The organism is Lactobacillus crispatus (assembly GCF_018987235.1).
Taxonomy (GTDB): domain Bacteria; phylum Bacillota; class Bacilli; order Lactobacillales; family Lactobacillaceae; genus Lactobacillus; species Lactobacillus crispatus.
Genome location: NZ_CP072197.1, coordinates 1326442 through 1384112 on the forward strand (window position 1 = coordinate 1326442; position 57671 = coordinate 1384112).

A 57671-nucleotide genomic window follows, 5' to 3' on the forward strand; every position below is an offset into this window, starting at 1 on the left:
TGCAAACTGAAGGTGCATGGAATGAAGATGGCAAGGGTCTTTCAGTCTATGATGTCCGACCTGCTACTGACAATACTAGTGACTGGCATGTAGCAATTGATGAATATCATAGATATGACGAAGACCTCGACTTACTGAAGGACATGAACATGAACATGTATCGTATTCAAATTTCATGGTCTCGTGTTTGTCCTGATGGAGACGGCGACTTCAATCAAAAAGGTATTGACTTCTATGATCGATTAGTTAATGCAATGCTTAAACGTGGCATTCAACCAATGATCTGTCTTTACCACTTTGATATGCCGCTTAATTTAGCCAAAAAGTACAACGGTTTTATGTCACGGCACGTAGTTGACGCCTTTGTCCGTTTTGGTAAAAAAATGATCGATCATTTCAGTGATCGAGTGAAATATTGGATTGTCTTCAACGAGCATAATCTATATTTCCAAGATGAAGTTTTTAATATTTCAGGTTACGAATCTGGAGATAAAAGTTTGGATGATATGTACACTATCTTCCACCATACGATGATGTGTCATATTCAATTAGCAAATTACATCCACGAAAATCACTCAGACGTAAAAATTGGTGGAATGCTTGCTTACCAACAAATTTATCCAGCAACGAGTAAACCTGAAGACGTTTGGGCAGCAAAGCAAGTACAAGAGTTTTTAAACTTTAATATTTACGATGCTGACACCGGCTGCGGCTATTCACCAGAAGTAATGCAATATGTCAAAAATCATGGCATTCAAATGGACATTACAGATGAAGATAAAGAAATTATGAAGAAAGCTAAAGCTGATTTCCTAGCATTTTCTTACTATTCATCCTGGGTTTTATCTAGCGATAAAATTCCTGATGGTGAAGCTCCTAACCATTACCTTAACAAGGGCGGAGTTGAGTCCAAATATGTTAAGACAAACGATTGGGGCTGGGCAATTGATCCACTAGGATTTAGGAATGCAATTACTACAATGTACAACTACTACCGTATTCCTATTTTCCCTATTGAAAATGGTATCGGCCTCAAGGAAACTTGGGACGGTGAGCATATGATTGAAGATGATGAGCGTATTGCTTATCACCGCGACCATATCAAAGCAATGAAAGATGCTATTTTTGATGACGGCGCCAAGGTGCTTGGTTATCTTGGCTGGGGATTAATTGATATTCCAAGTTCTCATGCTGATATGGAAAAACGCTACGGTGCTGTTTACGTCAACAGATCAAACCACGATTTAAAAGATTTAAAACGTGTGCCTAAGAAATCATTCTATTGGTTTCAAAAGGTACTTAAAGATAATGGAGATGAATTATAATGACTGATCAAAAACAATCTGGGTTCAGTAATTTTGTGAACAGCAAAATTCTGCCACCCATTATGAAATTTGTTAATACTAAAGCTATTGTTGCTTTACAGAATGGTATGATCTATACTTTGCCATTCATTATTGTTGGTTCTATTTTCTTAATTTTATCCAACATCCCTATTCCAGCAGTGGCTAATGCAATTAATGCTTCTGGTTGGGGGGCAATTTTCAATCAAGCCTACACCACAACTTTTAACGTTATGGCACTTTGGGGCTCAATTGGTATTGCTTATATTTATGTTAAAAATGAAGGCTATGAACCATTAGCTGGTGGGCTTACTGCATGTGCTTCCTTCTTAATGCTCCAAACTTTAGCAATCGACAGCCCATTAAAAGCCGCTTTAACTTCCGGTATCAATAACGGTCAAATGAGCGGCAAGGTGGTTGCTGAAAATATTGATAAGTTACCTCATGCTTTACAAACATTTTTGGAAGCTCCTGTAACTGGTGTTATCAACATCAATTGGCTTGGTGGTGACGGTATGATCGCTGCCATTATCGTAGGTTTGATTGTTGGTTGGGCTTACTCAGCAATGATGAAAGCTGGTTGGACTATTAAGCTTCCTAAGCAAGTTCCACCTGCAGTATCTAACCAATTTACTGCTATGATTCCAGCTGGTGTAATCTTAATTGTTACTATGCTTATCTTCGGTGCATTTAATAACTTTGCACACACTGACTTCTTACAATGGGTATACAAAACCATTCAATCACCATTACAAGGTGTATCAGATTCATTTGGTGGTGCAGTTGTTATCGCTTTCTTAGTGCCATTCTTCTGGTTCTTCGGTGTTCACGGTGGTTTGATTGTTGGTTCCATTGCTGGTTCACTTCTTCAAGCAAACTCATTTGACAACGCTCAATTATACAGAGCCGGCAAATTAACTATTGCCAACGGTGCTCACGTTGTTACTAACGAATTCTACAACAACTTTATTAACTTAACCGGTTCTGGTATTACTATCGGTTTAGTTATCTTCATCTTAATTGCTGCTAAATCAGCACAAATGAAATCATTAGGTAAATTGGAATTAGTACCTGGTATCTTCAACATTAACGAACCATTCCTCTTCGGTATGCCTATCGTTATGAACCCATTCCTTGCAATTCCATTCTTCTTAACTCCAATTGTCGTAGCTATCTCTACTTACTGCGTAATCAGATTTGGTATTGTTCCACCATTAAATGGTATGGCTGCACCTTGGACTACGCCAGCTGTTATTTCCGGATTCCTAATCGGAGGTTGGAAGATGACCATTTGGCAAGCATGTACTCTAGTAATTTCTACTTTGATCTATTGGCCATTTGCTAAGAAGTATGACAATATCTTACTTAAACGTGAACAAGCAAACGAAACTAAATAATAAAAGAGGTATTTAAAATTGAATAATGAAGAAAAAATTGTAAATGAATTTGATCGTGACGGTCATCATTATAAAATTGGCGTCAAAGCCGATGGTCAAGTATCTGTATACTTAGATGATGAAACCAAAGCTCATCATGGATATCACTTCCCTGGTGTTATCCAAATCCCTAAAGGAATTGAAATCGATGGTCAAATGGTTTTACGACTCCCTATTGACTGTGATGATGCAATTGATCAAGGTATTAAAGATTTGAAATAATTCATAAAAAGAGACGTTGTTAGGCTATAAAAATAGTAAAATAATGTCTCTTTTTTACTAAAGTATAGACTTTGCTATATAATAAAAATATAAATCTAATATAGAAATAGAATGGAAAAACATGGCAAAGGCAAAATATCTAGAAGTAGCAAATGAATTAAGAAAAAGAATTAAACAAGGCATCTACAATAAGCAAGAGCCTCTTCCCGATCAAGAGACATTTGCTCAAGAATTTAATGTCAGTCGCTTAACTGTCAAAAAAGCATTTGATGGTCTTGAACGACAGGGTCTGGTTTATAAACAATCCGGACTTGGCACCTTTGTTACTGGAGAAATTCCAATTAAGGAAAAAGTTGATGCTCCAGCTAACGCATTCATTGGTTTAAGAAATCAAATGGGTAAAGATGCCATTAAGAGTCAAATTATTCATTTCTCTGTAGAGTTTCCTGATGAACAAATGCAAAGAAATCTTGAAATCAAAAAAACAGAACCGATTTATAATATTGTTCGTTTAAGACTTTATAATGATAAACCACTTACCCTTGAGCATACTTACATGCCGGTTAAATTAATTCCTGATCTTGATGAAAACATTTTGCATAAATCAATTTATGATTACATCCATAAGAATCTTAATTTAAAATTTGGACACGCTTATCGTAAGATTCGTGCTAATAAAGCAGACGAATATGATCAAAAATATTTAAATGCCAAAAAAGATGATCCTATTCTTGAATTAGAACAGATTATTTGGCTTACTAATGGTCAACCTGTCGAATATTCTGTCAGCAAGAATCGTTACGATACCCGTGATTATGTATTGTTAGATAATAATCGTTTTTAGAGGTAATATATGTCATTTACAAAAAATTTCACTTGGGGTGGCGCTACTGCAGCTAACCAATATGAAGGTGGTTATGATGAAGGCGGCAAGGGTTTAAATGCTGTTGACGTTTTAACTAATGGCTCAGCAACTGAACCGCGTAAGGTAACTTGGAAAAAGCCTAATGGTGAAACTGGAGCTACGCCTCTAGTTTGGGGGCAGGAATTTAGTCTACCTGAAGGTGCTGTTCCAACTATTTTAGACGGTTACTACTACCCTAGCCACCAAGGAACGGACTTTTATCACCACTATCAAGAAGATATTAAATTAATGGCCGACATGGGCTTTGATGTTTTCAGGCTATCAATGAACTGGTCCAGAATTTTGCCAAATGGTGATGACGAACAACCTAATGAAGACGGATTAGCCTTTTACGATAAAGTATTTGATGAATGTGCTAAGTATGGCATTGAACCACTGGTAACTTTATCCCACTATGAGACACCTCTTTCTTTAATTACCCGCTACGGTGGCTGGAAAGATCGCCATTTAATCGATGCTTTCGTTCACTACTCTGATATCGTGATGAAGCACTACAAAGGCAAAGTTAGATATTGGCTTACTTTTAACGAAATCAACGCCATGGACATGGCTCCTTATATGGGTGGCGGTTTAATCGATGGTAGCGAACAAAATCGTGCTCAAGGTGCTCACAATCAATTCGTAGCTAGCGCTAAGGTAGTTAAATTAGCCCATGAAATTGACCCCAACAACCGTGTTGGCCAAATGCTAGCTTATTCTGCCTACTACCCTTACACTTGTGATCCTGCTGATCAACTTAAAGTGATGGAAGCCAAGCAAGAGATGCTCTTCTACAGTGATGTTCAAACTGGCGGCCGCTACCCTAACTATCGTCTTAAGAAATATGAACGTGATGGGATTAAGCTTAATGATACACCAGAAGATTATGAATTAATCGCTAAATATCCAGCAGATTTCTTAAGTTTTTCTTGCTATACTTCAAACGTTTTAACCACTCATGAAGCTGATGCTAAAGCTAACGGTAATGTTTCTGCTGGTGGTGTAGTTAACCCATATCTTGAGAGTAATGCTTGGGGCTGGGCAACTGATCCAGATGTTTTACGAATCGGCCTAAATGAGCTCTGGGATCGTTACCACAAGCCTCTATGGGTAGTAGAAAATGGTTTAGGTTCTGCTGACACCCTTGAAAAAGATGGCTCAATTCATGACAACTATCGTATTGATTACTTACGAGACCAGATCAAATCAATGCGGGATGCTGTCACAATTGATGGTGTCGATTTGATGGGATACACTACCTGGTCAGCAATCGATCTTGTCTCAAATGGGACTGGTGAGATGAAGAAACGCTATGGTTTTGTCTATGTTGATCGTGATGACCGTGGCAATGGCTCACTCAAGCGTTATCCTAAAGATTCATTCTACTGGTATAAAAAAGTTATCACCTCAAATGGTGAGGATTTAGACTAAAACTTTTATTTATAAGTAGAGCCTAGCTAAAAAGTGCTAGACTCTATTTTTCTAAAAAGATATGATGAAAGCATAAGTAATATAGATGAGAGAAGGAAAAGTATGATTACAATTACTAAACAATTCAACTTCAAGGCTAAGGACTTCTTTGATTACCTTGAAGAACAATTAATTCCTGCTATTAAAAAAGCTCGTGGTAATGACATGCCGGTAACGCTTGCTAAAGGTACTAAATACGAGGTGGATGGTGCCCAAGTAGAATTAACCGATTACGAAAGAAACAAGGTCTATGGGGCTCATTTTAAGACAGATCGAATGGAATTAGTGATTAAATATGTCACTGAGGATAACGATCAAGGCGTAAAAATCACCTTTTCTGAAGACATGCTTAGCTTTGACCGCGAGAAACACGGCAAACTCCAAACTATGTTTTACAATTTCCAATTAAAGATGGGCGCAAAGAAAGAATTAAGACGAATGGGTGACAATGTTTTAGCTAATATTGCAGCTTAAAATCGCCATCTCAGCAGCAAAAAGACCATAACTACTTCTAATTGTGTTGTAGTTATGGTCTTTTTTGGTTCAAATTAACAATCTTATCTATATCAAAATTAATCTATTAGTTCTTAGTAGCGTCAGCCTGTTCCTTCTTCAATAAGACATTGTCATAGTGCTTGATGAATGGGAACCAAACTAAGAAGGCAACAAGTGCACAAACAATTGAAAGCACGGCACCTTGCCAGCTAGTAGTTGCAAGATAACCACTCAAACCCACTGGAGTTGGCCATGGTTGTTGCACAATAATCTTAGGTACTAAATGTGAAGTTACTGCGATGTAACCCACCAAGCCAGAAGCAAGTGGAGCACAAATGAATGGCACAAGCAAGTTAATGTTATAAACGATTGGCAAACCGAATAACAATGGTTCATTAATATTAAAAATGGCAGGAACCAATTCAACCTTACCAATTTCTTTCAATTGAGCTGAACGAGAACCAAAGGCTAACCAGATTGCCATCCCTAAAGTAGCACCTGAACCACCAATAATTACAAAGGAGTTCATCGGATCACCTGCAAAGAAGTGATTAGCACCATTTACATTAGCAGCCATATTAGCTAAAACAATTGGAGTATAGAATGAGCTCATGATAGTAGCACCATGAATTCCGAACCACCATAAGAAGTGAATCAAGAAAATGATAATCAAAAAGCCCCACCAAGTATCAGCAATTGCACTGATGAATGAGAATGGAATGTAAAGAACTTGGAAAATATCAGTTCCTAAAGTTACCAAAATTAGTTCAATCAATGCAACTACAACAGCAATACAAAAGCCTGGGATCAAAGCGCTAAATGAGTTAGAAACACCAGATGGAACTGATGCAGGCATTTTTATTCTCCAGTTGTGCTTAACAGTGTAACGGTAGATCTGAACTGTAAGCCATGCAATTACTAATCCAGTGAAGATACCAACGGCAGCAATTCTGGTAATACCATTTGTTGAGGCTTCATAACCACCTGCCACCATTTTAGTCTTAGTAAATGTAGTAATAAATTGAACAGCACCATTTTTCCAAATAAGTTCCGGAACAGTAATGAAGAATGCCATTAAGAACATCATCAAACCGTTCATCGGTACCAAATCAATTTTCTCTTCTCTTCGATAAATATCCGTGTATGAATAAGCAAAAGTACCTGCAAATACTAATGCCAAGATACCCATAGTCGAGTTGTAAACTACTTGGAATAAGCCACTAAAACGTCCTAAAGTATTCGCATAAAATGCGGCAAATCCTGGAATTGGAAATGCTTGAGGCAGCACATTCAAAATTAAGAAAACTGCCCCGATAATTGAAAATGAAATAACGCTATAACCAGCGTCCATAATAGCTCTAACAAAACGTGAACCTGCAAATTTACCTGCTTTTGCAGCTAGCGCATCTTTAAAAGAGCCAGATTTTGAATCAGCCATATTTCTTTCCCCCAATATTCTGAAATATCATTAAATCTGAACAACCTTATTATAGCGAAAGCGTTTTCTAATGTAAACGCTTTTTATTGATATACGATATATTTTGGTTTTTTAAAATGTATATTTTTGAAATTACTTCTAATAAAAAAAGTTCATGTAACTTTACATGAACTATTGTTGGTGCTTCTTAAAAGTCTCTATCACCTTGTGATAACGATCTTGATCATTCATAATTTGATGAATTCGGTATTCGCTCCAAACACACAATAAAATGCCAGCTAAAAACAAAGTTGTCATAAAGAACATAATACTTTGATTTTCGATGAATGGGAATAAATACTTACCCAATGGCAAAAACGTCAATATTATAAAAAGTAAATTTAAAGCTGCTTGTACTTCAAGATAAACTTTGCTAATTGGGACCTCTCGTTTTCGATTATGCATTTTAGTTAACTGCTCAATCGAAGCAATCCCACTATAAATTGTCATAATTGCCGAAACAATAATGCCAAGAACACTATGATAATTTACATCAATAATTAGCCACATCAAGTTGGTAAAAAAGAAGATGGTAATAATATATCTAATTAACAAATATCGACTAAAATACATATACTTAATGCTATCTTCATGTCTTTTTTTAGCCGTCTCTGTCTGTTCTTTTTTAATGTTTTGTTTATTCATTTTTCTTCGTCTCATTTCTTGCCTAATAATTATATTTAAGCACAAATCAGGCAAAAATTATCGAAAAAAATAACTCCCGCATTCGCAGGAGTTATTTTCATTTTCAGCGATTACTTATCTTCTTTTTTAAGAGAGCCAGATTCATACAGCTTTTCGTAAAGATCAACCATTTCTCCAGCTAAATCTCTAAAAGTGATAGCATTCATCAAGTGATCTTGAGAGTGAACTACCAACAAAGTTACATGCATGTGGTCGCCTTGAGCTTCTTTAGTTAACATGCCGGTTTGTGAATTGTGAGCTTCAAGAAGTGATTTGTCACTTTCCTTCAACTTTTCACGAGCACCTACAATATCGCCTTTTTTAGCCAAGCGAATTGCTTCAAAGGCTAAACTCTTTGCATTACCACCATTGGCAATTAAACCCATAGCAGCCATTAAAGTCTCTTGTTCTTTTTGTTCTGGAGTTTTCTTTTCTTCTGCCATAAAATCTGTCTCACTTTCCTTAGCTATTTTAGCTAATTAATTATTCACCTTTGATCAATTTTTCAGCTTGTGCCAAAACGTTAGCACCATTCATCATGCCGTAATCTTGCATATTAATTACGTCTAAAGGAATGTCCTTACCGTCTTTACCCTTACCTTTAACCTTGTTTTCGAAGTCACCCTTCATGTAACTTACTTGAGGCCCAAGAAGTACACAATCGATTTCTTGTTGTGCCATCTTGTCATCAGCTTCTGATGCTGGGCAAGCAAAGATTTCTGCATCAATACCTTGTTCCTTAGCAGCAGCTTGCATCTTAGTTACTAAGAGTGAAGTACTCATACCAGCACTACAATTTAACATGATAGTTTGTTCAGCCATAATAAATTTCCTCCTGAAATTTTTATTTTATAGTTTAATTAGCTTTTATTGATCTACACCAATTATTATAAAACGCTTTCATTGATTTGTAAACAAAAAATTATACATGCACGTCTTAGTCTTACCATGCTTATATAATCATCTCAAGCAAAAGATATATACTTTTATCTCCTGACAGCGAATATTATATACCCTTTGTAAGCATTTTCAAATACATATTCTCAGTATATTAAGTAAAATCGTTTACATGCGCATGCTTTAGCATAAAAAATAAATTATTTTTAGCAAACGCTTTCAATTAATAAATGAATACTGTTAGAATGTATATGTAATTTATTCCTTTACAATAGAAAGGAGGCAGAATCTTGAGTCGCTATCAAGACATTGCTAATGATATAGAAAAAGATATTATTGAGAAAAAATATACAAGAAAACTACCTGAACAATTTGAACTGGCCCAAAAATATCAAACTAGTCGGGTCACAATCGTTCACGCCTTAAAGATTTTACAAAATAAAAAATTAATACGGACTGTCAAGGGACATGGGACCTTTATTACAAGCAAGTCTATTCCCGACATTTTTCTTAATTCTGATGTCAATGAGCATACCGGCTTTACTCGTCATGTCAATAATGCTCTCGCAATAACCAGTAATGTGATTGCCTTTAACATTCGCAAACCTAGTATTAGTGAACGAAAAGCTCTTTGTTTAGAAAAAGATGACGAAGTTTACGATATTATTAGACAACGAATTTTAAATAAAAAGCCAGCTAAATTAGAATATACCGTGATGCCAGTTAGCCGCATCCCCGGTATCACCCTAGATATTTTGCACAAGTCAATCTACTCTTATATTCAAAATGATCTTGGGCTTAAGATCGGCCGAGCAGATCGCATTATTACAGCTGAAAAATCTGATGCATATGATATGAAGTATCTTGAATGTAAAAATGATGATCCTGTTTTATGTATTCAGCAAAAGGCATTCCTTGAAGACGGACGACCTTTTGAAATTTCTGAGTCACGTAATCGCTATGACCGTGGTGATTTAACAGTTAATGGCAAATAAGTGTTACTTGATTAAAAAAATCAATTATGGCAAAATGGCTCTCGTAAGCGTTTCCAATTACATACAAGAAAGTGAGGAAAAATTTAATGTATTCAGCAAAAATGCCTAAAAACTTTTTATGGGGTGGTGCAGTTGCTGCCCACCAACTTGAAGGTGCTTGGAAAGAAGGAGGAAAAGGTACTTCTGTTGCTGATGTAATGACCGTTGGTTCAGCTACTAAACCACGTGAAATTACTGACGGTGTTCTTGAAGGCAAGAATTATCCTAATCACTCAGCCATTGATTTTTATCATCACTACAAAGAAGACATTAAATTAATGGCTGAAATGGGCTTCAAGGCGTTTAGAACTTCAATTGCCTGGACAAGAATCTTTCCTAATGGTGATGAAGCCGAACCTAACGAGGAAGGTTTAAAGTTCTATGACGATTTATTTGATACTTGTCATGAATACAGCATTGAACCCGTTATTACCCTCTCCCACTTTGAAATGCCTTTTAATTTAGCTAAAAACTATGGTGGTTTTACCAACCGAAAAGTAATCGATTTCTTCGTTCGTTTTGCAGAAGTTTGCTTCAAACGCTACAAGAATAAAGTTAAGTACTGGATGACCTTTAACGAAATTGATAATCAGTCTGCATTCAATAATGATTTCTTGATGGCTACTAACTCAGGCATTTTGTTCAAAGATGGCATGACTGACAGAGATAAAGAAGCCGCCATGTATCAAGCAGGTCACTATGAATTGGTTGCTTCAGCCTTAGCTGTTAAGATTGGTCACAAGATTAATCCTGATTTCCAAATCGGTTGTATGATTAACTACTCACCTGTACGTCCGCTCACTCCATCAAGTGATGATGTCCTTTTAGCTGATAAATGGGAGCAACGCCGTGACTGGTTCTCAGATGTACATGTTTTTGGTGAATATCCAAATGCAGTTGAAGCCTACATTGAACGAAATGGCTATCGTCCTGATATAACTGATGAAGATAAAATTGTCCTAAAGGAAGGCACCGTTGACTACGTTGGCTTCTCCTACTATCAGACTACTACCGTTTCTAGCGAAAAAGTTAAACCTGATGAATTAACTGATTTGGCTAAAGCTGTTGCTAAGAATCCAACCTTAAAGCGTAGCGATTGGGGCTGGGAAATTGACCCAGAAGGCTTAAGAATTGCATTAAATCAATTGCAAGACCGTTATCACAAACCATTATTCATCGTTGAAAATGGTCTTGGAGCTTACGATAAAGTTGAAACTGATGGGTCAATTCACGATGACTACAGAATTGACTACTTAAGAAACCATATTTCAGAAATGGAAAAGGCAGTTGAACTCGATGGAGTTAACTTAATGGGCTACTTACCATGGGGCTGTATTGACCTTGTTTCTGCAGGTACTGGTCAAATGGATAAGCGCTACGGCTTTATCTACGTTGATAAAAACGATGCTGGTGAAGGTACATTGGCTCGTTCACGTAAGGACTCATTCTTCTGGTACAAGAAAGTTATCGAATCTAACGGTCAAGACTTAGATTAATTAAACTATTAATAGCAAAAAACTGATATTCAGACTTTAATCATTGAATATCAGTTTTTTATTTTATAAATATTTACTGCCTTCTTTAATACTCAATTTAGCTAAATGCTCTCGATGCAGTTCAATGAAGTTACTCACCCAATCTGGATTGGTCTTAGAGTAATCACGCAAAGCCCAGCCAATTGCCTTATTGATAAAAAACTCCTGACTATCAAGATTATTTTCAATAATTTTTTGTAATAACGCGGTGTTCATTTTCTTTTTACGCAATAATTGATGCTCAATCGCGACCCTTCTTACCCAGAAATCTGGATCTTGCGACCACTTGAGCATTAGATCGTCTACTCGATTATCCGTTAAGCCAACATAGCCATAAATTTTGATTAATGAGTCAATCGTATCCCACCATTGCTTTGTTCTAACAAAACGCTCAATTTTAGCTAAATCATCAAAAACAATATACTTTTTCATTGCCAATAAATAATCACAGGCAAAATATTGCAATTCGCGTTGTTCTTCATCCCATGCCTGGTCTAGCAACTTCCAGTCAACTTCTTTTTTCTTCTTTTCATCTTTCAAAAAATTATGATAAATCGCCCTACGTTCTGGTGTTTGTAGGCCATAGAATAGAAATTGATTTCGCATGTAACCAACAAGATGATTGGCCTTTTCTTCATTTGCCTGAGCGCTAAATTCTTTTTTTAATGTTTCAATATTCATATTTTTTATTTTAGCACAAAAAGAGGTCTCAAATTCTAGAGACGCTTATCGTAAAAATAATCATCTATCCGATCATTTCAACTAAAATCTTGGTAGAATAAAAGTATCTATATTAAGAAAGGCATAAACAATGAAACAAATTTATTTTAACCATGATGGTAATATCGATGATTTAGTATCTTATCTGCTCTTACTACAAGCACCAGATATCAAACTTTTAGGTGTTGGTGCAATTGATGCAGACGGCTACATTGATCCTAGTGTTGAAGCATGTCGCAAAATGACCGATCTTTTTAACTTACGTGGTGATGATTTGACTATTGCTCGTTCCAACTCACGTGCAGTCAACCAATTTCCTCACGAGTGGCGGATGGCAACTTATTCATTTAATTATCTTCCCATGCTCAATGAAAGTGGCAAGATTGATACGCAACAGGCAAAGCTTCCTGCTCATTTAGACATGGTCGAAAAAATTAAAGAAGCAGACGAGCCTATCGCTTTAGTTATGACAGGTCCGTTAACTGACCTAGCTCGCGCTTTAGATGTCGATCCCGACATTGAGAAAAACATTGAAAAACTTTATTGGATGGGTGGTTCTCTTGATGGGCACGGCAACGTTGCTATGGTTAACGCTGACGGTAGTCAAGAATGGAACTCGTTTTGGGATCCATACGCAGTTAAACGCGTATTTGAATCAAATATTCCAATTCAGATGGTCGGATTAGAAAGTACGGAAGAATTACCACTTAACGATGAGTTGCGCCAGCACTGGGCAAGTTTACGCAAATATCCTGCAATGGACTTGATAGGACAAGGCTATAGTCTAATCGTATCTATACCATCAGCCGAACTCTACCTTTGGGATGTGCTAACTACAATCAGCGCACTATATCCAGAAGTTGTTGAAACCGAAACGGCTAAAGCAAGAGTCATCACTGATGGGTTAAGTGCAGGAAGCTTTGTACGGGATCCTAAAGGAAGAGAAGTAACCCTTGTTACTAAAGCCAATAAGGATCTCTTCTTCCAAAAGATGGATGAAATTTTAGAAAGAAAATAACAAAAAAGAGGCTCACGCCTCTTTTTTATATTGCCTTAATTGACTTTTTGTAAAGAATTACCGCAATCCAAACTGAAATGAATGATGGCAGTATCACAACTACAAACAAATTTGGATCTAAAAAATTACCTACTCTGATGAAGTTTGTAATTGAAGTAATATGTTTTATGTTACTAAATATCGCTTGATAAACTGTAACATATACTAACGACCACTGAATATAATATTCTACCAAAGTGAGTGTAGTTGTCGAAAACTTAAAAATTTTGCTAGCCAGTCGCATCCCCCAATAAACAAAAACACCTGAAAGTACAACAAATGCTGCTAACAGCAAAAACAAGTTTCCCAAATTAACATGGTCCCATTGACTCATGATCAAATACGCAATTACCATGAAAATTAAGAAATTAATTGTTGAACAACACAGCTGAATGACAAATAAAATTGCAGCCTTTAAGAATTCAAACTTGTGCTCTGATCTGAATAACAAAAATACTACTAGAATAATTACAGCAATGATGAAATATGTAGTAACGTGCACAGTTATCTCCTACTTTGCCTGTTTTAAGGCTTCGCTTGTAGCCTCTTTAACCCCATTGGAAGTAAATGTTGCACCAGTAACAGCGTCGATATCAGCAGATTGTTTATCCAAAATTTCCTGCTTTAATGTTTTTTCTGCTTTTTGACCATACTGCGGCGTTTCCGTAGATAAATCTAAATCTACAGTTGAAATTTTATTATCAGCTACAGTTAATGTCACACCTACAAAGCCTGCCATGCCGCGTGCACGGGCACTATATGTTCCTTCTTTTAACATCCTTTTTCCTCTTTTTTATAAAACAAAAAATACTGCTATATAATAAATATAACAGTATTCCTAAAAAAAGCCACAAAGATATTGTGTTTAGTATATCATATTGATATACTATTTCTTGGGTCTTGATTGTTTTTATAAGTCCTTATTATGACCCAAGTGCAGGTAGTAGAATCCCCTTCTACCTGTTTTATTATACCACAATAAATAACTGATATTATATAAAGTCTTAAGTTCTTTTGAAAATTTTCTCAAAAGGGCTTTTTTCTTGCACTATCCTTTCTAAGTTACGTTAAAATTGAAATGGAATTATAAAGTTATATTTAAAGAAGGTAAAGCATGTATCCAGATAATAATATTCTTACATATTTAAAATGGCGTGGTGACGTTGACTTCTCAACATCGCCTTTTAATGATATTGATGCACTTGTTTTATCTATTTTTTCTTATCTTGAATTACCAGGTATTGTTAAAAGTAACGGAACGACAATTAGTTTAGAGAAGGCTGCCAAGCTCTATTTTGCAGATGATCATCCTCGTTATGATAATTTGCAATACCAAGAACTATTTAAATTAATGGCTCATGCAGACCGCTTTAAAAATGCAAAACTGTCGTATTTTATTAGTACGTTAACTGAACATACTCAATTTAGTGCAATCAAAATTGAACTAACTGATGGGACCAACTTTATTGCTTTTCGTGGGACTGACGATTCACTAATTGGCTGGAAAGAAGATTTTGAAATTAGTTTTAAAATCACTGTAGCCCAACAACAAGCAGTAAAATTGCTCGAAACTATTCTCAAAGCTGATGATCAAGATTATTACTTAGGCGGTCACTCAAAAGGTGGCAATTTAGCTGAATATGCTGCCATTAATATTGAGCCCAAATTAAGAAAAAGAATCAAACGTATTTATACCTTTGATTCACCTGGAATTGCAGAAGAAGTTGGTGCTCAGCTCCCTAATAAGTATTTGCAAAATACTCTACGCCGCTTTGTGCCAGACTTTAGCGTCATCGGTCGCTTGTTTGAGTCGAAAAATATTCCAGCCACTATTGTTGGTAGTACTCGCAAGGGATTAAGCCAACACGATGCTTTTTCCTGGCAAATAATCGGTTCTAACTTCGACACCAGACGCCACCGCAATGCTCAATCTCAAGTATATAATCAACTAATCAATCAATGGATTGGTAACGCCACCCTAGAAGAACGTGAGTCTTTAACTAATGACCTCTTTTCTGCTTTAAGCTCTAGCGGCGCAACTAAGATCAACGAACTTGATAAAAATGGTTTTGGCGGTTTTGGTGCAATTTTGTTTTCACTGGCTGATTCATCTCGGCGAACCCGTTTCGTCTTTGGTTCATTATTTTCCAGCATTTGGCAGACGATCAAGAGCCAGCAACTGACCAAAGCGCTTTTCTCAACAGACACAATTGTTGGTTGGGTGCTGGTAGTATTAGGAATCATTAGTCTAACTCTACCCCAATATGCAGTGCGCGCTTTTGGCGCCCTAGTTGCCTTCACGGGGATTGGTTTCAGTGTTCACCAAATTTTAACAACGGCAAAATCTAGTCTAAAAGACCGACAAAAAAACTTCTTTATTATTTCGTATTTAGTAGTTTTTGCTTTATCAACCGCGTTAATTTCTAATAACCGTCTACTAATTTTCTTAGCTCACTACTTCTTAGGACTATTCTTAATTATCTATTCCTACATTCGAATTAGGCAACTAGTCTTTCGTAAATTACCCGGAATTTTTCAGATTACTATTGTAGCGATCGAGGCATTAATTGCTTTTGCTTTAGGAATTATCGTAGTGGTTAACCCTAGTGCCTTTAATCGGAGAGCAATTATTATTATCGGTATTTTGCTAATTGCTTACGGCTTCTTCAAGTTAGTTGGCGAATTATTTGGCCAGCGCAGCAAAATGCCCAAAAATCATCGTTAAAAAAAGCTTGTTAACTTCAATATCAGTTAACAAGCTTTTTTCTTAGCCCTTAATAAAGATATTAGCCTTTATATGCTTTAAAATGTTATACCCGATTGCACGAATATGATTTTTACTACCATAAGTTTGATTCAAAAACATTACAATTCCATTCTGATTATCAGTAGTCAGTTGCATCCAGTTAACAAAGTGGGTATCACCAAAATTGCCATAAGCGACTTTTAAAGTTTGATTCTTTTTCAGATAAAAACCACCTGAGTAAGTATTAACCTTAGAACTTAAATGACCAAGATAATGGAACTGTTTTTTAGTCAGAATCTTGCCATTTTGCATACCTGATTGGATTTTATAATAATCATTAGCCGTTGAAAATAGATTCCCAGCACCAGGCAATTGAGAAACAACATTACGATTAGCATAGGCACTAGCACTGTAATTTTTACCACCAGAATAAAGATATGAAATCGCATCAGTCTTTGACCGCGGAATTTGTTGGTAAATATAGGTTTGCTTCAACTTCAATGGTCGAATAACCCGCTGTTTCACATTAGCAGCATAAGACTTTCCCGTTACTTTACTGATAATGCCTGCCAGCAAAACATAGTTAGCATTATTGTAATTAAATTTACTGCGTCCCGTATTTTCTCGTGCATTGGCTTGGGCAATTGTCCAATTGATCGCGCCATTTTCAGAAAAATTAACTCCATGATTAGATTCTGTTCCAATTACGTTAATTCCTGAGGTATGTGTCATTAACTGCCCCACCGTAATTTGGTTTGCATGCTTCAAATTTGGATACCAGCGTGAAATCTTAGTATTCTGATTGAATTTCTTCTGGTAGATTAACTGTGTAATTATTGCAGCAGTAACCATCTTTTGCAAAGAACCAACTGGATAAAGCAATTTTGTATTGCCATTTTTCAGTCGTTTGCTGTAATAACCGTAGCCTAAGCTAACACGTTGAGCATGCCCATTTTTTACAATTTCAATGCTTCCTCGTAAATGATGCTTTTTCATCATCTTAAGCGTATATTTCCATAGTTGCTTATTTGAATAACTCTTCGCCTGCACAGCATGATTTGACATTATCAAACACGATGAACAAAATAAAATGAAAGCTATCCCGAACTTTTTTAGTGTCTTCAAAATTTCAATCTCCTTTTAATCCTGAACTATTCTACCACAATCAAAAAGCGCAAAATCACTTTTAATCATGGTTTGCGCTTTCATTTTTATTTTTTAAAATTTTTATAGTAAGTTCATCTTAACTAGGTATTCCGCATTTTCAACCGTATTCCATGCAGCACCCTTAAGCAAATTATCGGCTACAATCCACATGTTGAAGGCACCCTTATTTTCATAATCAGGGCGAATGCGGCCAACAAAAGTTTCTCGCTTACCTGTTGCATTAATTGGTTGCGGATAAATTTGATGTTTAATATCATCTTCCAAAACATTACCTGGAAAGGCAGCAACTGCATCTTTAATATCTTGTGCCGTTGCAGTCTCATCTTCAACAGTAAAGTAGACACTTTCCCCATGAGAAATTGGCACAGGAACCCTAACACAAGTTGCAGTTACCTTGATATCTTTGGCATTCATGTCATTCAGCATGATCTTCTTTGTTTCATGAATCATCTTCCATTCTTCATGAGAATAGCCACTATCTTCTAAAACATCAATTTGAGGTAACAAATTAAAGGCTAATGGGTAATGCTTTTTGTCTCCTTTAGTAGGTAAAATATGAGCATCTGCTTGCATGTCTTTACCATCAAGGTAATCTTGACTTTCCTTTTTTAATTCATCAATTGCTGCTTGCCCTGCTCCTGAAGCAGCTTGATAAGTGGAAACGATAATTTGTTTCAAACCAAATTTTCTTCGAACTGGTTCCAAAGCCATTACCATTTGAATTGTTGAACAATTTGGATTGGCAATGATGCCGTGATGCTTTTTCAATGCTTCTGGATTAACTTCAGGTACAACCAGTGGTACATCTGGTTCCATTCTAAATGCTGATGTATTATCAACACAGACAGCACCACGCTTAACGGCTTCCGGCAGAAACTTCTTTGACACTGCACCACCAGCTGAGGAAAGTACTAAATCTACACCATCAAATGATTCTGGTGTAGTTTCTTCAACTGTCAAATCTTGATCCTTAAATTTTAAAACTGTACCTGCTGAACGTGAGGATGCGAGTAGCTTTAAGCTTTTAACTGGTATCGTTGATTGTTCCAATTGTTCGATCATTCTTCTTCCCACGGCACCAGTAGCACCTAGAATTGCAACATTATATTCTCTCACCATTATTTTTCTCCTCGCAAAAAATTCTTCATTCTTTCCATCGCTTCATGTAGATTTTCATCACTGGAAGCATATGACATTCTAACGTACCCTTCTCCACCAGGACCAAAAGCACTACCTGGAGTAATACCGACTTTTGCTTCAAATGCTAAATCCAGTGCAAATTGCATATCATTTTTACCATATTTAGCTGGAATCTTAGCGAAAATATAAAATGCTCCCTGTGGTTTAACTGCTTGCATCCCCATCTTAGCTAATTCATCCAACACAAAATCGCGCCGTCTTTGATATATTTTGCGGTATTTTTCTGGATCATCCAATCCATGCTCCAAAGCTTCAGTCGCTGCAGCTTGAGAAGAGTCAGTTGTAGTCGTAACCATTAAACCATGGACTTTACCAATTTGTTCCATAATTTTTGCCGGACCAGCTACATAACCCAGTCGGTATCCTGTCATTGCATGTGACTTAGATAATCCAGAAATATAAATTGCCCGTTCAGGAATCACACTTGCAATTGAAAAATGCTTAACGCCATAAGTTAAAGTACTGTAAATTTCATCAGTAATTACGTACAGATTGTGTGCTTTTATCACTTCAGCTAATGCCCTAATTTCGCTTTCGGTATATTCAACTCCTGTCGGATTAACTGGGTAGTTTAAGATAACCGCCTTGATATTAGATTCTTCCTTAAGTGTACTTTCTAATCTTTCTGGCGTTAATTTAAAGTTATCTTCTGACGTGTTCATTAATACATAATCTGCATCTGCTAAAGTTGCAACTGGCCAATATAGTGAAAATACCGGTGTAGGAATAGCAACCTTATCACCCGGATTGGTAATTGAAAATAGTGTCGCATTAATTGCTTCAGTTGCGCCAACTGTAACCACAATTTCAGTTTCTGGATCGTAAACTACTCCAGTTGCTTTTTTCAAATAATTGCTAATTGCTTGCCTAAGTTCCAATTTTCCCTTTTGTGGCGCATAGTGTGAATCATTATTTCGAATACTTTCAATTGCAGCTGTTTTAACATGCTCAGGTGTATTCATATCAGGCTCACCCAAAGTCAGCTTGATAATTCCAGGAATGGTTGAAACTTTATTATCAAAAATCCTAATCCCCGAAGCCTTAACAGATTGAATCTTCTTACTTAAAGCTAAGTCATTTGCTAATTCTGGCATAATTTTTCCTCTTATAAAATATTCTCTAAGCCAATAACTAGTTCAGTTAATTGATCTACTTTTTCTAAAGCAACTTTAACCCCACTCATAAAGGAATCACGATCAAATGAATCCTGTCTAATGGTTAAAGCTTCGCCAGGTCCACCAAATAAAACTTGCTCATGTGCAATATAGCCAGGTAAGCGTACTGAATGGATTTTAATTCCTTGATAATCTCCACCGCGAACATTGGCTAAAGTCTCAGTTTCATCAGGCGCAGTTTGATGTTCAGGACGATTTTGCGCGATCATTTTTGCAGTAGCTAAAGCAGTGCCTGAAGGTGCATCTTTTTTATCTGCATGATGCATTTCAATAATTTCAACATCAGGGAAATACTTAGCAGCTTCTTCAGCAAACTTCATTAATAAAACTGCCGACATTCCAAAATTAGGTGCGATTAAGCCACCTAATTTTTCCTTTTTGGCTAGTTCAATCAAAGTTGCTTCTTGATCATCACTCAAGCCAGTAGTTCCCACAATAGGTTTAATTTGATGCGTTAAAGCAAAATAAACATTGTCATAGACAGCTGCGGGAGTAGTAAAATCAATCCAAATATCTGCAGCATGGTCAGGAATTTGACTTAATTGGTTAAAAATTTGGGCTGTTTTAGGTAAATGATATCTTTCAGGCTCATTTACTGCCTTTGGAGCAAATCCAGCCACCAATTCAAAATTGGGCAGCTGATTAACTAAACTAACAGCCTTTTGCCCCATTGCGCCAGTAAACCCAGCTATTAGTACTTTTTTAGGCATCTCGTCTTACCAATCCTTTCCTAAATTAAGTGGCAACTTTTGCATCAATGCATTAGCATTTAAACCTAAATGCTGGGCCAACTTTTCTTTTTCCTCATCACCTAAAGCGACTAATGGCAAACGACATCCCCCTACTATAAATCCTTGAGCATTCAAGGCTGCCTTAACAGGAGCTGGTGAAGGATACATAAACAAAGCCTGCATTTTCGGCGTTAACCAGCGTTGAATCGTGCCCGCTTCAGGATAATTTCCTTCATAAAGATCATCAAACATTCGCCGCATTTGTTTGCAATATAAATGGCTAGCTACGGAAATAACGCCATTGGCTCCTAGTAATCTTGCAGGTAACGCTTGCGTATCTTCACCACTAAATACCAAAAAATTAGGATCTTTATGATCAATAATGTATTCCATTTCTTCTAAAGATGCACATTGTTTGATTCCCTTAATATTTTTAAGGCGTGATAATTGGACTACCGTTTCTTTTTCCATTTTTACGCCAGTTCTACCGGGAATGTTATAAATCATAATTGGCATTTTAGTCTGAGCATTAACAGCACTAAAATGTGCAATCATGCTACGCTGATCAGGCTTATTGTACGGTGGCACTACTACTAAGGCATAATCAATTCCTTTAATCTGTGCTACCTCATTGGTGAAGGCGATAGTGGTTGCAGTGTCGTTACTGCCCGTTCCTGCAATAACCGGAACACGTCCATTAACAATTTGACCAAAATGCTGGTACAAGTCTATCTTTTCATCATGAGTCAGAGTTGGCGTTTCTCCGGTCGTACCACCAACTACAAAGCCATTGCAACCTTGGTCAATTAAATAATTAACCAGCTTTTCTAAACTGGCAAAATCTATTTTTTGATTCTCATCAAATGGCGTAACAATCGCCGTTAACAAATCTGCATCAATTAATGTTGCCATTTTATTGCCTCATTCTATTAATCAAAAATCCTTTGATTGCATCAACGCCGCGCTGAATGCTTTTCTCATCAGGATTAAGTGTAGCCGTATGCAATTGTGAATCAGGATCACCAACACCTAGCCAAAACATTGTCCCAGGGAATTTAGCCAGCAAAAAGCCAAAATCTTCACCCGTCATTTTTGGTTCAGTAGTAATAAAGTTAACCGTCGGCTGGCTTTTCATATATGAAATAAAGTTCTTGGTTAATTGTGGGTTATTTTCTACTGGCCAATATCCACCTTGATTCAAATCTAACTTCACTTCTACACCAAAGCTTTTCTCAATACCAAGACAGATTTCTTTGAGACGTTGATCGATTGTCAAAATCATATTTTGAGTTAAGCCACGAATCGTGCCCTCAATTCTAGCTTGACCAGCAATTACATTTCTAATCGTACCAGCTTCGATTTTGCCTAGAGTAATAACACCACTTTGAATTGGATCTATGCTTCGTGAAATAATAGTTTGAACCTGCATGATCAAACTTGCTGCTGCAACTACCGTATCATTTGCATCTTGCGGAAAAGCTGCGTGTCCACTTTTACCTAAAATATCAATATTGACTTCAGTTGTACCAGCAAAAAGTGTACCCATCCGACACCCAATGCTACCAGCAGGCAAAACGGGGTTATCATGCAAGCCATAGAACTCGTCAGGTTTAAATTGATCATGAAAAATTCTTTTTTCATAAGCTTGCATCCCACCACTTTGGCTTTCCTCGGCTGGCTGAAAGAAAAAAAGCAAATTATCTTGTGGCTGATTTTCACTAAAATAGCTTAACAAACCTAATGCCACGGTCATATGAATATCATGTCCGCATGCATGCATTACTCCCTCATGTTTTGATGAAAATGCCAGTCCAGTTTTTTCAGTAACTGGTAAAGCATCGATATCAGCACGATATCCTATCGTTCTGTGCGGTTTTCTTCCTTTAACTAATACTAGAATTGCGGTAGGCAGTGTCGACGGCATCTCAACTTCCAAATAATCTTGCTTAAATTTTTGAATTACCTCGATTAAATAATCATGTGTTTCTTTTTCTGCTAGTGCTAATTCAGGTATTTGATGTAAATGCCTTCTAATTTGAATTAACTCACTTTCACTTAAAACTGACATTTTATAACTTTCTCAGATTATCTTCTAGTTCCGTCTTACTACTAGTTTTTTCATCAACTTTTTTAATAATTTTAGCAGGAACGCCCGCTACCATTGTATGTGCTGGCACATCATGAGTAACTACTGCTCCGGCTGCAATAACGGCTCCTTCACCTACATGAACACCCTCAATTACAACTGCATTAGCTCCAATCATGACATTATCATCAATTTGAACCGGTTTAGCTGAAGCAGGCTCAATTACACCAGCCAATACGCTACCAGCTCCAATATGACAATGTTGTCCAACAATGGCACGGCCACCGAGAACTACGCCCATATCAATCATCGTATTAGCCCCGATTTCTGCTCCAATATTAATAATGGCACCCATCATAAATTACCACTTGATCACGAATAATAGCTCCTGGTTCAATTCGAGCATTAACTTTTTTGAAGTCCAATAAAGGAACTGCTGAATTTCGTGCATCATTTTCAATATGGTAGGCCGTAATTTGATGATTTTCTTTTAAAAATGGTTCAATATCTTTCCAGTCACCAAAGATCACGCCAGAATGAGCTTCAGTAAAATTCTCAATTTTCTTTGGAAAATCAATTTGTGCTAAATCTCCTTTAATAAAGACTTTTACCGGTGTCTTTTTTGGTGCATTACCGATGTAATCAATAATACTTTTTGCATCTAACTTTGCCATCTTTTTTCTCTTTTCTAATTTAAATATGATTGATCTAAATGAACCAAGTCTTCTAAACTTTCACGCTTAATGACTAATTTTGCTTTACCATTTTCTGCAAATACCACTGCTGGTCGAGGATTACGATTATAATTTGAAGCCATTGAATACCCATATGCACCTGTATCCAACATCGCTAACAAGTCTCCAGCTTTGACTTGTGGCAAAGCTTGATCTTCTGCTAATATATCGCCACTCTCGCAATACTTACCAGCAATACGAACATGTTCAGTCAAAGGCGCTTGTGGATCGGTGGCTAAAACTGTTTCATACTTAGCCTGATAAAGTGCAGGGCGAATATTATCTCCCATCCCGCCATCGACAGTAATATAAGAACGATAACCTGGAATATCCTTACGGCTACCCACCGTATAAAGGTTGTAACCGGCTGGACCAACAATTGATCTTCCCGGTTCAATATCGATTTCAGGTAAAGGATAATTCATTTTTTCAGCTTCAGTTTTGATCACCTTAACAATCGTCTTAACAAATTCTTCTGGTCGTAATGGATGATCTTCTTGGGTATATTTAATCCCAAAACCGCCACCAACATTAATAACTTGTGCAAGATAGCCATACTTTTCTCGCCAATCTTGCGCTACTACCATTAATTTTTGTGCTGCCATTTCAAAGCCGTTTAAGGCAAAAATCTGTGAGCCAATGTGAGCATGAATCCCCAACATTTTCATCCTAGGATTAGCTAGAACTTGTTTTAATGCCTTTTCTGCTTGACCTGATTCAAGATCAAAGCCAAATTTACTATCAATCTGACCTGTTTGATCATATTCATGGGTATGTGCTGAAATCCCTGGTGCAATACGCAACATGACACTAATCGTAGCATCGTACTTTTTTAAAACTTGCGCCAATAACTGAATCTCATGAAAATTATCAATAATAATTTTGCCAACATGATTTTTTACAGCCATTTCCAATTCAGTTAATGATTTATTATTACCATGAAAGCTAACTCTCTCCATTGGAAAATTGGCTTTTATTGCAGTAAATAACTCACCTGCTGAAACTACGTCAGTGTATGCTCCCTCTTCTGCAATAACTTGATACATTGCGATTGCTGCGAAAGCTTTACTTGCATAACTAACAGCATAGGCCATGTTTTCTTCTTCAAAAACTTTCTTAAAAGCCCGAATTTGTCGACGAATTTGATCGACATCATAAACTACTAATGGCGTACCATACTTTTGAGCTAATTCTACTGTATCAACTCCACCAATCGTTAAATGGCCTTGCTCATTAATCTGATCTACTGCAATTTGTGAATTCATTTTGTTCTCCTGTCTTTTTCAGGCGAAACGCTAATAAAAAATCCATTGTCTGCGCCAAACAAACAATGGATTAATTTCTACTTAATCTATGGTCGATAGCGCTCCGCGAATTTTGTTCGCGACAGTCCGCAGTTTATTCAACTACGCCCCAGCTCAAGCCTTTAGCATGACTCAGCTTCGGCAACCTCCCCTTTTACAATTCATCTTCGTTTTGCCCAACTCAGAATTGTTACTTATGTCGGCTGCGCCTCTTCGATTGACTGTAGTTTACAATTTTATAAAAATATAGTCAACAAATTTATTATAAAAATTTAATTTTATTTGTAACAATGCGGCATTTAGAGTGATAAATTACAGTCATCACTTGCAAGATTAAAAAAGAATGTTAGAATTCAATTAAATTTAGTCTGACTTTTTTATTTAAATTAATGATTTCTGAAAACAAAAGGAGTTTTGAAATGAAAATCGTAAAGTTTGGTGGCTCTTCTTTAGCTACCGGTGAAAGTGTTGCACAAGCAATTCAAATTATTCTCAGCGATCCTCAACGACAAGTAATGGTTGTCTCTGCCCCAGGCAAAAGGAATACAACAGATATCAAAGTTACTGATCTGTTAATCAAGTACGCAGATTTAGCCTTAAAGCACAAGAATTGTGTTGAAATCGTGAATAAAATTTTTAGTCGCTATCAAGAAATTGGTCATTATTTTGGCTTAGCAGATACGGAATTAAGTATTATTAAACAAATTTTATTAGAGTTGCCCAATCAGGGTTATCCTAACGAAAAATATCTTTTAGCTGCATTTAAGGCACATGGTGAACGGCTTAATGCTCGTTTAATTACTTTAATTTTACGCCATCAAGGAATTAATAGTCGTTTTCTTGATCCGGCTGAAGCCGGTTTAATCGTGACTGGCGAGCCCAATGATGCCATTGTCAATCCAGAGAGCTACTTAAATCTTGACCAAATTAAAATTAAGGCTGATGAACGTATCGTATTTCCTGGCTTTTTTGGCATGACTCCGTCTGGTAATATCGCCACTTTTTCCCGTGGCGGGTCAGACATTACCGGGGCTATTCTAGCTCGCGGCTTTCATGCTGATCTCTATGAAAATTTTACAGATGTCAATGGGATTTTTGCCGCTAATCCTCATATTATTGAGCATCCCCAATCCATCAAGAAAATGACTTATCGCGAAATGCGAGAGTTGTCATATGCTGGCTTTTCTGTTTTTCACGATGAAGCATTGATTCCTGCTATTCAAGGACAGATTCCTATCAATGTGAAAAATACTCATGATCCTAGCAATCCTGGCACTATGATTGTCCCAGAAAAGGATTTTGTCCCAGATAATGCAATAGCCGGCGTAACCAGCCAAAAACATTTTTCCGCATTATATTTGCATAAATATTTGCTCAATAAAGAAGCTGGTTTCACCTTACGTATATTACAAATTTTATACCAACATAATATTCCATATGAGCATATGCCATCTGGGATTGACGATATTACCATTATTTTTAACAATGATTTTCTAAACGATCAGTTAATTGATCAAATTTGTAATGAAATTCAAGCTACAATTAATCCAGATCAACTCGAATGGATTGAAGATTATGCAATTATTATGGTTGTCGGCGAAGGAATGCGACAAAAACATACCATCAGCCGTCAAATTATCGATTCTTTAGGCGATCATGATATTTCACCACAAATGATCAATCAGGGAGCTTCTCAAATTTCAATCATGATCGGTACTAAAAAAGAAAAGGCTGATGAAGCAGTAAAAATTATTTATCAAAAGTTTTTTAATTAGGGGGCATTATGATTAATTTATTCAAAGTTCACGGTTCGCAAAATCATTTCTTTATTCTTGATCAAACACAATTCGAACACGAATTAAGTGACGCCGAGCTAAAAAATTTTACGCAAAAGATTACCAATCCACAAACTGGACTGCTTCACGGAGCAGATGGCGTTTTAGTAGTTAATCATCCCGTGCATTCTAACTCACTTGGCCAGATGCGTGTAATCAATGCTGATGGAAGTGAAGCATCAATGTGTGGCAACGGCCTACGCACCGTTGCTCGTTACCTAAGTGAAAAAACGGGAAAAGATAATTTCCTAGTTGACACAATGAATGCCAGCTTACGTGTTAGAAGAGAAAAAGATTTTGCTTCTAACGTGCCAGCATTTGCAGTTGAGATCTCTCCTGTACGCTTTAATAAAGAGGCACTCCCTTTTGATAATTTAGGACAAGAACGGATTATTGATGCTTGGTTGCCAGAAATTTATCCTGGATTACGTTTTACTTCAATTGCCGTACCTAACCCACATTTGATTTCTTTTGTTAATCAAGCAGAAATTACCGGCCCGATCTTAGGCATTGTTGGTAAAAAATTAAATAGCAATAATCCCTACTTTACAGATGGCGTCAATGTTAATTTCGCGCAAATTTTAGATAAAAATAAACTTTTTGTCCGCACTTACGAACGGGGCGTTGGTTTTACCAATGCCTGTGGTACTGGAATGTCCGCGACTTCTCTTGCTCTTACTTTAACCCACCCCGAAATAGGCAACTTAAATACACCAATATCAGTTTATAATCCTGGCGGTATGGTTAAAACTATCGTGCATTATGAAAAAAATAGTTATTGGATCGAGCTTATTGGTAACGCTACTTTTACTCATCGAATTAAGCTTTCTGAAGCTGACTTAAGGAAAGGTGATTTTTCCAATGTCCAGATCCAAAAGACTGCTGAACAAAGTGCTTATGAAAAATTTATTGCTAATCTGCCAAAGTTCAATGACATTACAACTTTAGCGTAAAAAAATGGCTTGCAACACGCAAGCCATTTTTACTTTTTAATTATTAATCTAAGTCTTTCAAGCCATGCTTTTTCTTGGAAACGCGATAAAAAATATAAGGTGCAGTAGCGGCTACGTTACCCATATCCGTCAGAATTTGATAAAAGCTAGTCGCTGCCTTAGGCCATAAACGTGGATCAGATCCCATGATGAAGGATTTAAAGCAAAACAAAGAAAGCACCTGCCATTCCCATCAAACCAGATAAAGCAATTGCTCTAGTAAAGAATTTACCAATCAATAAACTCGTGTTAGGATCCAAATGAAGTGCGGTTCCAAAGGCTTTGCCAAGTGTGCCATATACGGTATACGTAATATTTCCAGTATTGGCATTGGCTGCTAAAATATCTTTTTGATAATTAACTGAAAAGCCGGTCATAAAAATCATCAAAACATAAGAAATAATAGTGAACAATGACCCAATAATTAAGCATTTAGGGAAATCTTTTTCTGGGTGTTTCATACTGTCAATCACATCACCGATGGTTTCCATCCCACCATATGCAAAGACTGCATAAACTACGAAAGAAATAATCGTAATTGGCGTTTGAAAACTTTTATTAGGCGAAATAATAAAACTTTGCCACCCAGTAATCGGCTGAGCCAATTGCCCATGATTCATAATCAAGACCGTTAAACTAGCTAGAATAAAGACTGCATTCATTACAATCATAAACCAACCACCGATTGATGACATAATTTTAATTCCAGTTATCCCTCTGGAAGACAGGTACGTTGATACAATCATGAATAAAATTGCTAGTACACCTATCAATTGAGTACCATGCAAGCCCAAAATATTCCATTCTTGAGTTGTATCTTTGCCAAAAATAAGGGCAGAGATTGAAATCCAAAGCCTTGAGGCGCTTGCAACCAGCCACAGCACCCAGTTAGCCAGCCATACAAAAGTCCCAATAAAGGCCTATTTTTGTCCAATTGAGCCAGCTAACCATGAATAAATACCACCTTGAGCATCATGAAAAGCAGACCCATATTATGCCATCATTAAGCCAGCTGGGAAAAAGAAATAGACGCAAGCCAAAATAAACCAAATGATCCCAGCATATGTCATTTGCTCATAAGAAACAGAAACATTGCCAAAACCATAAACCGTTGTGATAATCATCAACACAAGGCTCATAGTCGTCAATGATTTTTTAGTTTGTGAATTTTCATCATCCAAGATAAAGCCTCTACTTTCTATTTACACTTTCCATTTTAGCATCGTTTATCTTGAATAAATTTATTCTAATTTTAGGCTCATAAGAAAAAACTACTAGTTATTCACTAGTAGTCCTTCATTTTTATTCATTAATTCTTTTTTCAATCCAATTACTTAATTCAGTTACATGTAATTTAGTGACCGAACTAAAAGTCAAAACGGTGACATGATCATAGTTGAGATTCAACTTTTTCTTTAAACCTGACATCACCTTATTAGTTTGACTCTTTTTTATTTTATCCATCTTGGTACAAACTACCAAAATTGGGATATTTAGATATTGAGCATAATCATACATAGCAATATCATCTTTGGTTGGTTCATGACGACTATCTACTAAAATAATTAGTCCCTTTAGGTTGGGTCTAGTTTCTAAATAATCTTGAATCATTTCGCCAAATTCTTGCCGCTTCTTCTGTGAAACTTTGGCATAGCCATAACCTGGTACATCAACCAAATAAAATTTTTCATTGACTTTGTAGAAATTCAAAGTTTGTGTCTTTCCAGGCTGTGACGAGGTCCTAGCTAAGTTTTTACGCTTTAATAGGGTATTTATCAAGCTGGACTTTCCCACGTTTGAGCGGCCTGCTAATGCGATCTCAGGCAAGTTATCTTTAGGATATTGATCTTCTCTAACAGCACTAACTGCATAACTACTGCTTTTAATGATCATTGACACTTACCTGTTCTTTATTATCAGCATTTTTGCGGATTACCTTTGGCTTAGCGTGCTTAGTAATTACGTCCTTAGTTACTTCAACGGTCTCAATATCCTCTTCACTAGGAGTTTCATACATAATATCCATAATTGAATTTTCGATAATTGTTCTAAGTCCACGTGCACCCATATTTCTTTGGATTGCTAAGTCAGCAATTGCCTTCAGAGCACCATCAGTAAACTTCAAATTAACATCGTCAAGTGATAATAATTTCTTATACTGCTTAACTAAAGCATTCTTTGGTTCAGTTAGCACTCTGACCAAATCCTTACTACTCAATTTATCAAGCGTAGTAATAATTGGAATTCTACCAATGAATTCAGGAATCATTCCAAATTTAACTAAGTCAGCTGTAGTCAAATGGTGTGTCCAATCATCTGCATTAATTTTATCTGCCTCATTTTCAGCACCAAAGCCAATGGTCTTTTTACCTAAACGATTTTTAACGATTTGTTCAATTCCGTCGAATGCCCCACCAACAATAAATAGAATGTTAGTCGTGTCCATCTTAATCATTTCTTGTTGAGGGTGTTTACGCCCACCTTGAGGTGGAACAGAGGCAATTGTACCTTCCAAGATCTTTAATAATGATTGCTGTACACCTTCACCTGAAACATCACGCGTAATTGAGACATTCTCAGATTTTTTAGAAATTTTATCAATTTCATCAATATAAATAATGCCACGCTGTGCACGTTCCAAATCATAATCAGCATTTTGTAGTAACTTAAGCAAAATATTTTCAACGTCTTCACCAACATACCCTGCTTCAGTCAAGGTAGTTGCATCGGCAATTGCAAATGGGACATTTAAAATACGAGCCAAAGTCTGAGCAAGATATGTCTTACCTGATCCAGTTGGTCCGATCATTGCAATATTTGATTTTTGTAATTCAGTTGAAGAATCAACATCCATTTGGCTAATTCTCTTATAGTGATTATATACAGCAACTGATAAGACTTTTTTAGCACGGTCTTGACCAATAACATATTGATCAAGTTCCTTTTTTATTTCAACAGGCTTAGGTAATTCACGAGCTGCTTTAAGTGAATCTGCTCGTAATTCATCGTCAATAATTTTTTTAGCCAAGTCAACACATTCATTACAAATATATACACCGTTACCGGCAATCATTTTCTTAACTTGGTCTTGAGTTTTGCCACAAAAAGCGCATTTAATCTCTTCTTGATCTGTAAACTGATTTGCCATTATTTTTCCTCCTATATCTACCAAAAATCAGATTATCATAAATTAACTAATATTGATAAATATTAAGCTCGAACAGCAAAAAAAGCGGCCTATAGCCGCTCTTTTTGAGAAATTAGCAAATATTACTATTACTTGCTTTCCTTCTTGTCATCGTCTTCTTTGTTTTCAAGCTTTGACTTAGCAACTTGCTTAGCATTATCAGTAATAAGATCCATAGCCTTACGTACAGTAATGTCGTGGCCTAACATGTCATCTGATAAGGTGTTACGTACCATCTTTTCATCCATGTTGTATTCTGAAGCAAGATCCTTGATTTCTTTATCAATTTCTTCCTTAGTTGCCTTAAGGTCTTCAGCAGCAACAATAGCTTCAAGAACTAAGTTAGTTTTAACTCTTTCAGCTGCATTCTTTTCAAATTGTGAACGCAATTGTTGTTCGTTGGTATTAGTCAACTTGTAGTAAGTTTGTGGGTCAATACCTTGACGTTGCATATTACCCAAGTATTGGTTCAATTGAGTATCAACATCTTCTTGAATCATAGCATCAGGAATTTCATCGATAGTAGCGTTGCTTACAGCACCTTCAATCGCAGCTTCTTGAATAGCGTCGTTTGCTTGTTGTTCCTTTTGTTCCTTCAAGTCCTTCTTGATCTTTTCCTTTAAGTCATCAAGGGTGTCTACAGAGTCATCAACGTCCTTAGCAAATTCATCGTCTAACTTAGGAAGTTGCTTTGACTTAACTTCGTGAATCTTAGTTGCAAAGTGTGCTTCTTTACCAGCTAAATCCTTTGCACCGTAATCTTCAGGGAAAGTTACAACTACATCAACATCATCGCCGGCTTCATGGCCTTCAAGTTGATCTTCAAAGCCAGGAATAAATGCACCTGAACCTAATTCAAGTGAGTAGTTTTCAGCTGAGCCGCCTTCGAATGGCTTGTCGTCGATAGTACCCTTGTAATCGATAGTAACAGTATCGCCCTTTTCAGCCTTACCCTTCTTAAGAACAAGTTCTGCATTTTGTTCACGGCGCTTGTCAAGTTCAGCATCAACGTCCTTTTGGTAAACACGAGTGTTTTGCTTAGGAACTTCGATACCCTTGTAGTCACCTAACTTAACTTCTGGTTCTACAGTAACAGTAGCCTTCATAGTCCAATCCTTGTCCTTATCCATTGATACAGGAACAATTTGTGGTTGGCCAACTGCCTTAATACCTGCTTCTTTAACAGCAGCAGAATATGCATTTGGTAATACAATATTTAAGGCATCTTCATATAATGCTTCTTCACCGTAATATTGATCAAAGATCACACGTGATACGTGACCCTTTCTAAAGCCAGGAACACGCAAGTTTTTCTTTACTCTTCTAAAAGCTTGGTCTAAACCTAATTTAATTTCATCTTGTGAAATATCAAAAGTAAGATCACCGGTTGTCTTACCGGTCTTTTCCCATTTAACAGACATTAATTAAATACCTCCAATGTCAAATTTGAGTTTGCTTCTTGCATACTAAGTTATCTTACCTTAAAAGGCCGCAAAAAACAAATTTAAAAGAAACATACTAACCTAGTGTTGGATCATGAATCGACGGATTCACGATCTGGCACTTTTTATTTTGTCTAAAATAGAAAGTGAAGATAAAGCAAATCAAGTCTTCAGCTTTTTAGACACTTGATGTCGTAAAAGAAACGGACTGCTTTACCACCTATTCTTAAGTCTCTTCGAAGTCTGTGGGCACTTAGATGCCGTGTTTAGAAAATTAGAATTAATAGGTTGATAAAGAGGTTTATCTTCACAGCGGAGGTTATATTATGGAATCACAAATTATTTTCGGTATTGATGTTAGCAGTAAATCTTCCACAGTTTGTGTGGTTAATGACCGGATCAAACAAGGCGAATCTTTTAGAATCTCTAATGATTCCTTTGGCTATCAAAAACTTTATGAGCAACTGAACCAATATTTGATAACTCCTTTAGTTGTTTTCGAAGCTACTGGTGTTTATTCTCTAAGCCTGCAAGCTTTCTTAGAGGATTATCATATTAAGTATTTGAAGCTTAATCCGCTTAAAGCGAAAAAGCTAATGGACAATAATTTACGCCATAATAAAACTGATAAGGTAGATGCTTATCGCCTGGCTTTAATTCAATTTAATGCCCCGCAAAAGCTGCGTGATCCACAGCCCAGAGAGTATCATGAACTTCAGAATGCCAGTCGCTATTATGAAGAACTTACTAGGAGTATAGTTACTACTAAAAATCAATTGCACCGCAACCTCCAATCCACTTTCCCACAAATTGAAGAAATACTGTCTCATCCATCTGGCAGAATTTATTGGGCGCTTGTTAGTCTTTTCCCACATGCTGGATATGTTCTAGAAAAGAATGAGACACAGGTAACTCAAATGCTTAATTCTATTTCTGGAATAGGACAACAAAGGGCACGGTACTTAACCACAAGATTATACGCTTTTGCTAGAGAAGCTTATCCTTATGATTCCAAAGATAGTATTATCGTTAGAGCTATTCAAAGGAACATTTCTAATTTGTTTTCACTCCAGCAAGAACGCGACTATGTAATTAACTACATGGAAAAGCTGGCTAAAGCAGTAAACGCTCGTGCTTTATCCATCTATTTGAGTATCCCAGGGGTTGCTAGAATTACAGCAGTGAGATTAGTAGCAGAGCTCGGTGATCTAAGACGGTTTAGCACTTCAGCTCAAATTGATGCGTTTGTTGGCATTGATCCAGGAAGGTACCAATCTGGTGAAAAAGACAGTTCTCTTGGCATTACCAAGCATGGCAATCATATTGCCAGAAAAATACTTTATCGAGTTATTATTCAAATGGAGACGGTAAAGGCTACGCAGCCTTGCCATATAACTGATTATTATGACAAGAAAAAACGATCTTCAAATAGCCAAGGCTATAAGAAAATCGCCATTGCATCAGTCCATAAACTGATACGCACAATGTTTGCTCTTATCAAACATGATCAATTATATGATTACAACATAGCCACCAAAAATAAAAGACTTTAGCTGAAATCAAATAATCAACTTAAGTATAAGCAACCTATGGAAAAACTACAAGTATTCATAGGCTTATTTGTGGTACTTTCGCTTTTTCTTAAATTTAAACTCTTATTTGCTTTAACCTTATTCGCATCATTAAAACAAGTAAATTTATTTTCTTAAATCATTGATAATACTTGACTTTGGGTAGAAAAAAAGATGCGCTCCTGTGAAGAAGTGCATCTTTTTTAACTATATCGTTAGAAATTAGTCAAGGATTTCAGTAACCTGACCGGCACCAACGGTACGACCACCTTCACGGATGGTGAACTTAGTACCCTTTTCGATGGCAGCTGGCTTGATTAACTTAACAGTAAATTCAGTGTTATCACCAGGCATAACCATTTCAGTACCTTCTGGCAATTCAATTTCACCAGTAATATCAGTGGTGTGGAAGTAGAATTGTGGACGGTAGTCTGAGAAGAATGGGGTGTGACGGCCGCCTTCTTCCTTCTTCAAGATATAAACTTGACCCTTGAATTCCTTGTGGGTTTGAATTGAGCCTGGAGCAGCCAATACTTGACCACGAACAACTTGGTCACGGTCAATACCACGAAGCAATACACCAACGTTATCGCCGGCTTCACCTAAGTCAAGAGTCTTGTGGAACATTTCCAAACCAGTAACAACTGACTTAAGAACCTTGTCTACCAAACCAACGATTTCAACTTCGTCACCGACCTTAACAGTACCACGGTCAATACGACCTGAAGCAACAGTACCACGACCAGTGATAGTAAATACGTCTTCAACTGGCATTAAGAATGGCTTGTCAGTTTGACGTTCTGGAGTTGGGATGTATTCGTCAACGACGTCCATCAACTTAAGAATTTGTTCTTGAGCTTCCTTGTCGCCTTGTAAAGCCTTCAAAGCTGAACCACGAACAACTGGAATATCGTCACCAGGGTAATCGTATTCAGTCAACAAGTCACGAACTTCCATTTCAACTAAGTCGATCAATTCTGGGTCGTCAACTAAATCACACTTGTTTAAGAAAACAACGATGTAGTTAACACCAACTTGACGAGCAAGCAAAATGTGTTCACGAGTTTGTGGCATAGGACCATCAGTTGCAGCAACAACTAAGATAGCACCATCCATTTGTGCAGCACCGGTAATCATGTTCTTGATGTAGTCGGCGTGGCCTGGAGCGTCCATGTGAGCGTAGTGACGATTTTCAGTTTCGTATTCTACGTGGGCGGTATTAATAGTAATACCACGTTCCTTTTCTTCTGGTGCAGCATCGATTTGTGAGTAATCTTCAGCCTTAGCCAAACCCTTGTCAGCCAAAACAGTAGTAATAGCCGCAGTTAAAGTGGTCTTACCGTGGTCAACGTGACCGATAGTACCAATGTTTACGTGTGGCTTAGTTCTAACGTAATGTTCTTTTTCTGCCATTAAAATGACCCTCCTGTAAATTTGCAAGAAGTCCGTTGAGATAAGTTAACGGATAATTCTCTGTTGAATATTGTACTACTTTCTTCGGCAAATGCCTAGTAAAAAAGCTTAAGCGAAATTGCCTAACGAAAATATCCTTTGCTAATTATACTAAATAGTTTGAAAATGTAAACCTTTTTTACTTATTTTTTATTGCGGTAAGTATTTATATATTTTTTCTAGTAATTTTTGATGACTACGGCCATCTTTTCTTTGTAAAAATGAAACTAAATCACTAGCAAAACTGTCAGGCTCATCAATATATTGGTTAATTTTAGGGTAAAGACTGCCTAATACCAAATTCACTTCTCCCAGCATTAATGGCAACTGACTTGGACTATTGTGAAATTTGCTTCCAATGCTAGAAATAATTTCACGGTACTTAGGTTCTTTTTCTAGAAGCAGTGTATTCGCCGGAATAAAGCTCTCCATCTGGCCTATTACCCAAATTTCAAACTTTTCTTCAAGTCCCAAGCGAACTAGATCTTCACAAAGTGACAACCTAACAGCAAAATCTGGCGTTGGATCTAATAAGACGCTTCGTGCAAAAGCTTTAAAATTAGGCAGGTTTAACTTATGTAAACTTTCATAATCCAACTGAGTAACCTGTTCTCGTTGTTTAAAGTTTTGCATAATCTGCCGCTGTTTTTCTTCAGAAGCTGGTTTTACCTTTTCTGATAAGTCCACTCCAACAAGATTTTTTAGTTGTAGAGCTTCAATAAAAAAATTATTTTTAGCTAGAATTTGACAGTAACTTTTAAATACTCGCTGATCAGAAAAAAGATCAGGCTCCTCTTTAATTAAAGCATATGCCTGATCTTCTTGTTTATTAGCGGAATAGAGTTTGCAGAGTTTCAAAATAACGTCCAATGAATGCTCTCCACGTAATGCTTCTTCTAGATTTTGAATAGCTGCTTCGAGATCTCCCTTACGCTCATCTTCTTCAGCAAGTTTCAATAAATTTTGTTGGCTTACTGATGTCATTTTTAGTCTTTCTTATTACTTTCTTTTTTCTTATTTATTTTTGTTTTTTTATTTTCGTCTTTGGCATGGTTCTTATTGTCATTTTGTGCTTTTTCATTGCGTTTCTGCATAGCACGATGACGGTTTTGATTTACTTCCATGACCACGGGCAAGATCACTGGACGACGGTTAGTTTTCTTGTATAAAAACTTCTCCAAATCACCGCGGATATCTTGCTTCAATTCAGTCCAATCAAACTTTTTGTGTTCAAAATTGGCCTGAATTGCTTTTTTAATTACATCAATTGAATCACTCATCAACTGGCGATTAGCCTTGATATAGACGAAACCACGACTAGTGACTTTTGGCTCTGCAATAATCTTTTTCTTCTTACGGTCAATTGTAACAACCGCAATAAAGATTCCGTCATCTGATAGGACCTCACGATCACGTAGCACAATATTACCAACATCACCAACACCAGAACCGTCGATCATGGTATCTTCACCTGGTACTGGGTCAGTTAAGAAGAAACGCTTTTGCTTAAAGTCATATTCAAGACAGTCACCATTCTTGGTAATATATATATCTTTAGGATTCATTCCAGCTTTAATAGCCAAATCACGTACTACTTCAAGTAAACGATATTCACCAATTACTGGAATTAAGAATTTTGGCTTCAAGGTTGTAATCAAAAGTTGCAGATCACGACCAGTTGCATGCCCACTAGTATGTATATTTCTGCCTAACTGGATAACCGTACCGCCAGCCTTATATACCAAATCACTGGTTTCAGCTACCATCGTTTCAACCGCATGTGACGGAGTAGTTGCAATAAAGACCAAATCGCCCTTATGAATCGTAATCATACTATGACGCTTCTTAGCCATTTTTTGTAATGAGTTAAGTGGTTCACCCATACGCCCAGTCTCTAATATAACTGTCTGCTCATCTGGCACAGTCTTCAGATCCTTAACTCGCATCAACAAGCCTTCAGGCACATCTAAATAGCCTAATTTCATTGAAGTTCTAACAATCTTAGCTAGATCGCGGCCAGTTAATAAGACGCGTTTCCCTGTTGCTGCTGCAGCATTTAAAACTTCTTGAACACGATTCAAGTTAGAGGCTTTAGCAGCTACGATAATTCTGCCTTTAGCATTTCTGAAGACATTAGTCACAAATTTACCAATATCTTGTTCAGATGCATTAGGGAAAGATGCTTCTGCATTAGATGAATCACTTAAAAGCGCTAAAACGCCCTTTTGTTCAATTTCAGCTAAGCGATCCATATCAGTCCGATAATTTAACGCAGCTGTTGGATCAAATTTAAAGTCACCAGTATAAACAATTTCACCTGCTGGTGTATGTACATCTATTCCAAGTGAATCAGGAATTGAGTGTGTCGTATGGAAGAATGAAATACTTGCATTCTTAAAATCAATTTCAGTATCTGCATCGATTACGTGGAACAAACTATTCTTACGGCGTTTGTTTTCGCGTTGTACTTCAATTTTAGCAAGTTCGATACTCAATTGTGAACCAAATACTGGAATATCGTATTTACGCAAAATGTATGGCAATGCACCAATTGAATCAGCATGCCCATGTGTTAAAAAGATACCTGCTACTCGATCTCCGTATTGTTCAAAGAAATCAAGGTCAGGAATTACTACATCGATACCAAATAAAGAACTATCAGGGTACTTTAATCCGGCATCAAGAACAAAAATTTCATCATTAACTTGAACGGCAAACATATCTTTACCTTGTTCACGCACACCGCTCAAGATCATAATTTTGATTTGATCAGCCATTATATTTCCTTTTCTATCTAATTTTTAATTCTTATGGATCTATCGATCTCAACGTAAAAATAATCTGTTTCAATTTTAGCATAAAGAATAAAATTATGACAGAGACAAAAAAAGCCAGCCTTTTCGGCTAGCTTCATTATTCAATATTATGTAAAAATTAACGACGAAGACCTAACTTCTTGATCAATTCACGGTAACGGTTAATGTCGTTGTTTTCAAGGTAACGAAGCAAGTTACGACGGTGACCGATCTTCTTAAGCAAACCAACGTATGAGTGGTGGTCATGCTTGTGACTCTTCATGTGATCAGTCAAGTTGTTGATATCAGCAGTCAAAAGAGCAACTTGAACTTCAACAGAACCAGTGTCACCTTCGTGAGTTGCGTATTCCTTCATAATCTTTTCTTTTTCAGTCTTTGAAATTGCCATAGTTAAATTCACCTTTCATTAAATAATTGCCGTTAACAACGTTTATCGTCGGCGTGAACAAATAAACAGCGTTAGCGGTTCACAACAGTCTCAATCATACACATTATTTTTTAAAAAAGCAAGCGGAAATTATCTTGCATCCGTGATATTTCTTAAGTATAATGGATGAAGTAAATTTCTAAATCATTGGAGGTGAATTTCATGCCACAAATCAAATCAGCTATCAAACGTGTTAAGACTCAAAACGCTACTAACGAACGCCGCGCTTCTGAATTAAGCAAGTTAAGAACTGCTATCAAGAAGTTTAAGAACGCTGTTGAAAGTGATAGTAAGGAAGACGTCTCCAAGTTGCATTTAGAAGCTGAACGTGCTTTGGATAAGGCTGCTTCAAAAGGCTTAATCCACAAGAACAAGGCTGCTCGTGACAAGAGTCGTTTAAACAAGTTAGCAAACAAGTAAATCTTACTTATTACTAATAATAAAAAGAGGAGATCTGCAGCGATCTCCTCTTTTTGTATACTCTTAGACATTTAAGATAAATAATTTCAAAAAATTATCTTCACGGTAAGTTCCATTTTTATATTTAAATTCTAAGTCGATTGCATCCCTTAATAAATTTTCTAGCTTTTCTATCTTCAACCGATTACGTAGGGCTAACTTAACCCTATAGGGATGAACGCCTAATTCTTTTACAATTTGTGGTTCGCTACGACCTCTTTGTGCTAAGATCTTAACGACCAAAATCAATTCTAATTGATTTTCAAAGACCGCTAATAATTGAATTGGATTAGTCCCTTCACGTAATTGATTATCTAAGCGCTCAACTGCTTCACGGTAATTCTTATCTAAAGCCGACTCCAAAATAGCGAAAATATTTTGTGCTAGGGACAAATCTACATTTTGCATTACTGATTTTTCAGTAATTTTGTTATCGGTAGCTACCATTTTTAGCTTTTGATAATTGCTTAAAATAGTGTCAATTACCTGATCACTTCGCTCAATTAGCAGCTGTAAAGCTGACTGTGTGATTATATATCCCTCATCTTTGATCAAGGCTTTAGTCGTTGAAGCAACTTCATAGGGCCTAATTTGTGGCTCAACCACATTGAATTGCTTTAGAACAGTTTTAGTCAGTTTTTTACGCCTATCAATTTTTTCATAAGAAGCAACAATTACTACTACATCTTCTAAATCAGCTAAGTTTTCAAAAATTTTTTGTAAGTCATCAATTTGTTTCTGTAATTTTTTAGATACCTTAGCTGTTAAAAAGAAAGGATTTTTGACTACAATAAATTTCTGTTCACTAAATAAACTGGATTCAGTTAAGCTCGCAATCAATTCATCTAAGCCATCGCTTTCGCAATCGACAGTCACGTGCTCCAAATCTTTAAAGCGATCTTCCTTGGCATATGATCTAACCAAGTAATCATTGAGAAAGTCATCTGCACCCCAAATTAAGGTATGTGGATTATTGTTATTTGTATTTTTAAACAAAGAAAGTAAGGTCATTTTTTATCCCGCTTTAAAAAGTAACTAAATCTAGGACTTTGCAGTCCGCCATAATACCAGCTAATCATACCACAGTCTTGCGTTGAAACCCATGGTATTTGTTGTTGAGTTAGTGTCGTTAGCGTCTCTTGATGGGGGTGCCCGAACCTATTTTTTCGACCAGCAGAAATAAAAACTTGCTTAGGATGGATTGCACGTAAAAAGTCTGGATTGGATGATGTTTTACTGCCATGATGACCCAATTTAAAATAATCTACCTGAAGTTTCATCCTCTGCATAATTTCCTTTTCACCATCTTGACCTAAATCTCCTGTAAACAACCAATTCTTATTCGCTACTCTAAAAAGCAAACTCAGGGAATCTTCATTCTTTCCTTCTCCTGCTTGATATGGATAAACCACATTAAATGTAATCTGCGGTTCTTTCACCCGCATTCCTGCAAGTAACTCCACTAATTTGGTATCTTTTACACGACCATCTAATCTCTTTTGAAAAGATGGATTCTTAATTAGTCCTTCGGCCATAAATAATTTCTTAACATTAACCTGCTCTAGTAATGGTCCTAAATCACCAACGTGATCGGCATCTTGATGCGAAACAAAGACTCCGTCAATCGTATTAATTCCCTGACTTTTCAAAAATGGAATAGTAATTCGATCAATCTGAGGTGTCTGCTTTTTGCCACTAAAGTTTAGTTTCCCACCAGTATCAATTAAATATACCTTGCGAGGAAATGGCGTAGTCACTAGAATACTATCTCCTTGGCCCACATCAATGAAGGTTACTTGCCCTCGCAAAGGAAAATGAATCATGCTGAAGAAAATTACATACAAGCTCAACAAGCCCACCATAATTTTCTTACTATTAAAGCGCCAGTTAACTTTTTCTCTTAAAGAAACAATTAAAATAATCGTTACTATTAATAGCAACAGACACTGCCACCAATTAATTTGCCCAAAAGTTAGTAGTCCCAACTTAGTAGCAGATAATTGACCAATGATTTTCTCACCTAATTCAAGCACTTTTTCTAATACCGGAGCAAAATCTTTAGTCAGACCAAACGTCACAATATTGAAAAAAGCAATTGGTAAAACTATCCAATTGAAATATGGCACTACTAACATATTAAAAATTACAGTTAAAAAATTGACCTGATAAAAGAAAAGCAATAGTAATGGCGTTAATAAAATATTTAACAAAATTGCTTGTTTAAAACTGCCAAACTTATCAGTTAACTGTAAACCCAATGCCAAAATATAGCTCAATAAGGCTCCAGTTGCCAGAAATAAACGCGGTACTACTAAAAGATGTAAAATGCAGGTCAATCCCAGCAGATCTATCGACGCAACATGATATTTCTTAAACTTACAAATTTTGCCTAAAAAGTAGGTTAAACTCGCTCTTACAAAGCCGGCTTGACCATTGCTTAGAAAAATACCTAGCAATAAAACCAATGTACAGCAGACAAAAGTTTCTTCATCCGTCAGTTTCAAGTTAAAACAAAATACGCTAATTAATAAGACATAGATTCCAACATGTAAGCCTGAAATGCTTAACAAGTGAATAACACCCAAATCTCGATAATTATTTAGTATTTCTTGATTTTCTTGAGCATTATTTTCACCCAAGATTAATTCACTAGCGAAAAAGCCTAACAACTGTGGCATCTTGGCAAAATAGTTCTGCAATTCAAAACGTAATTGATGCAATTGATCCCCAAAATCAGTAATCGGTAATAGCTTCATTTGACAACTACTGTATTTCAATTTTTGGTAAATCTGTTTTGCCTGATAATAATTCTGAAAATTAAACTCACCAATATTAGTTGCTGGCTCAATTGAATTGCATTCCCCATTAATTTCTGTCACTAAAATAGGGTTCCCATGCTTAAGCAGTTCTTTTTGAGCATCTGTTACCTTGCCACTAATTAAAATTTTACCTTGAGCAAAATTACCCACACCTGTTAAGTAGTCGTCTTTAATTCTTACCTGATCAGGGTAAATTCTTAATTGGCTCTGCTGGGTTAAAACAAAATTGGTTTTTGATTTACTTAAAAAAATTAGTAATAGAAATGCCCCAACTATTAGACTAACTATTTTTAAACTAACTCGATATTTTTGTACCAACAGTAGCAAAAAGTAACCCAGAAAAAATAAAGCTACTATTTTTTGCACCATTGTTGTACAAGAAAAAGCCAAAAAAGAGATTGTAATTAGCAACAAAGCGGTTATTAAGTAAAAGCCAACTTCATTTTTAAACAGCCAATTGATCTTTAAGGCTCGCAAAAGTCTTTTCTCCTATTCCCGATACCTGCATTAAATCTTCTATCTTTTTAAAAGAACCATTTTGTTCACGATAAGCAATAATCTGTTCTGCCTTTTTTTGACCAATTCCAGTTAACTTTTGTAGTTCCGTTACATTAGCAGTATTTAAGTTGATCTTAGTGCCATCCCCTTGATTACTTGGGCTACTGCTACTAGTACTCCCATTATTTTGACTATTATCAGCTGATCCTGCAGTTGCCACATTTTCAACCTTTTCACCCTTGTAAGGAATATGAATTTTATCTTGATCCTTAAGCAAAGTAGCGCGGTTAATAGCTTTTAATTGTGCTCTAGCAGTAGTACCTCCAGCCGCCTCAATTAACTCCTGCAGACGAGCACCATTTTTCAATGTATATACTCCCTGATGCTTCACCGCACCGGAAATATCACAAGTTACAGTCTTAGAAACGGTTGTTGAACTACTGCTAGTCACTGCATTAGTATTAGTGGTTGCACCTGAACTACTAATGCTAGACTGCATAACTTGATCCTGCACTGCAGCAGCATTTTCTTGATGATCCCCTTTCTTTAATCCATAAAATCCAACTACAAGAATTATTGCACCAATGAGATATACTTTTTTCTCAAGCACAAATTCTTTTATTTTTCCAAAATTCATAAAAATCACCTCTACTATTTATTACGCAAAAAAAGCCCAGAATTTTTTCTGGACTTCAAATTTTTTTGAATTTTTTTAGTAGTGTGTCTTTAGATAGTTTAATGCATCATCAAAAGTGCTCACAGGGACAATTTTCATTTTGGTGTGAATTTTCTTTGCGGTTCTCTTAGCAACTGCATAATTAGTTTCACTTTTCTTCACACTGGTTGAATCAGTCGGCGCAAAGAAGACCTCTGCACCTTCTCTGCTAGCAGCTACCACTTTTTTATCAACGCCACCAATGATTCCTACTTTTCCAGTAGGTGAAATCGTACCTGTTCCCGCAATCTTATGTCCCTTACTTAAGTTCTGCTTGGTAAAGACCTCATAGCTTTCAAGTGTGAACATCAATCCGGCTGAGGGGCCACCGATTTTGCCAGCATTAATTTTTAACTTAGGCTTAGTTTTCACAACTACATGCTCAACTAATTGAATTCCAATTCCTGGCTTATTAGTACCCTTTACCTTAACAATTTTGCCAGTAAAGTGTTTCTCTTGCTTACCACGCAAAACTGAGATTGTTACTCGTGCACCAATTTTTTGTTTACGCAAATAATTCATCATCTCTTCAGTTGACCTGAAACGATGCCCGTTTGCGCCTAAAACGGTATCACCAATTTGGAGCTTATTTTTAAAACTAGAATTTTTCTGGACTTCCATTACATAAACGCCTAGATATTTTAAGCTATGCTGTTTACCTGCTTTTTTAGCTGCATAATAAATTGCATTCTGCTGACTTGTTTCCATATACCAGTTTTGCAACTCATTATATTGAGCACTAGTTTGACCTCCTAGCAGCTCCTTGCTTGATACACGCTCATCATAGGGACGAGTAAAACTCCATAGATATTGCAAAAACGGAGACGGCCGACTAGTTACGCTAACTGTCACCAAATAAAAATTATTCGGACGTTTATTTGATGACTTAATAAACTGGCCCACGGGCATTGCCTCACCAGGATATTCAATATAATAATCAGTCGGCCAAACAGCAAGTACCACTAATAAAACAAGCGCAATTAGTGCCAAGAGCCAATTACGCAAGTGCTTTTTCGATTGATTGTTTTTCTTATTATTCATGTTTTAGCTTCTCTCTCAATGCAATCGCTGCTTTTTTAGGTAAAAACAGACTAACATCTTCATCAAAACGAGCTAATTCCTTAATCATGCTTGAAGCTACAAAAGAATTTTCTGGACTCGCAAAAAGCAAAACTGTATTCACATCTGGAGCCAATTTTTTATTAATCCCAGCAATCTCCTGTTCATAGCGGAAATCAGCACTGTTGCGTACACCGCGCACCATAACTTTAGCATGCAATTCATGTGCTAAATTTACGGTTACTTCTTCCGGTCTTTCTAGCACTTCAATATTAGGTATTTCCCTTAGTGCATCCCTGATTAGATCAGCACGTTCTTCAGGCGTAAACAAGTATTTCTTAGCTGTATTGGTCATCGCAACTACATATACTTTATCAAAAATTTCAGCAGCCTTTTTAGCGGTCTCCACATGCCCATTAGTAATCGGATCAAAACTCCCTGGAAATAAAGCGATTGTCATTATTAGTCCTTTCGATAAATCCTCACAATTGTTTTTCCTAAATGGTGTTCTTTGATCAATGAAAAACCAGTAATTTCACCCAGTTCTGTATGATCATCAGTTTCTGCTACCACAATTGCATGATCATTAAGTAGGTTCGACTTTACCATCTGCAACATGTCCTTAGCGATTTTTTCTTTGGCATAGGGCGGATCAAGAAAAACTAGATCAAACTTTTCATCATTCTCAGAAAATAATTTTAATGCTGCAGAGCTGCGCATATTATAAACATTAAAACGCTGCTCTTCCTTAGTTAAAGCAACATTTTTCTTAATAATTGTACAAGCAGCATGATTAATATCAACCAGACTCGCATGGTCACAGCCCCTTGAAACAGCTTCAATTCCTAAGGCACCACTACCAGCATATAAGTCTAAAACATTACCACCCTGAAAAAATTGTCCCAATGAATTAAAAAGGGATTCTTTCACCTTATCACTGGTTGGTCTTGTCCGATTACTTTTCAAAGTAAATAAATTTCTTTTAGCATATTTCCCTGAAATAATTCTCATTTTAGTTGATTCTCACTTTTTTCTTGTTCAAGTTGCAATTTCTTTTCTGCTTTTTGGGCCATCTCAGCTAATTGATTTTCAATATGTTGGCTATCCAAATTTACTTCTTCTTCAGCTGAAATTTCGACATGATTAACAAAATCCAAATGAGCAATTTGTCCTTTGATTTCATTGCATTCGTTGCGATTAACATAAAGAACACAATATTTCATTTTTTTAGAAAAATAAACAATGTCACCAAAATGGCGCAACTTATATTGATCACTAACTGATTTTAAATAAATAATCAATGCTACCCTTTTAATTAAGTGGGTACTTTCAATTTCTTTATTGATACTCATGCAACTGTTTCATCCTTTTCTTGTAACATTTTTTCATTTGCTGAAACGTTCAGTACTAAACCAATCGCAGCAGTCAAGACAATCATTGATGAACCACCATATGAAATAAATGGCAGCGTAACCCCCGTAATCGGCAACAATCCTAGTACTGCACCGATATTAAAGAATGCTTCTGTAAAAATAATAGTCGTCACGCCAAAGCAAATTAATGCGTCGAATTGAGAAACCGCGTGAACCCCAACTTCCATAATCTGCCACATCAAATAAAAGAGTAATCCAACCAATAAAATTGTCAGAATCACACCTACTTCTTCTGCTGTAATGGATAAAATAAAGTCGGTATACGGCTCTGGTAAGTAACCTCGCTTTTGCATACTATTACCTAGTCCTACGCCAAATAATCCCCCATTGTGGATTGCATAATAGGAGTTAACTAGCTGGGCCCCACCTTTTTGCTCTAATTCAAAGGGATGCAAGAACGACATTAGTCGTTGGAATTGATAACTTCTTTGTAAAAATCCAGGATTCCAGGCAACTACAATAAAAAATACAGCTGCCACTAAGATCACAATCCCAGCTAACCAAGTTAAAGCTAATTTAGTTGGAACCCCTGATACTGAAAACATTACTAAAGTGATCATAAATAAAATTGCTGTCCCACCAAAATCAGGTTCAACAATAACCAAACACATTAAAAAAGCCGCCAAAATTGCTGGGTGTGACAAATTATGTTTGATCTTACCCTTGACTAATTTTCCATCTCTTCTGTCTAGTACATATGACAAATAAATGACCAGAGCCAATTTAGTAACTTCTAGCGGCTGCAAATTGATAAAGCCCAAGTTAATCCAACCTACAGCACCATTAACTGCCGCACTACTGCCATGAGCAAAACGTAGAAATACTAGCCATCCTAGCATAAGTATACAAATTAATAAAAATCCCCCTACAAACTTTGGATTTTTAAATACTTTGATTCTTAATGCAAAAAACGGAATCCCAAACAAAAAGAAAGCTACTATAGCATAGATTGCTTGCCGTATCCCATAGACATTTGGCTTAAATCCATTAACTAATAAAATATCTGAACTAGCTGAATATACCAAAATTATCCCAACCACTACTAAAATAAGATAGGGAATAAAAATCTGGTAATTAAGATAACGTAATTTTCGACGCACAAGCGTTGCCCCTTTATCTAAATAATACTTTTTTCATTATAAAACAAAAAGATCATCACTTCTATCAAGTGACGACCTTTTAAAATTTATTAAACTATCTTAGTTAGCACGGTTACGCTTCTTATCAGCCTTTTGACGTTCTGAAGTGTTCAAAATCTTCTTACGTAAACGAATAGATTCGGGAGTTACTTCACAATATTCATCATCATTTAAGAATTCGATAGCTTCTTCAAGAGTCAACGTTCTAGGAGTCTTAATAGCAGCAGCGTGGTCCTTACCGGCAGCACGAGTGTTAGTTAAGTTCTTACCCTTAGTTACGTTAACAGCAATATCACGTTCACGTGATGATTGTCCAACAATCATACCTTCGTAAACTTCAACACCAGCACCGATGAATAACTCACCACGTTGTTCTACTGATTGAAGTGAGTAAGTAGTTGATTGACCTTGGCTAATGGATACCAATGCACCATTACGACGACCTGGGTTCCAGTTCTTTACTACTGGCTTATATGCTTCAAAGGTGTGGTTCATGATACCATATCCACCAGTTTGTGACATGAATTCATTATTGTAACCAATCAAACCACGTGATGGAACTAAAAATTCAAGACGAGTTTGACCATTACCAGTTGATTCCATATTCTTCATCTCACCTTTTCTTTGTGAAAGTGAGTCAATAACAGAACCAACATATTCATCTGGAGTATCGATTTGTACTGATTCAAATGGTTCGCACATAGTACCATCAATTTCACGGTAAATAACCTTAGGACGTGAAAGTTGTAATTCGAAGCCTTCACGACGAAGTTCTTCAACCAAAATTGAAAGGTGAAGTTCACCACGACCTGAAACAGTCCAAGCGTTCAATTGATCAGTTGGTTCAACCTTCAAAGAAACATCGGTACGAGTTTGACGAATCAAACGATCTTCAAGCTTCTTAGGAGTTACTTGATCACCTTCACGACCTGCAAATGGTGAATCGTTGGCAACAAAGTCCATTTGAAGAGTTGGTGGATCAATCTTAAGAAGTGGCAATGCTTCTGGATGTTCAGCTGATGCAATAGTTTCACCCACGTAGATATCATTAATACCACTAATGGCAATAATATCTCCAGCCTTAGCTTCCTTAATTTCGTTACGTTTCAAGCCAAAGTAACCAAATAACTTAGTAACACGGAAGTTTTGAGTTGAACCATCACGCTTCATAACAGTGATGTTGTCACTAACTTTAACCTTACCACGGTAAATTCTACCAACACCGATACGACCAACATAGTCATCCCAATCAAGCATGGTGATTTGGAATTGTAATGGCTCATCAGAGTTGTCTACTGGAGCAGGAATATTCTTAATAATGGTATCAAAGATTGGATCCATAGTTTCCTTTTGAGTACTTGGATCTGGATCATATGATGAAGTACCATTCAAAGCTGATGCATAAACAACTGGGAAGTCAAGCTGTTCATCGTTGGCACCTAATTCGATGAAAAGTTCAAGTACATCATCCAAAACCTTCTTAGGACGAGCGCCTGGACGGTCAATCTTGTTTAAAACAACGATAGGTTTTACGCCAGCTTCCAAAGCTTTCTTTAAAACGAAACGAGTCTGTGGCATTGGACCTTCATAGGCATCAACCAAAAGCAATGCACCGTCAACCATGTGCATAACACGTTCTACTTCCCCACCAAAGTCAGCGTGACCTGGTGTATCCAAGATGTTGATAGTAGTATCCTTATACTTAACAGCAGTGTTCTTAGACAAAATAGTAATACCGCGTTCACGTTCAATGGCATTTGAGTCCATAGCACGATCTTCCAGATTCATGTGTTCTGGCAAAGTATCAGATTGCTTCAATAATTGGTTAACCAAGGTAGTCTTACCGTGGTCAACGTGGGCAATGATCGCAATGTTTCTTAGATCGTCTCTTCTTTTTTCTGACAAAAGTATTCCTCCCCACTCTTCAATAAAAAAACTGTGACTCTGTCACAGTTTCGGTAACGCATTAGCGCCTTATCGAAGTGCTTTTCTTAAATCTGTATAGTTACGTTAGTGAATTTTACCACCTAACTGCATACGGGTCAACGCTTAACAATCAAGTTAACCCTGGATTTTTTTATGCAAAAACAAGCAAAAACTATTAAACTATGGTAAAAATATAATGTAGATAATAATTTTTAAAAAGGAGTAATTATTTTGATCTTAATGAAAGATATCGTACGTGACGGTGATCCCGTCTTACGTCAAGTTGCCAAGCCTTTAACATTTCCACTTAGTGATCACTATAAAAAATTAGCTGATGATATGATGCAATACTTAATTGATTCACAAGATCCTAAGATTGCTGAAAAGCACCAATTAAGAGCAGGCGTTGGCCTAGCCGCACCTCAAGTAGGTGAAGGTGTACAAATGGCTGCACTTTTAGTTCCTGATGATCAAGGCAAAATTATCTTTAAAGAAGTTTATGTTAACCCAGAGATTGTCTCTGAATCTGTTCGTCAAGCTTGTCTTAGCGAAGGTGAAGGTTGCCTTAGTGTTGATGAAGTTATTAATGGTTACGTTCCCCGCCCTGATAAATTAACCATTCATTACTACACCGTTGACGGTGAAGAAAAAACCATTCGCTTAAAGGATTACCCAGCAATTGTTTCTTCTCATGAAATTGATCACTTAAATGGTCACTTGTTCTATGACCGCATTAATAAGCAGGATCCATTCGCACTTAAAGAAGATACAGTCGTAATTTCTTAATTGTTATTTAACCAAAACAAAAGCCTGCAGATGCAGGCTTTTTTGTATAAAAAAGTCACTGGTTAACTAGGCCAGTGACTCATACATTGGGAATTAAGAAGATTGAAGAGACTTCTTATAACGAGCAAATGAATTTATTAATCATTTACTACATGATTATCGTACAACTGATGTTATTTTACGTCAATAACATTGACCAAATTTAATCGGTAAAAATCAAAAGAAACATAATTATATACTTAACTTTATAATTATGATAAAATTTTTATAGCTATTGAGTAATTTTTACTCTACATTGAACGTTTATACATTAATAAGGAGAATCATTTATGATCTACAAAGTTTTGTATCAAAAAGACAAGATTGTCAATCCTCGTAGAGAAACTACACAAACTCTTTACATGGAAGCAAACAACATGGTCGAAGCAAGAAGTATGGTTGAGGACAATACCCCCTATAACATTGAACTCATCCAAGAATTAACTGGTAATTCGTTAACTTACGAAAAAGAACATGCTGACTTTAAGTTAACAACGTTCGACAAGAAGTAATAAAGAGTGCGAATTAAAAATAATGAAGTAGCCGTTTATGCAATCGGGGGTTTGCATGAAATCGGCAAAAATATGTATTGTGTTCAGTATCAGGATGAAATTATCATCATGGACTGTGGTATTAAATTCCCCGAAGATAACCTATTAGGTATTAATTACGTTATTTCAGACTATTCTTACCTAATCAAGAATCGTAAGAAAATCAAAGCTCTTGTGGTTAGTCACGGACATGAAGACCATATCGGTGGTATTCCATTTTTGTTAGAAAAAATTCCTGAAATTCCTGTCTATGCGACACCATTTGCCCTTTCATTAATTAGAGGCAAATTGGAAGAACACGGAATTTTAAAGACAACTGAACTACACGAAGAGCATGAGGATACTGTTTTGAAGTTTAAGAAACTTTCCGTTTCTTTCTTTAGAACTACTCACTCTATTCCTGATACTTTAGGTATTGCCGTTCATACACCACTCGGTGCCGTTGTCTTTACTGGTGACTTTAAGTTTGACTTAACACCAGTAATGGATCAACCTGCACCAGATTTTCAAAAGATGGCTCAATTAGGCAATGAAGGTGTACTTGCTCTTCTCTCAGATTCAACTAATGCTGAAGTAACACAATTTACTAAGTCTGAACGATTTGTAGCTAAGTCACTACATAATATCATCACTGGAATCCACGGTAGAATTATTTTTGCCACTTTTGCATCTAATCTTTATCGTGTATCAACTGCTATTCAAGCTGCAATTGATACCGGTAGAAAGGTTGCAATTTTTGGACGTAGTATGGAAAATGGCGTTGATAATGGGGTCGACTTGGGCTACTTAAATTTGCCTAAGGATCTAATTGTTGACGCAGATGAGATCAACAAACTACCACCTGAAAAAGTAATGATTTTATGTACTGGTTCTCAAGGTGAACCATTAGCCGCTTTATCGCGAATTGCTAATGGTACTCACCGTCAAATCAGCTTACAACCTGGTGATACAGTCATCTTCTCCTCTAACCCAATTCCAGGTAACACATTAAGTGTTAACCACTTAATCAATAAGTTAATGGAAGGCGGAGCCGATGTTATTCACGGAAGAGTAAATAACGTTCATACTTCCGGACACGGCGGCCAAGAAGAGTTAAAGATGATGGTTCGCTTAGTTAAACCTAAGTACATGATTCCTGTTCATGGTGAGTACAGAATGCAGGTTATTCACACCCAGCTTGCTCAACAAGCCGGTGTACCCGCTGAAAACACTTTTGTTTTATCTAATGGTGAAGTTGTCTGCTTTGGCCCTGATGGCGCTAGAATCGCAGGACATATTCCTGCAGGTGACGTTTACGTTGATACTTCTGGTACTGCAGACGTTGGCAACGTTGTTGTTCATGATCGTCAAATTCTTTCTGAAGAAGGTTTAGTTGTTGCAGTTGCTACAGTTGATTATAAGCACAAGCGAGTCTTAGCTGGTCCTGATATTCTCAGTCGCGGATTTGTCTACATGCGTGAATCAACTGAGTTAATTAGTCAAGCGCAAAAGCATGTTTATCATGTGCTTAGAAATGAAATGGCTAAATCAAATAGACCAAAAGAAAGTGACATTAAAAAGGCGATCACCGAAAATCTTTCAGACTTCTTGTATTCCAAGACTGAACGACGGCCTATGATTTTACCAATCATTATCGAAAAGAAATAGTAAAAAGGACTCCTTAGGGAGTCTTTTATTTTAGAAAATGAACAATATGCATAAAAAAATTAAAGTTCAGTTATTAGTTAATGAGGTCGCTGGGAATGGCAATGCTATTAAAGCTGATAAAGAATTACAAGATATACTAAAAGAAATGAATATTCCTTTTAAGCGACAAAAAAGTCATTATCCTGGAGAATTAGTCGTTCTAGCACAAAATTACGCTAATTTACATCTCTCTTCTGAACATGTTTTAATCGTAGTTGGTGGAGATGGCTCCTTTAATGAAGTTTTAAATGGAATAAAGACTTCTAATTATCCTGAAACAGCTATTACTTATTTGCCTGCAGGAACAGGCAATGATTTTGCCCGTGGTGCTGGATTAACCGCAGATCCCAGGCAATTAATCAACAATTTGCTCCGAGATCCTGAACCGGAACAAGTTGATTGTGGTTTTTTCACATCAAATATTAAACAAATTCCTAAGGGTTACTTTGTTAATAATTTCGGTATTGGTTTTGATGCCTTTGTTGTTCATCAGAGTAATCATGAGCAATTAAAAAAACACCTCAATCACCTCAATTCTGGAAATATGATTTATGGCCTAAATATAATCAAGGCACTAATTAAGCAGGATACCTTTACAGTGACTGTTAAAACTAAAAACGAAACTCTTCGTTACGGAGATGCATACTTTGTCACTACTACTAACCATCCCTACTTTGGCGGTGGTTTTGCTATTTTGCCAAAAGCGGACATTTACAGTCACCATCTTGATACAGTAATTGTTGAAAAACCGAGTTTACGCAAGTTTCTCTGGCTTTTTGGTAAGCTGATCAAAGATGGTTCACACGTTAATGCACCAGAATTTCATTATATTGAAGCTAAAGAAATCCTAGTTCAAACCAATAAAAGTGAATATGCTCAAATTGATGGTGAAGATATTGAAAAGCAGCCCTTCAAAGTAACATTTAAAGTTGATCATTTTAATTTATTAAAATAAGGAAGAATTCCAAATTCTTCCTTTTTTATATCTTATCTAAAATATCTCTTTTCGAATTATGATTTTGATAATATTGGTCCTGATCAATGAAATCATGTACTTGATCATAAAATTTCTTCCAATAACGGTATTTTTGATACTGCTTTTGCCACTCCCGTGCTTCTTGCAAGTAATTACCAAGAAGTCCATTAATCTGATCGATATGTTTAATCACCTGATTAGCATGATACAATTGCTCTTCCACCTGCTTTTGAGTTAACGTTGACTCCTGATCTTCAAAAAATAGAACATTTTCTTGATAATTTTTTTCTTCTTGCAATTGTTTACTATTATCCATTTCTTCTTTGATAGCTGCAATTTCGTCTGGCTGTAATCCAATTCCAGTTTTAGCTTTGACTAATAACGACTGAATATCTGCCAATTGCACAACATCTATTCCCATTTTTTGATAACGGTTCGAATCAGTCAATGTGAACTCATCATCTGTTCTACTTACAAATACAACCACGTTTCTGATTAATTGATCTATATTTGGCAAGCGTCTCAATAAATTAATAATCACTGGGTTGTTGCTTTTTTCTAGGACATATTTAATACTTTCTTTATGCTTGGCCACTTGATCAGCTATCTGATCATAATCAGCCTGCACATTATACTGTCCATTTTTACTTGTTCGTGCTTTGGTTTCCAAGCAAAAAATCCCGCTAGTCGTAATTATCACATGATCAATTTGGTTACTCCCTAAACTATTCTTTTTTTCATAGGGATATGGTAACAGTAAATTATGAATTATTTCTTTCCCTGTCTGCACTTCACGTAAACGAGAATTCACTAATTCTTCTGCGGCAGCGCCTGCCAAGAGATTGCTAAGATGGCGCAAATCACGTTGAGATAAAATATTCATAGGTCGCAAATTTTTTATTTGATTCAAATGTAGTTCAGTCATTCTTTTTTGAAATGCGTTTACTTTTTGATTGTAAACCTTATAGCCAGAATTAATTGCCCGAATTCGTAAAACATTTTGCAGAGCCAAAGCTCGTTTCAAATCACGTTTATTATTCAACAAAGTTTTTTCAACTATCATAGCATCATGAACAGTCTGTGAATCAGTTACTTTTTTATGTGTAATCCAAGCTTTTTGATAACTAGCATGATTTTCTAACTCATTCACATACTGATTTAAGTCATTTTCCAAAGGCAAAATTTTGTTTCTACCTTCTTTGACTATTGAGCCATAATAGCGCAAATTTTTTGTAATTTCGTCTAACTCATTGAATTCATGTTTGCCATAATGGTAAGTTACCTTAGTTTCTCCATTCCAACTAGTCTTACGCCAATAATGACCATCCGTCTTACCAAATTCAACTAATTCCGCCACTGAACGATCTAAATAGTACTTAATCAAATAATGACAATGGCCTTTATTGTCAAAAATGCGTCGCTTAATATAACCTGGTCGCATTAATTCAATGATCTGAAAGGTCAAGTTCTTATGATTAGGAAAACGGTATGGTAATCTTTTGCCTGCAATTTTTTCAATTTTAGTTATTTCTTTCTTATCTGTTACAGATAATTCTATTTTTTTCATTTTCTTCTTTTTTCGCTTTTGAAAAAAATAATAGGTTAATATGCCTACTGTTAGTGTAATTATTGTAATATCCATGTTAATTATCCATATTTTGGAACGTATGTTTAGACAGCAATAATTATACCATGATTTTGTATAATGAAAAAGCCCCTTGTTTTAACAATTCAAGGGGCTTTTATCCTTATAATTTGATATTTTCCATTCCAATCATTGGATCAATTTCACCAGAATATATTTTTTCCGGGGTTAGAACAAAATCTTCTGCTACTTCTGCTTTATCGGTTTCATTCTCCATTTCTTGAGCTTTTTCGTGCTGCTTGCTTTGATCAGATTTATCCAATGATTTTGTAATACCCAATTGCTGACAAATCTTCGCTGCTAAGCCAGTCTTACGATCATTTCCCGGCGTCTTAAAAGCTGCCACAAATGCCCGTGGATCACCAACTAACACTAAGTTTTTCTCAGCTCGCGTTATTGCAGTATACAAAAGATTTCGTTTTAGCATCACAAAATTCTGCATGGTTAGATTCAAGATTACCAATGGAAATTCTGAACCTTGTGATTTATGAATAGTGATTGCATAAGCCCGGGTCAGATCATTTAAATCTTTTCTAGAAAAGGCAACTTCTCTTCCATCAAAATCTGCAATCATGCATTCCTTGGCATCATCTTCATCAATGCTAATGATCTTACCAATTTGTCCATTATAAATATCTTTTTCAGGATTATTTTGCAATTGCAGAATACGATCGCCAATTCGGAAAACTTCATTATGTGCTTCTAATACCTTACTTTTAGGCTGAGATGGGTTTAAAATTGCCTGAATAACATTATTAAGGTTAGTTACACCACCATTGCCAAGATACATCGCGCTAAGCACTTGAATATCATCTTTTGCAAATCCACGTTTTAAAGCAAGTTTAACAATTTGTCCAACTGCATCCCCTACTAATTCGGGACGACAGCTAATAAAAGAATAATTCTTTGTTTTCTTAAACAAGGCTTGCTGATCTTTACCCTCATTAACATCATGCGCCAAAGTAATAATCGTTGAATCATCACCCTGTCTATGAATCTGCTTCAAAATAGTAGTTGGAAACGCTTGCGATTTAATCAGGTCACTGAAGACATTGCCAGCTCCAACCGAAGGTAACTGATCCTTATCACCAACGAAAACAATATGCCGCGTATCATGAATACTTGCCAAAAGTTGTTTAAAAAGGAACATGTCAACCATCGACATTTCATCAACAATTAAGATTTCACCATTTAACTCATTCAAGTCCTGAGTGTTAGTATCACCAATACCTAACCCCAACATTCGGTGAATTGTTTTAGCACTGATTCCGGTAATTTCACCCATTCTTTTAGCTGCACGTCCAGTCGGTGCTGCTAGTAAAAACGGAGGATCTTCACTGTAAAGAGCGGAGGAAGGAATCTCAGCCAGCTTGCGTAATACTAATAAAATTCCATTAATAATAGTAGTTTTACCTGTACCTGGTCCACCTGTCAAAATAGAAATCGGTTGGTTAACTGCGTTTTTGATGGCCAACTTCTGTGTATCGTCGTAGTGAATCTTAAGTTCCTTTTCAGCATCCTTGATTGCTTGCTCTACCTTTTTATCATCATATTGTTCTCTTTTTTTATCTTCTTTTTTTTCTACCAAGTTTTTCATCAAGCGAGCAATATCAACTTCTGTTTGATAAATATTTTGTAGAGCAGCATTCTCACCATCAACTATTACTTTGCCAGCTTCTTGTAAACTATTAATACAGCTAGCAATTGGGTCGAATTGATTGATTTGAAGCAATTTACTTGCTTCTGTTAATAACTCAGCTAAGCCTACATAAGTATCTCCCTCACCATTTAAAGCATCGAGTAATACTTGATAAACAGCACCTTTAATTCTACGTGGATCATCACTAGCAATATCTAATTGGCTTCCCATCATATCCGCGGTTTTAAATGCAAAACCCGAAATATCATTAACTGCTGCATAAGGATCTTTCTCTAGTTTTGCTAATGCTTCACCATGATAAAGCTGGTAAACCCGTCCTGCAATACGCTTATTAATGCCGTATTTAGCCAATTTTAAAATTACTTCTGAATAAGAATCCATCGCATTTAGTCCTGCCAAAAGACTATCCTTTTGCTTTCTAGTTAAAGAAAGCTTATCAATCTTAGCTGGACTTTCCTTCAATACATCTAAGGCATTTAGCCCTAATTCATCAATAATCGTAGTCGCAGCCTTTTTACCAATTCCAGGGAACTTATTCGAACTCAAATACTTAGTTAAAGATCCCTCTTCATGTGGCAAGACTTGCTTATAGTTATTTGCTCTAAACTGCAAGCCAAATTTTTCATGCATTACTAGTTTACCCTCGAAGCGATAGCTACTATTAATTTGAATATCGCCAAAATTCCCTGTCACCTTAATATCGGGACGAGAATAATCGGATAAAGTGCCGATAATTTCAACGTCAAGAATTTTATACAAGTCTTTACTATTTTCAAAAACAATCCCGTTAACCTTACCGGTAAATTCATTCATAATTTTTCTTTTCCTTGTCATTTAGCATCTTCATAATTGAAGCATACTGATTCATTGCTTGCTGATAATACTTAGCATCCATCTGCTTAGCTTGAGCAAAATATTTTTGAGCCTGGTCACGATCTTTTTCTAATGTAGTGACACCTAGTAAAAAATAAACTTTCGCATTTTTCTTATTATCAGGAATTGCCAAATACATTTGCTGAGCCTGTTGATTCTCACCCAAACTTAACCAAATATCGCCTAGCAATTCCTGAATTCGCTCATCAATTTTTTTGATCGTCAAAGCATAAGCTAAAGCTTTTTGGCCTTGCCCTAATTTTAAGTAAGTTAGTGCCTTTTGATAAAGAGTTAAGTCATCATTAGGTATCTGATCTAATAAAGCCAGTGCCTTATCAAAATCGCCTTGCATGTAATAACACACTGCCAGATTATAATTTAATTCTTGTGGCTCTTTAACCAGATGCTGGGCCTGCTCCAATAGCTTCTGTGCTTGATCCAAGCTTCCTTGCTCAATTAAATACGTCGATAGCTGCAAATAATTAGCAACTTGTTGTGGATGCTGATCGATTTTTTTGATTAAAAGATGAATGGCTTGTTCTACTTTACCTTCATCATAAAGTTGCGCTATTTTTTGATCCATTATAACGAGTCCGTCTTCGATAATTTACGTCCTAAATAACTAGTTTCATTCCACACTACCGGTTTAAAAGTCTTTCCGCCATCTAGTGTTTCTAAGACAGTTAAAGAGGTATTGCTAAGGCCGCCATTTTTGCGAATATCTTTCAATGGATAGCCTAAAAGTCCACCCATAATAGCTGATAATGCCGCACCATGACTAACTGCTAGAATCTTATCATCATCGTCAGGAAATCTTTGTGCCATTTCTTGAGCAAATGCTTTTCCACGAGCAATAACATGTGGATAATCCTCACCATGAAGTTCAGTCGGATCATATTTATCTGGATGGTGCCAAAAATTATCCATTTGTTTAGGGAATTTTTTCTCTGCATCCCCAAACTTCATTCCCTCCATATCACCCAAATTAAACTCTCTGAGTCGTTCATCGATCACAACGGGTAAGTTAGCGTTCATTGCATCATCGATGCCCTGAGCGGTATTAAAGGCCCGATCAAGCGGACTGGCAAAAATTCCTCTAAATTTAGTTCCTTGCAAGTGATGACCTAATTTTTTTATATCTTCTAAGCTTTGTGGCAAAAGTGGTGAATCTCCATGTCCTCCTTGGAAGCGACTAGCTAAATTCCACTCAGTTTTGCCATGACGAACAAAATAAATTTGCATTGCTTAAATCCCCCTAATTGTCTAAT

The 57671-nt window shown here is 36.5% G+C and carries 52 protein-coding genes, 2 pseudogenes and 1 riboswitch (1 of these 55 running past the window's edge); of the genes and pseudogenes, 18 read left to right on the forward strand and 36 right to left on the reverse strand.

Going from position 1 to position 57671, the window contains the following annotated elements; all coding sequences use genetic code 11:
- The 6 genes from J6L97_RS06395 to J6L97_RS06420 form a co-directional block, all read left to right on the forward strand.
- On the forward strand, positions 1-1325 hold the 3' portion of the coding sequence (locus tag J6L97_RS06395) for a glycoside hydrolase family 1 protein (protein ID WP_013437704.1). It extends 58 nt beyond the left edge of the window; 1325 of the gene's 1383 nt are visible here — the last part of the coding sequence; the start codon falls outside the window, past its left edge; it ends in the stop codon at positions 1323-1325.
- Positions 1325-2740: a PTS sugar transporter subunit IIC gene (locus tag J6L97_RS06400; protein WP_057726969.1), complete on the forward strand. Its 1416-nt coding sequence runs from the start codon at positions 1325-1327 to the stop codon at positions 2738-2740. Before J6L97_RS06395 ends, J6L97_RS06400 begins: the two co-directional genes overlap by 1 nt.
- An 18-nt stretch (positions 2741-2758) precedes the next feature.
- Entirely contained in the window at positions 2759-3001 is a 243-nt protein-coding gene (locus tag J6L97_RS06405) for a hypothetical protein (protein WP_013437702.1), read from the forward strand.
- A gap of 121 nt (positions 3002-3122) precedes the next feature.
- Positions 3123-3845, forward strand: a complete 723-nt coding sequence (locus tag J6L97_RS06410) for a GntR family transcriptional regulator (RefSeq protein WP_057726970.1) — start codon at positions 3123-3125, stop codon at positions 3843-3845.
- A 9-nt stretch (positions 3846-3854) separates the two neighbouring features.
- A complete protein-coding gene (locus J6L97_RS06415; protein WP_057726971.1) occupies positions 3855-5336 on the forward strand; it encodes a glycoside hydrolase family 1 protein in 1482 nt (493 codons plus the stop codon).
- A 102-nt stretch (positions 5337-5438) separates the two neighbouring features.
- On the forward strand, positions 5439-5849 hold the full coding sequence (locus tag J6L97_RS06420) for a DUF3284 domain-containing protein (protein ID WP_005721311.1): 411 nt from the start codon (positions 5439-5441) through the stop codon (positions 5847-5849).
- A 106-nt stretch (positions 5850-5955) separates the two neighbouring features.
- Here the strand turns inward: J6L97_RS06420 and celB are convergent, their stop codons facing one another.
- The 4 genes from celB to J6L97_RS06440 form a co-directional block, all read right to left on the reverse strand.
- A complete protein-coding gene (celB, locus tag J6L97_RS06425; RefSeq protein WP_005724586.1) occupies positions 5956-7308 on the reverse strand; it encodes a PTS cellobiose transporter subunit IIC in 1353 nt (450 codons plus the stop codon).
- A gap of 171 nt (positions 7309-7479) precedes the next feature.
- Positions 7480-8007: a PTS cellobiose transporter subunit IIA gene (locus tag J6L97_RS06430; RefSeq protein WP_013086198.1), complete on the reverse strand. Its 528-nt coding sequence runs from the start codon at positions 8005-8007 to the stop codon at positions 7480-7482.
- Positions 8008-8102: 95 nt separating this feature from the next.
- A complete protein-coding gene (locus J6L97_RS06435; protein ID WP_057726685.1) occupies positions 8103-8474 on the reverse strand; it encodes a PTS lactose/cellobiose transporter subunit IIA in 372 nt (123 codons plus the stop codon).
- Between the two features lie 40 nt (positions 8475-8514).
- Positions 8515-8853 carry a PTS sugar transporter subunit IIB gene (locus tag J6L97_RS06440; RefSeq protein ID WP_005718920.1) on the reverse strand — a complete coding sequence of 113 codons (339 nt, stop codon included), beginning with the start codon at positions 8851-8853 and terminating at the stop codon, positions 8515-8517.
- 365 nt (positions 8854-9218) lie between these two features.
- Here J6L97_RS06440 and J6L97_RS06445 point away from each other — a divergent pair, with 365 nt between their 5' ends.
- Together J6L97_RS06445 and J6L97_RS06450 are read left to right on the forward strand one after the other, a co-directional pair.
- Positions 9219-9923: a GntR family transcriptional regulator gene (locus tag J6L97_RS06445; RefSeq protein WP_005724582.1), complete on the forward strand. Its 705-nt coding sequence runs from the start codon at positions 9219-9221 to the stop codon at positions 9921-9923.
- Between the two features lie 86 nt (positions 9924-10009).
- Positions 10010-11458, forward strand: a complete 1449-nt coding sequence (locus J6L97_RS06450) for a 6-phospho-beta-glucosidase (protein WP_054832770.1) — start codon at positions 10010-10012, stop codon at positions 11456-11458.
- A gap of 63 nt (positions 11459-11521) precedes the next feature.
- On the opposite strand, the gene J6L97_RS06455 is transcribed toward J6L97_RS06450, so the two are convergent.
- Positions 11522-12178: a DNA alkylation repair protein gene (locus J6L97_RS06455; RefSeq protein WP_057726684.1), complete on the reverse strand. Its 657-nt coding sequence runs from the start codon at positions 12176-12178 to the stop codon at positions 11522-11524.
- A 130-nt stretch (positions 12179-12308) separates the two neighbouring features.
- Here J6L97_RS06455 and J6L97_RS06460 point away from each other — a divergent pair, with 130 nt between their 5' ends.
- Complete coding sequence (locus J6L97_RS06460; RefSeq protein ID WP_005728111.1) at positions 12309-13235, forward strand: nucleoside hydrolase; 927 nt, start codon at positions 12309-12311, stop codon at positions 13233-13235.
- 25 nt (positions 13236-13260) lie between these two features.
- Here J6L97_RS06460 and J6L97_RS06465 read toward each other — a convergent pair whose 3' ends face one another.
- On the reverse strand, positions 13261-13776 hold the full coding sequence (locus J6L97_RS06465) for an SA1002 family membrane protein (protein WP_054832769.1): 516 nt from the start codon (positions 13774-13776) through the stop codon (positions 13261-13263).
- Between the two features lie 9 nt (positions 13777-13785).
- Complete coding sequence (locus J6L97_RS06470; RefSeq protein WP_005728109.1) at positions 13786-14052, reverse strand: FMN-binding protein; 267 nt, start codon at positions 14050-14052, stop codon at positions 13786-13788.
- Positions 14053-14388: 336 nt separating this feature from the next.
- Here J6L97_RS06470 and J6L97_RS06475 point away from each other — a divergent pair, with 336 nt between their 5' ends.
- A complete protein-coding gene (locus J6L97_RS06475; protein ID WP_013086192.1) occupies positions 14389-15999 on the forward strand; it encodes an Mbeg1-like protein in 1611 nt (536 codons plus the stop codon).
- Between the two features lie 42 nt (positions 16000-16041).
- Here the strand turns inward: J6L97_RS06475 and J6L97_RS06480 are convergent, their stop codons facing one another.
- The 8 genes and pseudogenes from J6L97_RS06480 to lysA all read right to left on the reverse strand — a co-directional run bounded on the left by J6L97_RS06480 (position 16042) and on the right by lysA (position 24378).
- Entirely contained in the window at positions 16042-17085 is a 1044-nt protein-coding gene (locus tag J6L97_RS06480; RefSeq protein WP_143436818.1) for a serine hydrolase domain-containing protein, read from the reverse strand.
- Between the two features lie 162 nt (positions 17086-17247).
- Positions 17248-18306 carry an aspartate-semialdehyde dehydrogenase gene (locus tag J6L97_RS06485; RefSeq protein ID WP_013086190.1) on the reverse strand — a complete coding sequence of 353 codons (1059 nt, stop codon included), beginning with the start codon at positions 18304-18306 and terminating at the stop codon, positions 17248-17250.
- Positions 18306-19481, reverse strand: coding sequence for an aminotransferase class I/II-fold pyridoxal phosphate-dependent enzyme (locus tag J6L97_RS06490; protein WP_023488387.1), 1176 nt, complete (start codon positions 19479-19481; stop codon positions 18306-18308). The genes J6L97_RS06485 and J6L97_RS06490 overlap by 1 nt, the downstream gene beginning before the upstream one ends.
- A gap of 11 nt (positions 19482-19492) precedes the next feature.
- A complete protein-coding gene (dapB, locus tag J6L97_RS06495) occupies positions 19493-20272 on the reverse strand; it encodes a 4-hydroxy-tetrahydrodipicolinate reductase (protein WP_005718904.1) in 780 nt (259 codons plus the stop codon).
- 6 nt (positions 20273-20278) lie between these two features.
- Positions 20279-21205, reverse strand: coding sequence for a 4-hydroxy-tetrahydrodipicolinate synthase (gene dapA, locus J6L97_RS06500; RefSeq protein ID WP_005718903.1), 927 nt, complete (start codon positions 21203-21205; stop codon positions 20279-20281).
- A 1-nt stretch (position 21206) separates the two neighbouring features.
- On the reverse strand, positions 21207-22361 hold the full coding sequence (locus J6L97_RS06505) for an N-acetyldiaminopimelate deacetylase (RefSeq protein WP_057726682.1): 1155 nt from the start codon (positions 22359-22361) through the stop codon (positions 21207-21209).
- A 1-nt stretch (position 22362) separates the two neighbouring features.
- Positions 22363-23053 (reverse strand): annotated as a pseudogene (gene dapD, locus J6L97_RS06510) (2,3,4,5-tetrahydropyridine-2,6-dicarboxylate N-acetyltransferase).
- 14 nt (positions 23054-23067) lie between these two features.
- Positions 23068-24378 (reverse strand): diaminopimelate decarboxylase, encoded by a 1311-nt coding sequence (gene lysA / locus J6L97_RS06515; RefSeq protein ID WP_057726681.1) that lies wholly within the window; start codon positions 24376-24378, stop codon positions 23068-23070.
- 87 nt (positions 24379-24465) lie between these two features.
- Positions 24466-24639, reverse strand: a riboswitch (Lysine riboswitch).
- A gap of 197 nt (positions 24640-24836) precedes the next feature.
- Between lysA and J6L97_RS06520 the strand changes: the two genes are divergently transcribed.
- Both J6L97_RS06520 and dapF read left to right on the forward strand, forming a co-directional pair.
- Positions 24837-26192, forward strand: coding sequence for an aspartate kinase (locus J6L97_RS06520; protein ID WP_057726680.1), 1356 nt, complete (start codon positions 24837-24839; stop codon positions 26190-26192).
- A gap of 8 nt (positions 26193-26200) precedes the next feature.
- Positions 26201-27205: a diaminopimelate epimerase gene (gene dapF / locus J6L97_RS06525; RefSeq protein ID WP_005718898.1), complete on the forward strand. Its 1005-nt coding sequence runs from the start codon at positions 26201-26203 to the stop codon at positions 27203-27205.
- A gap of 88 nt (positions 27206-27293) precedes the next feature.
- Here the strand turns inward: dapF and yjeM are convergent.
- The 4 genes and pseudogenes from yjeM to tig all read right to left on the reverse strand — a co-directional run.
- Positions 27294-28383: pseudogene (gene yjeM, locus J6L97_RS06530) on the reverse strand (glutamate/gamma-aminobutyrate family transporter YjeM); the annotation flags it as partial.
- A gap of 163 nt (positions 28384-28546) precedes the next feature.
- Positions 28547-29137 (reverse strand): ribosome biogenesis GTP-binding protein YihA/YsxC, encoded by a 591-nt coding sequence (gene yihA / locus J6L97_RS06535; protein ID WP_013086179.1) that lies wholly within the window; start codon positions 29135-29137, stop codon positions 28547-28549.
- The gene (clpX, locus tag J6L97_RS06540; RefSeq protein WP_057726679.1) at positions 29127-30392 is read right to left on the reverse strand and encodes an ATP-dependent Clp protease ATP-binding subunit ClpX; all 1266 of its coding nucleotides are present in this window, start codon (positions 30390-30392) and stop codon (positions 29127-29129) included. Before clpX ends, yihA begins: the two co-directional genes overlap by 11 nt.
- 128 nt (positions 30393-30520) lie before the next feature.
- Positions 30521-31852, reverse strand: coding sequence for a trigger factor (gene tig / locus J6L97_RS06545; protein WP_054832768.1), 1332 nt, complete (start codon positions 31850-31852; stop codon positions 30521-30523).
- Positions 31853-32196: 344 nt separating this feature from the next.
- Between tig and J6L97_RS06550 the strand changes: the two genes are divergently transcribed.
- On the forward strand, positions 32197-33426 hold the full coding sequence (locus tag J6L97_RS06550) for an IS110 family RNA-guided transposase (protein ID WP_080592494.1): 1230 nt from the start codon (positions 32197-32199) through the stop codon (positions 33424-33426).
- 240 nt (positions 33427-33666) lie between these two features.
- Here J6L97_RS06550 and tuf read toward each other — a convergent pair whose 3' ends face one another.
- From tuf to rpsO, 4 genes are all read right to left on the reverse strand, one after another.
- On the reverse strand, positions 33667-34857 hold the full coding sequence (gene tuf / locus J6L97_RS06555) for an elongation factor Tu (RefSeq protein WP_013086177.1): 1191 nt from the start codon (positions 34855-34857) through the stop codon (positions 33667-33669).
- 189 nt (positions 34858-35046) lie between these two features.
- Entirely contained in the window at positions 35047-35880 is an 834-nt protein-coding gene (locus J6L97_RS06560; RefSeq protein ID WP_057726395.1) for a tetratricopeptide repeat protein, read from the reverse strand.
- A 2-nt stretch (positions 35881-35882) separates the two neighbouring features.
- Positions 35883-37673, reverse strand: a complete 1791-nt coding sequence (locus J6L97_RS06565) for a ribonuclease J (RefSeq protein ID WP_023488142.1) — start codon at positions 37671-37673, stop codon at positions 35883-35885.
- Positions 37674-37830: 157 nt separating this feature from the next.
- Positions 37831-38100 carry a 30S ribosomal protein S15 gene (gene rpsO, locus J6L97_RS06570; protein ID WP_005718887.1) on the reverse strand — a complete coding sequence of 90 codons (270 nt, stop codon included), beginning with the start codon at positions 38098-38100 and terminating at the stop codon, positions 37831-37833.
- 201 nt (positions 38101-38301) lie between these two features.
- Here rpsO and rpsT point away from each other — a divergent pair, with 201 nt between their 5' ends.
- Positions 38302-38559: a 30S ribosomal protein S20 gene (rpsT, locus tag J6L97_RS06575; protein ID WP_005718885.1), complete on the forward strand. Its 258-nt coding sequence runs from the start codon at positions 38302-38304 to the stop codon at positions 38557-38559.
- A 63-nt stretch (positions 38560-38622) separates the two neighbouring features.
- On the opposite strand, the gene holA is transcribed toward rpsT, so the two are convergent.
- The 9 genes from holA to typA all read right to left on the reverse strand — a co-directional run bounded on the left by holA (position 38623) and on the right by typA (position 48166).
- A complete protein-coding gene (holA, locus tag J6L97_RS06580; protein ID WP_057726397.1) occupies positions 38623-39609 on the reverse strand; it encodes a DNA polymerase III subunit delta in 987 nt (328 codons plus the stop codon).
- Entirely contained in the window at positions 39606-41894 is a 2289-nt protein-coding gene (locus J6L97_RS06585; protein ID WP_057726400.1) for a DNA internalization-related competence protein ComEC/Rec2, read from the reverse strand. Before J6L97_RS06585 ends, holA begins: the two co-directional genes overlap by 4 nt.
- Complete coding sequence (locus J6L97_RS06590) at positions 41863-42552, reverse strand: helix-hairpin-helix domain-containing protein (RefSeq protein ID WP_057726402.1); 690 nt, start codon at positions 42550-42552, stop codon at positions 41863-41865. The genes J6L97_RS06585 and J6L97_RS06590 overlap by 32 nt, the downstream gene beginning before the upstream one ends.
- 75 nt (positions 42553-42627) lie before the next feature.
- A complete protein-coding gene (locus J6L97_RS06595; RefSeq protein ID WP_057726404.1) occupies positions 42628-43671 on the reverse strand; it encodes a SepM family pheromone-processing serine protease in 1044 nt (347 codons plus the stop codon).
- Positions 43664-44149, reverse strand: a complete 486-nt coding sequence (gene coaD, locus J6L97_RS06600; RefSeq protein ID WP_057726406.1) for a pantetheine-phosphate adenylyltransferase — start codon at positions 44147-44149, stop codon at positions 43664-43666. Before coaD ends, J6L97_RS06595 begins: the two co-directional genes overlap by 8 nt.
- Before the next feature lie 2 nt (positions 44150-44151).
- Entirely contained in the window at positions 44152-44700 is a 549-nt protein-coding gene (gene rsmD / locus J6L97_RS06605; protein WP_005722810.1) for a 16S rRNA (guanine(966)-N(2))-methyltransferase RsmD, read from the reverse strand.
- Positions 44697-45041, reverse strand: a complete 345-nt coding sequence (locus tag J6L97_RS06610; RefSeq protein WP_005718878.1) for a YlbG family protein — start codon at positions 45039-45041, stop codon at positions 44697-44699. Before J6L97_RS06610 ends, rsmD begins: the two co-directional genes overlap by 4 nt.
- On the reverse strand, positions 45038-46222 hold the full coding sequence (locus J6L97_RS06615) for an FtsW/RodA/SpoVE family cell cycle protein (protein ID WP_005721325.1): 1185 nt from the start codon (positions 46220-46222) through the stop codon (positions 45038-45040). Before J6L97_RS06615 ends, J6L97_RS06610 begins: the two co-directional genes overlap by 4 nt.
- A 99-nt stretch (positions 46223-46321) precedes the next feature.
- A complete protein-coding gene (typA, locus tag J6L97_RS06620; RefSeq protein ID WP_057726408.1) occupies positions 46322-48166 on the reverse strand; it encodes a translational GTPase TypA in 1845 nt (614 codons plus the stop codon).
- Between the two features lie 252 nt (positions 48167-48418).
- Here typA and def point away from each other — a divergent pair, with 252 nt between their 5' ends.
- The 4 genes from def to J6L97_RS06640 all read left to right on the forward strand — a co-directional run bounded on the left by def (position 48419) and on the right by J6L97_RS06640 (position 52204).
- Positions 48419-48973 carry a peptide deformylase gene (def, locus tag J6L97_RS06625; protein ID WP_005718875.1) on the forward strand — a complete coding sequence of 185 codons (555 nt, stop codon included), beginning with the start codon at positions 48419-48421 and terminating at the stop codon, positions 48971-48973.
- Positions 48974-49302: 329 nt separating this feature from the next.
- Positions 49303-49524, forward strand: a complete 222-nt coding sequence (locus tag J6L97_RS06630; protein WP_023488133.1) for a DNA-dependent RNA polymerase subunit epsilon — start codon at positions 49303-49305, stop codon at positions 49522-49524.
- 6 nt (positions 49525-49530) lie between these two features.
- Complete coding sequence (gene rnjA / locus J6L97_RS06635; protein WP_057726411.1) at positions 49531-51210, forward strand: ribonuclease J1; 1680 nt, start codon at positions 49531-49533, stop codon at positions 51208-51210.
- A 46-nt stretch (positions 51211-51256) separates the two neighbouring features.
- Positions 51257-52204, forward strand: coding sequence for a diacylglycerol/lipid kinase family protein (locus J6L97_RS06640; protein WP_005721329.1), 948 nt, complete (start codon positions 51257-51259; stop codon positions 52202-52204).
- Positions 52205-52229: 25 nt separating this feature from the next.
- On the opposite strand, the gene J6L97_RS06645 is transcribed toward J6L97_RS06640, so the two are convergent.
- From J6L97_RS06645 to J6L97_RS06660, 4 genes are all read right to left on the reverse strand, one after another.
- Positions 52230-53867 carry a nuclease-related domain-containing protein gene (locus J6L97_RS06645; RefSeq protein ID WP_057726413.1) on the reverse strand — a complete coding sequence of 546 codons (1638 nt, stop codon included), beginning with the start codon at positions 53865-53867 and terminating at the stop codon, positions 52230-52232.
- 106 nt (positions 53868-53973) lie between these two features.
- Complete coding sequence (gene recD2, locus J6L97_RS06650) at positions 53974-56343, reverse strand: SF1B family DNA helicase RecD2 (RefSeq protein WP_023488129.1); 2370 nt, start codon at positions 56341-56343, stop codon at positions 53974-53976.
- A complete protein-coding gene (locus tag J6L97_RS06655; RefSeq protein ID WP_005718865.1) occupies positions 56336-56986 on the reverse strand; it encodes a tetratricopeptide repeat protein in 651 nt (216 codons plus the stop codon). The genes recD2 and J6L97_RS06655 overlap by 8 nt, the downstream gene beginning before the upstream one ends.
- The gene (locus J6L97_RS06660) at positions 56986-57645 is read right to left on the reverse strand and encodes a histidine phosphatase family protein (protein ID WP_005718864.1); all 660 of its coding nucleotides are present in this window, start codon (positions 57643-57645) and stop codon (positions 56986-56988) included. Before J6L97_RS06660 ends, J6L97_RS06655 begins: the two co-directional genes overlap by 1 nt.
- Positions 57646-57671: the final 26 nt, after the last annotated feature.

What these genes read in the sequence shown, in the direction of transcription:
- J6L97_RS06400 (WP_057726969.1), top strand. Translation starts at nt 1,325, where the DNA reads ATGACTGATCAAAAACAATCTGGGTTCAGTAATTTTGTGAACAGCAAA.
- J6L97_RS06410 (WP_057726970.1), top strand. Translation starts at nt 3,123, where the DNA reads ATGGCAAAGGCAAAATATCTAGAAGTAGCAAATGAATTAAGAAAAAGA.
- J6L97_RS06415 (WP_057726971.1), top strand. Translation starts at nt 3,855, where the DNA reads ATGTCATTTACAAAAAATTTCACTTGGGGTGGCGCTACTGCAGCTAAC.
- J6L97_RS06420 (WP_005721311.1), top strand. Translation starts at nt 5,439, where the DNA reads ATGATTACAATTACTAAACAATTCAACTTCAAGGCTAAGGACTTCTTT.
- celB (WP_005724586.1), bottom strand. Translation starts at nt 7,308, where the DNA reads ATGGCTGATTCAAAATCTGGCTCTTTTAAAGATGCGCTAGCTGCAAAA.
- J6L97_RS06430 (WP_013086198.1), bottom strand. Translation starts at nt 8,007, where the DNA reads ATGAGACGAAGAAAAATGAATAAACAAAACATTAAAAAAGAACAGACA.
- J6L97_RS06435 (WP_057726685.1), bottom strand. Translation starts at nt 8,474, where the DNA reads ATGGCAGAAGAAAAGAAAACTCCAGAACAAAAAGAACAAGAGACTTTA.
- J6L97_RS06440 (WP_005718920.1), bottom strand. Translation starts at nt 8,853, where the DNA reads ATGGCTGAACAAACTATCATGTTAAATTGTAGTGCTGGTATGAGTACT.
- J6L97_RS06450 (WP_054832770.1), top strand. Translation starts at nt 10,010, where the DNA reads ATGTATTCAGCAAAAATGCCTAAAAACTTTTTATGGGGTGGTGCAGTT.
- J6L97_RS06455 (WP_057726684.1), bottom strand. Translation starts at nt 12,178, where the DNA reads ATGAATATTGAAACATTAAAAAAAGAATTTAGCGCTCAGGCAAATGAA.
- J6L97_RS06460 (WP_005728111.1), top strand. Translation starts at nt 12,309, where the DNA reads ATGAAACAAATTTATTTTAACCATGATGGTAATATCGATGATTTAGTA.
- J6L97_RS06470 (WP_005728109.1), bottom strand. Translation starts at nt 14,052, where the DNA reads ATGTTAAAAGAAGGAACATATAGTGCCCGTGCACGCGGCATGGCAGGC.
- J6L97_RS06475 (WP_013086192.1), top strand. Translation starts at nt 14,389, where the DNA reads ATGTATCCAGATAATAATATTCTTACATATTTAAAATGGCGTGGTGAC.
- J6L97_RS06480 (WP_143436818.1), bottom strand. Translation starts at nt 17,085, where the DNA reads ATGTCAAATCATGCTGTGCAGGCGAAGAGTTATTCAAATAAGCAACTA.
- J6L97_RS06485 (WP_013086190.1), bottom strand. Translation starts at nt 18,306, where the DNA reads ATGGTGAGAGAATATAATGTTGCAATTCTAGGTGCTACTGGTGCCGTG.
- J6L97_RS06490 (WP_023488387.1), bottom strand. Translation starts at nt 19,481, where the DNA reads ATGCCAGAATTAGCAAATGACTTAGCTTTAAGTAAGAAGATTCAATCT.
- dapB (WP_005718904.1), bottom strand. Translation starts at nt 20,272, where the DNA reads ATGCCTAAAAAAGTACTAATAGCTGGGTTTACTGGCGCAATGGGGCAA.
- dapA (WP_005718903.1), bottom strand. Translation starts at nt 21,205, where the DNA reads ATGGCAACATTAATTGATGCAGATTTGTTAACGGCGATTGTTACGCCA.
- J6L97_RS06505 (WP_057726682.1), bottom strand. Translation starts at nt 22,361, where the DNA reads ATGTCAGTTTTAAGTGAAAGTGAGTTAATTCAAATTAGAAGGCATTTA.
- lysA (WP_057726681.1), bottom strand. Translation starts at nt 24,378, where the DNA reads ATGAATTCACAAATTGCAGTAGATCAGATTAATGAGCAAGGCCATTTA.
- J6L97_RS06520 (WP_057726680.1), top strand. Translation starts at nt 24,837, where the DNA reads ATGAAAATCGTAAAGTTTGGTGGCTCTTCTTTAGCTACCGGTGAAAGT.
- dapF (WP_005718898.1), top strand. Translation starts at nt 26,201, where the DNA reads ATGATTAATTTATTCAAAGTTCACGGTTCGCAAAATCATTTCTTTATT.
- yihA (WP_013086179.1), bottom strand. Translation starts at nt 29,137, where the DNA reads ATGATCATTAAAAGCAGTAGTTATGCAGTTAGTGCTGTTAGAGAAGAT.
- clpX (WP_057726679.1), bottom strand. Translation starts at nt 30,392, where the DNA reads ATGGCAAATCAGTTTACAGATCAAGAAGAGATTAAATGCGCTTTTTGT.
- tig (WP_054832768.1), bottom strand. Translation starts at nt 31,852, where the DNA reads ATGTCTGTTAAATGGGAAAAGACCGGTAAGACAACCGGTGATCTTACT.
- tuf (WP_013086177.1), bottom strand. Translation starts at nt 34,857, where the DNA reads ATGGCAGAAAAAGAACATTACGTTAGAACTAAGCCACACGTAAACATT.
- J6L97_RS06560 (WP_057726395.1), bottom strand. Translation starts at nt 35,880, where the DNA reads ATGACATCAGTAAGCCAACAAAATTTATTGAAACTTGCTGAAGAAGAT.
- J6L97_RS06565 (WP_023488142.1), bottom strand. Translation starts at nt 37,673, where the DNA reads ATGGCTGATCAAATCAAAATTATGATCTTGAGCGGTGTGCGTGAACAA.
- rpsO (WP_005718887.1), bottom strand. Translation starts at nt 38,100, where the DNA reads ATGGCAATTTCAAAGACTGAAAAAGAAAAGATTATGAAGGAATACGCA.
- rpsT (WP_005718885.1), top strand. Translation starts at nt 38,302, where the DNA reads ATGCCACAAATCAAATCAGCTATCAAACGTGTTAAGACTCAAAACGCT.
- holA (WP_057726397.1), bottom strand. Translation starts at nt 39,609, where the DNA reads ATGACCTTACTTTCTTTGTTTAAAAATACAAATAACAATAATCCACAT.
- J6L97_RS06590 (WP_057726402.1), bottom strand. Translation starts at nt 42,552, where the DNA reads ATGAATTTTGGAAAAATAAAAGAATTTGTGCTTGAGAAAAAAGTATAT.
- J6L97_RS06595 (WP_057726404.1), bottom strand. Translation starts at nt 43,671, where the DNA reads ATGAATAATAAGAAAAACAATCAATCGAAAAAGCACTTGCGTAATTGG.
- coaD (WP_057726406.1), bottom strand. Translation starts at nt 44,149, where the DNA reads ATGACAATCGCTTTATTTCCAGGGAGTTTTGATCCGATTACTAATGGG.
- rsmD (WP_005722810.1), bottom strand. Translation starts at nt 44,700, where the DNA reads ATGAGAATTATTTCAGGGAAATATGCTAAAAGAAATTTATTTACTTTG.
- J6L97_RS06610 (WP_005718878.1), bottom strand. Translation starts at nt 45,041, where the DNA reads ATGAGTATCAATAAAGAAATTGAAAGTACCCACTTAATTAAAAGGGTA.
- J6L97_RS06630 (WP_023488133.1), top strand. Translation starts at nt 49,303, where the DNA reads ATGATCTACAAAGTTTTGTATCAAAAAGACAAGATTGTCAATCCTCGT.
- J6L97_RS06640 (WP_005721329.1), top strand. Translation starts at nt 51,257, where the DNA reads ATGCATAAAAAAATTAAAGTTCAGTTATTAGTTAATGAGGTCGCTGGG.
- J6L97_RS06645 (WP_057726413.1), bottom strand. Translation starts at nt 53,867, where the DNA reads ATGGATATTACAATAATTACACTAACAGTAGGCATATTAACCTATTAT.
- recD2 (WP_023488129.1), bottom strand. Translation starts at nt 56,343, where the DNA reads ATGAATGAATTTACCGGTAAGGTTAACGGGATTGTTTTTGAAAATAGT.
- J6L97_RS06655 (WP_005718865.1), bottom strand. Translation starts at nt 56,986, where the DNA reads ATGGATCAAAAAATAGCGCAACTTTATGATGAAGGTAAAGTAGAACAA.
- J6L97_RS06660 (WP_005718864.1), bottom strand. Translation starts at nt 57,645, where the DNA reads ATGCAAATTTATTTTGTTCGTCATGGCAAAACTGAGTGGAATTTAGCT.